This is a genomic window from Carnobacterium divergens, from assembly GCF_900258435.1.
GTDB lineage: Bacteria > Bacillota > Bacilli > Lactobacillales > Carnobacteriaceae > Carnobacterium > Carnobacterium divergens_A.
On record NZ_LT992558.1, the window covers coordinates 1,974,965 to 2,032,509 of the forward strand.

Sequence of the window (57,545 nt, forward strand, 5' to 3'; positions counted from 1 at the left end):
CGCATTGTGAGGAACTCTGTGGGGATAAAAATATAAAACACCTATAATCATTGATATAACAGACTTTTGACGTTGAATAAAATTCTACAACCGTTAATCTTTAATCTAATTAAGATTTCTAAAAACCGCCATTGTTCTTTTAAAGAGCAATGGCGGTTTTTTATTTTACTCTATACTCTCTAATTCAGGCAAAATAAAAAAACATTCTTTCGTATCAAGCACGGAAAAAATGTTCTAAGCTTTACAACCAAAAGAAGCCCCGTCATCAAACATCTAGTTTATGTAGATGGTCAATGATGCGAATAATGGATTGTTGATTTTTAGGGATTGTATAAACCTTGGTTTGATTGTCTACCTTAGCAACCAAACACTCGTCTCCCACTACAATATTATTGATATCATTATTTTCTATATAATTTATCGCAAAAACTTTATTACTATTTTTACGATAATCTAATTCTGTCACACACGTCACACCCTTTCAACGATTTTAATTATAGCAAAAAAAGTCGTAAGTGTATAACAATAACTCTTTTTCGTTATGTTTTCTCGTAACAAAAAAAGAAAAGAAAGAAATAATTATATAATTATTCCTTCCCAACCTTTTAATATTCTGTTGGAATTGATTGAAAAGACTGCTTGTATAATGGAAGCAACTTTTTAAACGTATTTAACATATACATTTGAGTTGCTGCTGGATTTTTTAAAATCGAATCATCCGCCATCAATTGTCGGCCAACTAAAAATTCGCCTTTCTTTACATCTCTAAAACGAGTTAACCCTTTTTCAATATCCAATTCCTTGATCGGTGTTACTTTTGTTGTGTGGTGATCTAGAGATACCACAAAGTCTTCTGGAAGTGTTTCAAAGAGTTCGATTTTATCAAGCAACCCTTGAGCCATTTCTTTTTCAAACTTTGGATTATCAATAAACGCTAGCCAAATAAAAACATGGTCTCCGTATAGTCCTAGTTGAAAATGAGGCGCCATCTTATAACCTCTCTTATTACAACTAACTGCCATCCAAGTATCATTAGGTGGATTTTTAGTTCGTCTTAAATGTTGAGCAACATGTACAAAAAGCTCGTCTTCATCCATTTCATTTAGCAATCCCTCTTTAAATAGTTCCCCAAATTCACGAAATTTTGGTTGAATCTGTTCTCTAATAGCTTGCATTCGATCTTCTAATGTTGGAATTTCAAATATTGAAAAATCTTCCTTTGTAAAGGTTACATTACTCATCACTACTTCTACTCCTAACTATTAATCTCTTTTATTAGTTTAACATAATTATTGACCAACTTGGATAGTATCAAAAAAACTAACAGAATGTTTTAACAGCATTCTGCTAGTTTATAAGGTTATTCTATCACTTTTTTCGCTTCATCTAACATTAATTTAGTCGATTCTAATCCACCACCTGATAAATACCATACATCTGGTTTTAACGTGATGATTTTTTTATTTTTAAACGCTTTTGTTTGTTGAACCAATTCATTTTCTGAAACGTTGTCTTTGCTAGTATCCCCACCGATGGCTTTGGTGCGATCAATAACAAATAACACATCTGGATTTTTATCTAACACATATTCATACGTGACCGATTGACCATGAGTGGAAGCTTCGATTGCAGGGTCAGCTAAACCAAAACCAAACACATCATTTAATATAGCAAATCTTGATCCTTCGCCATATGCCGATAAACTGCCTTCATTCACTAATACCGTTAATGTTTTTAAATCCGCACTTTTTGCTTTCGTTGAAACTTTTGAAATCTCATTTGATAATTCGTCTAATTGCTTTTTCGCTTCATCAGCTTTATCAAAAATAGTTCCAACGGTTGTAACATTCGTTTTAATCGAGTTCCAACTATCTTTAGAATCGGTTGCTAAATAAAGAGTAGGCGCAATTTTTTTCAATTCATCCATCGAATCTTCTTGACGACCAGAAATAATAATTAAGTCGGGTTTTAAAGCATTGATTTTTTCAAAATCAGGTTCTTTGAGTCCACCAGCAGACTCAAATTTATCAGCTTTAAATTCTTTTAAATACGCTGGCAAATTGTCTTTAGCCACACCAACTACTTGATCACTTTCTCCTAGCGCTTGGATTGTATCTAACATTCCCATATCGAAAACCACTACTCGTTTTGGTTTTAATGGAACTTTTACTTCACCATTTTGATCCTTCACTGTAATGGTTGTTGCTTTCTCACTATCCTTTGACGATTCTCCTTTTGTATCAGCCTTATTTCCACATGCTGCTATTACAAAAATTGAAGCTAGTAGTATCAAACTCATTGTTATTTTTTTCATTTTCTCCACGTCCTTTTCTTTGATTCCATTATTCATTAAAATATAAACAAAAACGTTTGCCTTCAATTTCAACAATCCGTATGTCCATCTCGTATAATGGATCTAATACTTTTTTAGTCATCATTTCATCTGTTGTGCCACTTGCAAATAATTCGCCATTTTTCATGGCGACAATTTCATCGGCATAACTTGCAGCAAAATTAATGTCATGAATCACTAAAATAATCGTCTTTCCCAATTCATCCACGAGTCGTCGCAAGATCTTCATCATTTGCACGCCGTAATTCATATCTAAATTATTTAAAGGTTCATCTAATAGAATATAATCTGTATCTTGTGCCAATACCATTGCAATATAGGCTCGCTGCAATTGACCACCAGATAACGTTCCCACATCATCCTCCGCCATCTCAACCAATCCTAAATAAACTAACGCTTCTTGAATTTTTTCTTCATCTTCTTTTTTTAAGCGCCCTTTAGAGTATGGAAAGCGACCAAAAGAAACCAACTCTCTTACAGTTAACTTCAAATTAAATGAATTCGACTGCTTTAAAATAGATAATTTTTTAGCCAAAGCATCTTGCTTCCACGTTTTTACATCTCCACCATCAATATAAATAAATCCCGTGTCTTTAGGCGTCAATCGACTCATCATTGCTAAAAGCGTACTCTTTCCCGCTCCATTAGGTCCAATAAAAGCAGTGATGGCTCCCTCTTTAATAGGTAGACTAATCTCACTGATGACTTTTTTAGTTCCATATGACTTTGATACTTTTTTTAGTTCCATTTATCCTTGCTTCCTTTCTTTCAATAGTAGGAAAATGAAATAACAACCACCGATAAATTCAATAACAACACTAACCGTAGTCGTTAAATGGAAAACTCGTTCCACTAAAAGTTGTCCGATTAGTAAAACAACAATTCCTAGCAAGCCGCCCCCGATAAACAACCAAAAATGCTGATATGTTTTAAACATCCGATACGTTAAATTGGCAACAATAAATCCTAAAAAGGTAATTGGGCCAACTAACGCAGTGGAAACAGCCGTTAAAATTGAAATCAACACTAAAATGTGCAACAATTCTTTTTCAACAACCACTCCTAGATTAATCGCTTGTTCCCTTCCTAAATGCAACACGTCTAAAACAGCACTTTTCCGGATTAAAAAGAACAAAGCAATGCTCCCAACTAAAACCGTGAGGGCCAGAATCGACACATCAATATTATTAAAACTAGCAAATAACTTCCCTTGAATTTTATCAAATTCATTAGGGTCCATCAAAACTTGCATAAACGTACTAATACTTTTAAAAAAAGTTCCTGCAATCATTCCTAACATCAATAATAAGTACAAATTGGTATGATGGTTTTTAAAAATAAAGGTATATAAAAAGCCACTTGCCATCACCATCAAACCCACACTTACTAAAAAATTGACTTTTCGATCTGCTAATAGTAAATGACTGTTTCCGTATACGAACAAAACCATCGTTTGAAATAAAATATAAAGCGAGTCTAATCCTAAAATGCTCGGTGTTAAAATTTGATTGCCAGTAATTGTTTGAAAACTAATCGTTGCAACTGTAGTTGTAATTCCCACAATACAAAAGGCTAACAGCTTTTTACTTCTTAAAGGCAAAATATAATCCCAATTCCCACCGCTATCGACTGTTAAATAACAAATAATTAAACCTATTAAAACAACCACTAATCCTATCAGCACCATTAAATTAATTTTTTTTTGCTTCATGACTGCTCTCTCCCCTCATCAATAGATACATGAAGAGCGCACTTCCAATAATTCCCACCACTAAACTGACGGAAACCTCGTAAGGTGCAATCACAACGCGGCTAATCATATCGCAAACCAACAAAAACGCTGAACCAAATAATGCCGTTTCCAACAACGTGTTTTTCAAATGATCCCCTCGCATCAGTGCCACTAAATTAGGAATGATGATTCCCAAAAAGGGAACACTTCCAACGGTCAAAATGACAACAGCTGTAGCCAGTGAAACAATTAAAACGCCGCCAAATTGTACCACTTGATAAGAAACGCCAATGCTCGTTGCCATGTCTTTTCCTAAACCGGCAATCGTAAAATAATCTGCATAAAGATACGCTACAATCATTAACGGAACCGCCAAGTAAATCAATTCATAGTTTCCACGACTTACTAGCGAAAAATTTCCCTGTAACCAAGAAGAAACATTTTGGACTAAATCATATTGATAGGCTAAAAAAGTTGCAATCGATCCCATAATACTACCAAACATCATGCCGATTAACGGAATCATCATCGTACTTTTAACTCTAACTCGGTTTACAATTCCAATAAAGATAAACGTACCTGCTACTGCAAACAGGAAAGCGATACCAGTCTTTTGCAAAATAGAGGCATCATTAAAGACAAGCATTGCCACTAAAATGCCAATTCTAGCACTATCCATCGTTCCAGAAGTCGTAGGTGAAACAAATTTATTTTGTGTTAAATGTTGCATAATTAAACCTGAAATACTCATTGTTGCTCCCGCTAAAATCAAGCTAATCATGCGAGGAAAGCGTGTACTTAACAATACCAACTGTTGCTGCTCATTTAATTGAAGCAAATCAGTCAATTGAATGGACTCTACTCCAATAAAAAGCGAGGCAATTGCCAATCCAATGACACTAACCATCCATAGCCCATTTCTCATTGAGAATACCTCTTTCTATCGTCCCTCTCTAAGTAAACAAACTTAGTGGAGATGCGTTTTCACTAATTGAGAATGATTTTCATTCCCACAATTGAGTTTATCGGACTTTCACTGAAAAATCAATCTTTTTTAGTAATTTTGTGTATTTTTTAACAAAACGAAATTTCACGTAAGAAACAGTCTATGGTATACTATACTTACACTAATCATTATAAGGAGGACTTGATTATGAGCGAAAAAGATGTACAAGACTATTTAACAAGTGGCTTGTACGGAGCACCTCAAACCAAGCCTGAAGAACGGAATAAGTTTTTAGGTAATTTAAGAGAGCGGGTTTATGTATCAATGACGCCAGAAGAACTTGTGTCTAAAAATTATTTAACAGCTCTTCGAACAGAAATGGAACAACACCCAGATGCCCAACTCCTCTTAAATGGATCCATTGATTCAAGCGAGTTTAGTCCTTATATAAAACTGTGTAATCAACACACTACCCAGTTCACTATTGTAACCAATCAGTTTGCAAGTAAAAGCCCTTTCGCTTTATTGTTAGTGGCAAAAGAAGCTGTCGATAGTGCCGTGATTGATATTGCCGAAAAGTATCCGGTCACTGAAACTCCTGTTGAAGAACCAGAAAAAAAATCGCTATTAAAACGACTTTTTTCTTAATTACGATCATCAAAAAAACTAGACTCTTGAAGGGTCTAGTTTTTTTGATTTTTATTGAACAAAAGTTAAACGATAAGAAACCGTACGTCCAAAAGGCAATACTTGTAATTGCTTCACTTTAGAAGACAATAAGTAGGCTTGAGCGCCTTGATAAATCACGGCGATTGGAGCGTCTTGTTCAATCAATTGTTTTTCTAACTGCATCATTTTTGTCCAACGCTCTTGAGGTTTAGTAGCAAGCTCCCCTTTTATTTCATTAAGTCCTTCGTCGTAGACATTATTATGGTAGTTAGAAAAATTAATCCCCCCATTTGACTGATAGATTTCTAAAAAATTTATGGGGTCTTGATAGTCTGGTGTCCACGTTCCAAAGAACACATCAAAATCACCAGAACGATTTAAATCTAAGCGATTTTTCAAAGGAACATTTTTTAACTTAATTTTAAGTCCTGGTAAATTGGTTTCGTACTGAGCTTGTAAAAATTCTACGGTCTTTTTTGCAGAGCCAGTGTCGGAAGATAAAATTTCCAAAGTTAAATCGGTATCTCCTAATTCTGCTTGAGCTAGTTTCCACTCATTTTGCGCTTTCTTTACATCATAACTCATTAATGAGCCATTTTCTTTTCTGAAATCTTCATTGTTTGCAGGATTTGTTGCAAAATCTGAAGGAATAAACCCATTCATTGGCTTTGAACCATCAATCAAAATCGATTCTGTATAAGCTTTTTTATCAAAGGCTAACGCAAGTGCACGCCGAACGTGTACATTGCCAGTTACTTTCCTAGTTGTATTGAAGCCTAGATAACCGATTAATGCTTTTGGCTGCTCGTGATAAGAATTAGCGCCTTGATATTTTTGAATAAATTCATCTGTTAAACCTGTATAGTCTACCTGATCTCCATCAAATAAATTCGCTCCCGTTGACGTTTCTTTTGCTACTTCTACATTTATTTTTTTCAGCTGAACGTTTTTTTGATCCCAATACGTTTGATTTTTTTGATACGTCCAATTTAAATTTGTTCCTGACCAGTCAGTTAATTCAAATGGACCATTGCCAACTATATTGCTACTATTTGTACCGTATTTTTCTCCTAGTTTTTTAGCAAGAATTTCATTTTGTGGGAAAAAAGGAGTTCCAGTTAACATTTTTGCTAAATATGGAATTGGCGTTTCTAAAGTCAGCTCTATAGTTTTAGTGTCTAAGGCTTTCACACCTAAGTCAGAAAGCTCTTTTTCTCCCACTCGAATTTGGGCTCCATTTTTGAAAATATCCATTTGGTTGGCACTTGGAGAAGCCGTTGCTGGGTCTACTACTTTTTGAAACGCGTATACAAAATCACTTGCTTTAACGTCTTCGCCATTTGACCATTTTGCTTCTTTCAATTTAAATGTATAAACCGTCTTGGCATCGTTGACACTAGGCTCGCTTTCTGCCATTCCTAATTCGGCGTTATTGTCTTGATCAATTCGATACAGACCTTCAAAAATTTGACCAATCGCATCGGAACTAATCACGTCACTATACAGTGCGCTATCTAAAGTTGCTAACTCATTACTCGTTGTTACAGTTAATTCTTGTATATCCTTTTTTTCAGGTTGCTTTATTGATGTTTCTTGAGATTTTTTTTGTTCGCTAGCACAACCTACAATCACTAACAAAAGCGCTATTAAAACCCCTATAATCCAAAATTTCTTTTTCATTTTTATATCACCCTATTTTTAGATTAGAATTAAATTCTTTTTAGCCTAGCATATCTTGTAAAACCCATTGGCTACGCTCGCTTGTTAAAATGTAATCTTTTTCCATATGTCCATCTTTTAAAACCAACACGCGTTGAGCCACTTGATTGATTAATTCAAAATCATGACTAATCATTAAAAAAATAGTCCCAAGTGCAGCTTGTTTTTCAATAACTTTGACAATACGGTGTAAATTTCCACCATCTAAACCAGCTGTTGGCTCATCTAAAATCACTAAAGGTACTTCTTGCATCAATGCCACACCTATTGTCAAACGTTGCTTTTGCCCCCCGGAAAGCGACGCTGGATGCCGTGTGTGCACACTCCATAAATCTAACGCTTTTAAAACCTCTTCTGCTTTATTCTTTAATTCTGGTGTTCGCTTCTTGCCAATCATCAATTCTTCTAAAACACTCGCAGAAAACAATTGATAGTCGGCTTCTTGCATCACATACCAAGCTAACTGACTGCGTTTCTTCGTTGCTATTTTTTGTTGATTTAACCTAATCGTACCCGCTTTTTCTTTCATTAATCCACTTAACGTTTTTGCTAATGTTGTTTTTCCAACACCATTTCCGCCAATTAACGCCACTACTTCTCCTGATTTTAATTGAAAATCAAGTTTTGTACCAATGTTTTTTTTACTTTTTGGAAATCCAATACTTAACTGTTCAACCTCAATCTGGTTCACACTAGCAGACGATTGAAGCCTAACCGGCGAACAACCACTGTCATCCCAATGTAAAACAGGACTTCTCAATCCATACTTTTTCAATTGCGCTTGTGTTAAATTTTGCCATTCGTCCTTTGTAAAGATATGCTCCAATAAACCGTTTCTTAAATAAAAAGCACGGTCAATCAAATTCGATAAATAGTACAACCGATGTTCCGCAATGATAATTGTATGTCCCGCTTTTTTCCAATCCATTAAAATGGATTGAAGTTCTAGCGTCGCCTGACTATCTAAATTTGCAGAAGGTTCATCTAAAACATAAATTTTTTGATTCGCAACACGAATCGACGCCACTGCAACTTTTTGTTTTTCACCGCTTGATAAGTGAAGCACTTCTTTTTTCAACAGATGTTGGATCCCTAATTCTTCACTAGCAAATGTAACTCTTTTTTTTATTTCTTCACTAGGAAAGCTATAGTTTTCACAAAAAAAGGCAATCTCATCTTTGACGATTGGAGCAAAAAACTGACTTCTTGGATCTTGAAAAACACTTCCCAAAATTTCGGCTAACTCCCAAGACGACTGCTCACTAATTTCTGTTCCTCGAACCTGAACCGTTCCACTTCGTTCGCCACCAAAAAAATAAGGAATGATGCCATTTATAACACGAGTTAACGTCGTTTTTCCGCCTCCACTTGGACCGGTCAGTAAAATAAACTCTCCTTCTAGGATTGAACAAGAAATATTTTTCAATAAATAATGATCAGAGTCATATGAAAAAGAAACATTGTTTAATTCAATAATTGGTTCTTTGTTTTTTGTCTGATTAGGATACATAGAAAACCACACCTACCCATATGAATAATAGCGTAATTACAAAATAATCCGCCTTTTTAAATTTGATTTCTCGTAAGGATGTGCGCAGTCCTGGATTTTCAATCCCTCTTGTGACAGCTGCCATAGAGATATCATCTGCAATCGTTAAACTTCGAATAACTAATGGCACTAATAAATATTCAAACGTCAAAATTGGATGACGCCATAAGTTCCAAACAGTCGGCGCAATCCCACGTAGCCTCATCACATCCATAATCATTAAAAATTCTTGTCTGATTGTTGGAATAAATCGTAAGCCTACCGCTAGTGGAATAACCACAACCCGCGGAACTTTACATTTTTGTAAGGCCGCAATCAATTCGCCAGGTGGGGTTTGAGACAATACCATCCCCGCCATAAATAACGGAATTAAACGAACTTGAAAATAAGCAAAAAATGCAATGGTTGCCATTATCACGGATTCTTCGTACCCAAATGTAAAACGCTGCAAAAAATCAGTTACAAGAAAAGCAAGAATAAATTTTGGTGCTGCTTTAAATTTCCCTAACGAAAGTAAGTATCCCGATAAAAAAGTCATCAATAAATATAACCCCATGTCCGATACCCAAAAAACAAAAAAACCAGCCACAAGAACAACCAATGCTTTTGTTCTTGCGTCTAGTTTCAATGGTTGCATCATTTAGTCCTCTCCCTCGACCTTAATTTTATAGTTTAACTAAACCTGCGCGAACAAAATGTTTATGCAATAATTTCCAGCCCATTAAACAGCCAACTAGACCACCAACGAAGGCTAATCCACCAATCAAGGCAATCATCCATGGGTTATAATAATAATTTAACATTAATGCCAAGCGTTCTGTACTTGGGCTGTGTGGTGCTTTTTCCATCATGTATTTTGCACCTAACATTACAAATAATAACGGTCCATGTAAGGCATTAAACGTTGAAAAGACGGCCCATGAAAGCGACGTTTTCCCTAAACTTTTATATGCTGTTGCTGGAGGCGTCATAATTAATTCTGCTAAAATCGCAGCTGGAATAAAAATTAATAATACGTGAGGAACACCCATAATAACATACATTAAGGAACGTAAAAGTGCATTTAGAAATGCTACTCCACGTTTTCCAACACGAAAAGATAATAGCAAGTAAATCGGAGCTGAAAAGAACGCGCTAAGTCCTCCTGAAATTAAAATCGATAAACCTCCTGTTGCAATACGGCTTACCATTGAGACGATTAAACCAAACATGATGATTAACACGGTAAAAATCCCAATTGTCACTAAATCACGAATGGTTAATTTTGAAGATTGTTTCATCTATAAAGTCCTTTCTGTTCCCTACAGTTAATGTATGAACGTTCATTATTTTCAAAAAAGAGCCAACGCCATTCTAATTTAATTTTTCACAAACGAGGTTTTTCAAACTGAAAAATAAGTTCATCTCCACCAAGCAATTCTTCTCCTGTCTTATGAAATCCTAGTTTTTGTAGAATGTGATGTGAAACTTGATGATGTTGATAGGCTTTTGCCACAAGCTGAAAAGAATAGGCTGCTTCTAAAAAATCAATAAAAGCTATTGTTGCCTCAGTCGCATAACCATTTCCTTTAAATTCGTCAACAATCCCGTATCCAATTTCTGCGATACCAGAAACCAACGGGTTGCCTTGTGCACTAACTTCACCGATAATCATCTGTTTTTCTTTCACTACTACTAAATATGTCCAGTGTTCTAAAGAAGCATCTTGACGTACTTCTTCTAAGACAAAAGGCAAATAAAAAAAGAATTCGACACCCGGCCAACCTTTTGCAACTTGAAAGCCTGATACTTGAGTTAATTTTTCATCCCCTAAAAGAGTTGCTTCAATTAATTCTTGACGATAAGGAATTAATTCTAAACGTGGGGTCACAATTGTTTTCATTCGAATAAACTCCTATTTTTCTTAATAAAATTAAAATAAACTGTTAACTATCGACATTATCTCATAAATGAGAATTAAAATCATTACAAAAAGTAAAAATAGTTAAAAATCAGATTTTATTTGTTCAATTAGTAACTTGTTTAGCTCTTTTGAAAGGATCTCTATTCTATGATACACTAAAAAAAATACAATTAAAAAATGAGGCGAATAAAATGAGAATTATCGAAACAAGAGATGCTGAATTAATGGGAAAACTAGGAAAGGTCATGCAAGAAAAACATATTGAACTGTATCCAACTTTTTTTAAACCTTATCATCAAGAAGCTATTACGAACGCTTTTATCAAGCACTTTGAAAATCCCAAGGAACGTGTCTTTTTATGGCAAGACGACACCAATCAAGAGGCTATTGCAGCTTACCTTTGGTTGGAAGAACAAGCCGTTGAAGAGACCATTTATACCTTTGGTTACCAACGCCTTTATTTACATCATGTATTAGTGATGCCAGGCTATCAAGGTCAAGGACTAGGCAAAGAATTATTGAATTTTGCAGATGACTATGCAAAAAAACAACAAATCAAAGCGGTTGAACTTCACTATTGGCCTAATAATGGCATTGCCAAACATACTTATAAAAAGCATGGTTATGAAGTTTACAAAGAGTCTGCTCAAAAACTACTTTAAAAAAAAGGCTTAAAGCATATTCTGCTTTAAGCTTTTTTTGACCTTTAAGGCCCTTTCTATCGTACTTGACTCAAGACCCCATCTTGCATTTCATAGACATGATCACAACTTTCCGTCAATCTAGTGTCGTGAGTTACCATAATCGTCGCTTTTTGTTTGTCTTTTGTTTCTTTTGCTAAAATTTCAACTACTTCAAAAGCTCTTTTAGAGTCTAGACTAGCGGTTGGTTCATCGGCTAAAATCACACTTGGATTATGATACAAGGCCTTGGCAATAGCGACTCTTTGTCGCTCGCCTCCTGATAAATCACTTGGGTATTTATTTTTTAATTCCAAGACACCTAAGTCCTTGAGTAATCGATCTTGTTCTTGAACTTTAATGGCTTCTTTTGCTACTTTATCAACTAAGTTTAATTGATCTGAAACTGTTAGAAAAGGAATTAAGTTAGACGCTTGTAAAATAAACCCAATTTCATTGAAACGAATTTTAGAACGCTGTTTTTCTTTAATGCCATTAAATGGATTTCCGTTAATTAAAACTTCTCCTGTTGTTGGGGATTGAAGCCCTCCTGCAATTGTTAATAAGGTACTTTTCCCTGAACCACTTGGGCCAATAATGGCAACGAATTCTCCTGCTTCAACAGAAAAATCCGTCGCTTTTAGTGCTTCTACTTTTGTATGACCCTTCCCAAAAGTTTTAGTAGCTTGTTTTAATTTTAATAACGTCATTTTTTATCCTCCTATCGCTGTTAATGGATCAATTTTTGTAATTGTGCCTACTGAGAACACTGCACCTAAAATCGCAACAGCTATTAAAACCAATGCAAAGCCGCTTAAGAAGAGGACATTTGTCAAATAAGGGACTGCTGGAGGCAAGACTGCTGCTGTAATCAAGGTTAGAACTAAGCCGATTGCAACACCAACACTGGCTAAAATAAAGGTTTGAGCAATAATTGATTTCGAAATATAGCTAGTTGGAATGCCTTCTGCTTTCATCACTCCAAACATGCTTCGTTTTTGCAAGGTTAAAACATAAATGAAAATGCCGATCACAAAGGCTGCTATGACAAATAAAAACCCAATCATAATACCAAACGTCAAGGTTTGTGCTGCATACCCAGGAATTGCTTGAATAAATTTTTTAATAGGTAAATACGATAGCTTATCTGAATCTAATGTCCATTTTGATGAGGGTATATTCTTCATCACAAGCCCACTAATTTTCCCCGTGTCGGTTAAATCTGATTGTTGGAATTTAGCTAACTGCCAATCTGATAAATTCAAATAAATTACAGGTGCGGTATTAAACTTACTGTTATCTGTAAACCCAACTACTTTTACTTTTGTGTTGCTAATTGAAAGTTCTAGTTCATCCCCTAATTTAATCCCCTTTTCAATTAAACTATTATCGACTACTGCTTCATTATTTTTTTCAAACATTCTCCCACTCACAATAGAGGGCTTTAAAAATTCAGTTGCATCAATTCCAAAAATAGTGCTATTGATTTTTTCAGAACTTCCAGCTTTTTTGATAACCGTTGCGGATTGACCTAACCTAGCAGTTGATTTGGTTTCCAATTTTGTGATCTCTTTGATTTCGATTGTTGACGCTGATAAATTGTCATTTGCTTCACTATTTAAAATAATTCCTGAAGCATCCCACTTATCAATTGCTAATCGGTTGTCTTGAGCCAATCCATAGGCAAGTCCTGTTAAAAAGAAAACCAAATAGGAGACCAATACCATCACTCCAATAATTAAGACAAATCTTGTTTTTGAATACTTGATTTCACGCCATGCTAAAAACATATGGTTCACTCCCTTGTTTCGTTTATCATTCGATAAATAGAATCATACCATTAATCGATTGATAAGTGAATTTTTTTGCTTAAAAAAACCACATTTAGTTTTTTAGTCTAAATGCGGCCCATCCTTATTTTAGTTAAAAACACCATACAACATCAACTGTATCAACTCATCAACTTGTTCTTCAATCGGCTTTTTATGTTTAAATGGTTGCTGACCAAATAACGGGCTAATACTCATCATGACAAAACTAGCTGCTGTATTAGGATTAATCGTACTTTTTAGTAAGCCCCTTTGTGCCATTTCAACAAAATAGTGACTCAAAGGTTTCGTATAAGCTTCTTGACTTAGTTGAAAAAGAATCAATTGATTTTCTGGTTTCATTTCATTTAAAATATCGTGAATCATCAACATAATATTAGTTGGATGTTGATCAATCAACGTTAAAATCATTTTTTTTAATGTCAACTCAGGTTCTATATCTCCAGCTATTATCGCGTTTAATTCAACTGTTACTTTTTGAGTGACTTCTCGAATCACTTCAATATATAACGTTTCTTTATCTTTAAAATGGTGGTACAGTGCTGGTTGAGTGATTTGACTGAATTCCGCAATTTCTCTTGTTGACGTTGACCGATACCCTTTTAGCATAAATAATTGTTGTGCATGAGCTAGAATCGTTTTTCTAGTTTTCTGCATCTCTTCTTTTCTAGTTAACTTTTCCATCTCTACACCTTCCATTCATCCCCTTCATTGTAGCATAATTTTAAAGAAGAAAGGATCTTTCAATTCATCTAATAAAAAAACTAAAGTAGAAAACTACTTTAGTTTTTTCTATGAAGGCAATACTTTGCTTAAATAATATTTACATTCCCCTTCTATTGGGTGATTTTCTACTGTACCGAAAATCTGATACCCATTTTTTTGATAAAATTTAGGCGCTTGCCAGCTCATGGTTTCTAAAATAACTACCCTCGCACCGAATTGCTGGGCGTACTCTTCAATGTGATGCAATAATTTTTGACCGACACCTTGTTTTTGCATGGTTTGATCGATTCCAAGCAAACTGACATGAAGATGATTCCAAACAATTTCTCCTACAACGGCGCCTAATACCGCTCCATTATCATCATAAGCTGTAAAGGCAATTTCTTTTTTTTCGTAAGCCGGAATCGGTTTTCCAACTGCTACAATATGCTTTTCTAGTAAATCCGAAACTAATTGATCTGTTGACGCATAGTTGCTCTCTTTTATTTCCACGTTGTACTCCTTTAAAATTCTTAGATTTTTCGTTTATAATGTGCATAACGATGGCCTTCTTGGTCAGTGGTTTCTTTAATGAAAGTAAAATCTTGGGCTTCATAAAATAATGTAGCCAGTTCATTTTTATGAATAAAAGAAACCCACTGTTCTTTAGCTCCTTGCGCTTGGTGAACTTTAGTAATTTCAGCTAATATTTTAGTTCCAATGCCATTTCTCTTTCGAGTTGGCTTCAAATACAAAGCTAACACTTCAGCTTTTCCCTCTTCATTATAGCCCCCAGCACCGGCACCAATAATTTCGCCATCCTCATCTGCCACAATCCAACCATTCCAAGAATCATCAAGGTTACGAATCTCATCTTGAATGCGGGTATTATTGTAGTACGTTACAATTTTTTCTTCCATATCTGAAGCAGGCAATAAATCTTGATACGTGACACGATTTCCCTCTATACACACTTGAATGATTCCATCTACATCTTTTAACGTTGCTGGTCGAATAATAATCATAACGTTTCCTCCTATCGTTAATAGTCAATAGAGATTAAATCGTTAAACATTTTCTTACTTCCAGTTTACCTTGCTTAAAGAATAATTGCACCTAATGTGTTTTTAAAATGTCTCAATGCCCAACGATGCCCCTCAGAATCAAAACTAGCAACCGCTTTTTCATGAACGACAATTTGATAGCCTAAATTATAAGCATCTACAGCTGTATGGAGCACACAAATATCTGTACAAACACCCGTTAAATGAAGCTCCTTAATGTTACGCTCTCTTAAACGGATATCTAGATCTGTACCACTAAAGGCTGAATAGTGCCGCTTATCTATCCAATGAACCGTTGATTTATCTTGATTTCCTTCATAGACATCTGCTAATTTCCCATAAAGTTTTCGGCCGTTAGAGCCCATTAAATTATGGGGTGGAAACAGTTTATTTTCAGGATGATACGTATCTTTTTCATCGTGTCCGTCAATTAAAAAGACAACATATTCATCAGCTGAAATAAAATCTCGCGTAACATCAACTATATGATTTTCAATTTCCTGTCCTGCTTCTCCTGTAGTAAGGGTACCGTCTGTGGCAACAAAATCATTCGTGTAATCAATGGATAAAAGAGCTCTCATCTTAATTCCTCCTTATACTAAATCATGAATAAGTTCCATCACCATCAAAGCAGATTTTTTCCCTGCTTCAATAATAAACTCATCAAACGTGACACCAGCTTCTTCATCGGCCGTATCTGACATGGCACGCACAATCACAAATGGAACGTCAAATTGATGACAGACTTGTGCAATTGCTGCGCCTTCCATTTCAGCGGCTAACACATCTGGAAAGTTCTTCATAATTTTTGTAGTTGCTTCTTTTCCAGCAATAAAGGAATCACTCGTTACAATTAGCCCTTTAACTGGCGTTAAGCTAGCTTTTTTAGCTGCTTCCATTACTTTCTCAACGATTCCTGTGTCTGCAACATAACGAGCAGGCATTTGTGGAACCTGACCAATTACATACCCAAAAACGGTCGCATCCACATCATGATAGGCCATTTCTGAAGAAACGACGACGTCGCCAATTTTCAACCCTTGTCCAATGCCGCCAGCAGATCCAGTATTGATGACCAAATCAATATCCTGTTTTGCTAACAGTAACGTAGTCGTAATGGCTGCATTTACTTTTCCAATTCCAGAACGTACTAAAACAACTTCAATACCATCAAGAGTCCCTTCAATAAAGTCAGCTTTTGCTTCAGTCCATTCCTTTGTATCAGTCATTTTGCTCTTTAATAGGATAACTTCTTCTTCCATTGCACCAATAATTCCAATTTTCATCTATAAAACTCCTTTTGTCTTTTTTAAACTAGAAATACAATTGCTAAAACAATCGCTAATAAAACTGCCACAATTAAAATAGCTTTCGTTAAAAAACGCCCTGTTTCACGACTTTTTTCATTTTCGATTACTCGGCTTTTTGTTACTTGACCTTCTTTTTCTAATTGCTTTTGATACTCTTTTTCAACCTTGAGGCGTTCTTTGTCACGTTTTTTCCGATCTTTTTCTTCTTGTTCTTTTAATTTTTTTAATTCCGTTCGAGTCATTTCTGGTTTAGACATATAGCGATTCACTCACTTTCATTCTTGCATTTAATAATGCCTATCAATTAGCCTAACTAATTATAAACTTATTTACTTGTTTTTTCTTTAACTTTTAAAACCCGCTATCCTCTTATTATGACCTATCATACCGTGCTAAAGGATAATTTTCAATTAGTATTCATCCTTTTCTTATTATTTTGCTTCTCTTTATTCTAAAAGACTTAGATGGAAATACTTCTTTAGTCGCATAGGATAAGTAGCTAGATTTGTGCTAAAATAGAACTACATCATCTGATGAAAAAAACGGAAATTTTAATAAATACAACTAATGGAGTTGAGACATATGAAAAAATTACTCAAAAATATTTCAGATATTTTATCTTACACAATTGGCAGTATTTCTTGCCTACTAATTTTTATCCTGCTACTTTTTTTCTTTAAAGTAGGCCTATTTCTTTCCATTCTATGGACAGTCTTAATCGGAGGTGTATTTTTGTTTTTCAAACGTAAAAATAAAAACGGAACGAGCTTGCAAAAGGCAACAGATGAAAAATTACAACGCTTAACTTCTGAAAAAGAAGACTTTTATTTGCAACAAGGGCTCTCTAAAGAAGAAATAATTTTCTTTAGAGAAACAATGAATACAGCTAAAAATCAAATTGTTCTATTGGAAAAAAATTTCATTCAAGTTTCAAAATTAAAAGCAATTGAAACTCGCAATGATACGATTCAATTAACAAAATCACTTTTTAAAGAAATTGCGGAAGAACCAAGACGTTTACATGAAGTGGATCAATTTTTATATGTTCACTTACCTTCCCTAGTTGAGTTAACAAGCAAATATATTGAAATCAACCAACATAAAGTTAAAAATAAAGCAACATTTGATGTCCTTGATAAAAGTGCGACCACAATTGACCAAATGTGTCAGTTGATTGCAACAGACTACGAACACTTTATGTCTAATGATTTAGAAGACATGGACATCGAGTTGGAACTTGCAAAACAAACCCTTGCAAGAGATAATGAAGCAACAAATGTAACAGAAAACGAAGATTCAAATGAATCCTTAAAGGAGCGACTATAATATGACTGAATTAAATGATACTATTCAACCGCAAGAACCCACAATCAAAGAAGTAAACAATGAATTAGATGAGTTATTAGCAAATCCCTTTTCAGATGCAACGGCTGCGCCAAGCGTTCAAGTTGATCCTTTACAAGCAGTTGGTGCGGATGCACCTGCTCCACGAATGATTGATCGTTTGCCAAAAGAACGTCAAGTCCAAGCAAAAGCATTAGCTGAACAAATTGATGTTGCCAATGCCCAAGCTATTATGAGCTATGGTGCGGCTGCGCAACAAAAATTAGGTGAATTTTCTCATACAATGTTAAATCATGTCCAAAATCAGGACACTGGTGAGATTGGAGAGTCTTTAAATGACTTAATGTACCGCTTAAATGAAGCCAATCCAGATGAGTTACGAGCAGAAGATAACAATGTTTTCAAAAAAATATTTGGTAAAGTTCGTAAATCCATTTATGAGATGACTTCTAAATATCAAAAAATCGGTGCGCAAATTGATAAGATTGCCATTAAACTAGATCGAGAAAAAAATGGCTTATTAAATGACAACATGATGTTAGAGCAGCTCTACCAAAAAAACAAAGATTACTTTGATGCGCTAAATATCTATATCGCGGCAGGGGAAGTTAAAATGGAAGAGTTGCAACTGACGTTAATTCCAGAAGCCATAAAGCAAGCCGAGCAGTCGAATGATCAAATGGATGTTCAAGTTGTCAATGACTTAAACCAATTTTTAGATCGCCTTGAAAAACGCACTCATGACTTACGACTGGCTCGCCAAATGACCATTCAACAAGCTCCGCAAATTCGTTTGATTCAAAATACAAACCAAGCTTTGGCTGAAAAAATTCAATCTTCCATTAACACAGCGATTCCCCTTTGGAAAAATCAGATTGCAATTGCACTAACCCTTCTTCGTCAAAAAGATGCGGTCACTGCTCAACGACAAGTTTCTGAAACAACGAATGACCTATTGAAGAAAAATTCTGCTATGTTGAAAATTTCTGCCATTGAAACTGCTAAAGAAAATGAACGTGGCGTAATTGATATCGAAACCTTACAACAAACACAAGATGACTTAGTTGAAACCCTACAAGAAACATTAAAAATTCAACAAGAAGGTCGTGTGAAGCGTAAAGAAGCTGAAAAAGAATTAGCTGTCATGGAAACTGATCTACGGGATAAATTACTCGCTTTAACTTCAGATGATAATCAAGCTAATCAATATTTGAAATAACGTTTAAACAAGTAGAGAACACGTTTTTTGCTTTCTCTGCTTGTTTTTTTGTTATTTAATTATACTTGTCATATCATCACTTTTCAGTCCTACAAGCATATCCTTTGATTTGTGAACAAATTATGTCTATACTATTAATGTAATCTTAAATGATTAATAGAATTAAGTGATTGGAGGAATGTACAATGTTAGGATTTATTTGGTCAATTATCGTAGGTGGTATTTTAGGAGCTATCGGTGGGATGATTCTTGGTAAAGACGTACCAGGTGGCGTGATTGGGAACATTATCGTAGGATTTTTAGGATCTTGGGTAGGCTCATCATTATTTGGTAGTTGGGGACCTTCGATTGGCGGTTTTGCAATTTTACCAGCTTTGATTGGTGCAGTTATTTTGATTTTCATCTACTCTTTAATTGTTGGCAATCGTAATAAATAAATACAAATAAACCCTCTTGTAGGGTTTATTTTTTTTATTTAACAAAAACACTTGCTATGTAATGCATTACATCCTTTATACTGATTATGAAAGCGATCACAAAAATCATCATTGGAGGAATACTTATGCAATTCATTATTGAAGATTCGTATGAACAAATGAGTGAAACAGCTACTCACTTATTATTCGGAAAAATGGTAAATGACCGTCGTGTCAATCTTTCAATCACAGCTGGAAATAGTCCTAAAAAAATTTATGAAATCTTAGCTCCCCTCGTTAAAAATAAAAACTACCTCTCTAATGTACATTATTATAGTTTTGATGAAGTTCCATTAAAAAATGAACCGGTTGGTATGACGGAAGGATTATTAAGAGAGCAATTTTTTACACCTGCTGGAATTCCAGAATCAAATACCCACTTTGTCTCTCCTGACAACTATCAAAGCTATGACGAGGAGATAGAAGCGGTTGGTGGATTAGATGCCATGTTGATTGGCATTGGCACTGACGGTCATTTTTGTGGCAATATGCCTGGTTCTACAAAATTTGAAAACTTCACCTACCAAGTAACCGTATCACCAGAATATCCATGGTACACCAGTTTGGTCAATGACTTAGGCGAAAAAGCTCCTACCTCATTTGTCACGATGGGTCCAGCAAGTATTATGCGCGTGAAGCATCTTATTTTAATTGCAAATGGCAAACACAAGGCCGCGATAATCAAAAAAGCGTTAGAAGGTCCTGTAGACCCTGCCATTCCATCATCAATTTTAAAATTGCACCCAAATCTCACCGTTATTTTAGATCAGGATGCCGCTAGTCTTTTACGCTAAATCAAAAAAACAAGCTCTTCTATTCGAATGAGCTTGTTTTTTTGATGCTTATTTGATGTATGTTGAAATAAAATCATGAACTTCTTTTTCATAGCCTTTTTTATCTTTCACATAAGCTTCTGCGTGTCCTGCACCTTTAACAATGTAAAGCTCTTTTGGTGCTGTGGTGGCTTCATAATTTTTGTAAACCATCTCCGTAGGAACAAACAAATCTTTATCTCCGTGAATAAAAAGCATTGGCGTTTTATTCTTTTTCAGTTGATCTACTGCACTTGCTTCTCCAAAAGAATAGCCCGCTTTAAATTTGGTTACAACGCTTGTTACAGGGATCAACGGGAAGCTTGGTAAACGATACATATCTTTCAATTGGTACGCTAATTCATCTGTCACTGAGCTGTAGCCACAATCCTCCACAATGACTTTTACATTAGAGGGCAATTCTTCCCCACTTGTCATCATTACCGTCGCGCCACCCATACTCACTCCAAAAAGAGCCAACTCCGTATCTTTTCCTGTTTGATCAATCATTAAATCAATCCATTTTAAATAATCTTTTCGTTCATGCCAACCAAAACCGATATAAGACCCTTCACTTTTTCCGTGTCCTCTAGCATCTGGCGCTAAAATATTATAGCCCCAATCATGAAAAAGTTTTGCATAAGGACTCATTTGTTCATAATTCCCACTATACCCATGGGCTAAAATAACTGTTTTTTTAGAAGGCGTTGCTGCGGGGATATAAATCGCCTTTAGCTTCAATCCATCGTCTGATAGGATTGAGCGTTCTTCTCTTGGTGCTGTTTGGTACCACTCTTTTTGTATTTTCCAAGGATCGTTCTTTTTATCCGATTCTGCTGCTAAAAAATCTTTGTCATTGATTGCAATCGCAACATTATAAAAATACATTCCTGCTCCAAAAAGCGCAATCCCAATAATTACAACTAGACTTCCAAGTATGATGATCATCTTTTTCATTCTCTACCTCTTTTCTTATCTTATTCATTTTATTAAATTTTTCCAAGAGAAGCAAGTCATTTTTACTAAAGAAAAAAAGCCCAACTTTTATCGTTGAGCCTTTTTTCTATCCTTCTGATTCTTGAATTTCTTCATGCAAGTTGGTTTCATCAAATGCTGTTTTTAAAAAGGTTTCATCATGAATTTGAAAGTGTTGTTCTAGTGTTTCAAGCGTTTGAATCTCTAAAACTCCTTTTTCAAGGTTAAAATCTAAAATATGTCCACCAAATTGTCTGTCTTTGTCAATAAAGTGTAAATGAAAACCTGCTACTGTAGCTCCTTGAAATAAATCAGGGGCAAAGAAACCAACAATGGTTCCTTCGACATCTGTTTTAGTATACTCTGGTTGCATACGAGAAGCATTAATAAAACGCTGATACGGTTTTTCTTGTTTTGGAATAATACGCACGTGCATTTTTTTAAAATGTCCTTTGATTTTAATCGCAGAAAACGTATTTAAACTGCTCATTTTTTCTCTTAGGAACGTTTTCACTTCTTCGCTTGTCATTTCATTTTCAAGCAGTTCATATTTTTCTCCTTCAAAGTAGGTTACAGCAGCATATGGGACTAGTTCTTCACCTGAAAGTTTCACAATGGTTCCATCTGATTGAGCTTGAAATGCTTCTCCATCCAAGACAATTAATTCACCATCTAAAACGTCTAACGTCCCAATCCCCATATTTCCATGACTTAATAATTCCTTAATTGAAAAGGTGCCATCATATAATCCTGCCATTAATGTTCCTAATGTTCCATGTTGAAATAATATTTTTTTTGAATTCACAACGTCTTACTTCCTTTCAAACTTTAGCACTTTTAATAGAATTGATCTGGTAAAATCGTTTTTCCAAGTTCTTTATTGTCTTGGTAATCAATCGGAATGTCTACAATAACTGGGCCTTTTGTATCGAAAGCTGCTTTTAAAACACTTTGAAGTTGAGCGGGTTCGTCAACGCGCATACCTACTGCCCCAAAGGCTTCTGCATATTTCACAAAATCAACGGGTCCAAAATCAACACCAGAAGCACGACCATATTTCATTTCTTCTTGAAATTCTACCATATTGTAACGTCCATCATTCCAAATTAAATGCACAATATTTAAGTTTCGGCGAACGGCTGTTTCAAGCTCTTGGGCTGAAAAAAGAAATCCTCCATCACCAGATACTGACACAATCTGTGTGTTTGGTCGAACCAATGCCGCTGAAATAGCCCATGGCAATGCAACCCCTAAAGTTTGCATGCCATTGCTAAATAATAAGTGACGCGGTTGATAGCTTCTAAAATGACGTGCCATCCAGATGTAGTGACTGCCGATATCTACGGTGACTGTCATTTCATCTGTAACAAGCTTTTGAAGTTCTGAAATAACAGCTAAAGGATGCGTGTAGCCTGAATCGTTATTTTCTGGTGGAACATCACGTTCGGCTAATTTTTCTTGTAACGTTGCTAAATATTTTTTTGAATCACTTGCTAATTGATACCCTTTTAAATAAGGCAATAAAAAGTCTAATGTTTGCGCAATATCTCCAATCAATTCTTTTTCAGGTTGGAAATACTGATCAATTTCAGCAGGTGTGTCATCAATGACAATAATTTTAGCGTCCGACTCAGCATTCCAATTTCGTGCTTCATATTCTATTGGATCATAGCCTATCGTAATCACTAAATCACTGCGTTTTAATAACATATCTCCTGGTTGATTTCTAAACAATCCCACTCGTCCAAAAAAGTTCTTTTCAAGATCGTGAGAAATAATTCCTGCTCCTTGAAAAGTTTCTACTACTGGAATTTCAGATACTGCAATAATGTTCCGGATGGCTTGAGTAACTTCCGAACTTGACGCGCGCATACCTAGTAATAAAACTGGTAGTTTAGCTTCTTTAATTCGTTGAGAAAGCAACGTGATTTCTACTGGACTTGCAGGTCCTAATTTAGGCGCTTGTAAGGGCATAATAGTAGCGTTTTTTATTGGTGAGTCAATGACGTCTTGAGGGATACTTACAAAACTTGCGCCTTGTTTTGAACTTCTAGCTGCACGATACGCATTTGACATCACCTCAGAAATATTTTCTGGTTCTTGGATTTCAGCACTGTATTTTGTAATTGGCTCAAACAACGCAGCATTATCCATACTTTGATGTGTCAGTTTTAGCAAATCAGCTCGTTTCACTTGTCCTCCAATTGCAAGAACTGGATCTCCTTCAGCAGTTGCAGTGACTAATCCAGTTGCCAAATTACTTGCTCCTGGTCCACTGGTTGCAATTACAACGCCAGGTTTGCCTGTTAATCGTCCAATTCCAGCAGCCATAAATGCAGCATTTTGTTCATGACGAGCGACAATTAATTCAGGTCCTCTATCTAATAAACTGTCAAAAACACGGTCAATTTTTGCTCCTGGAATTCCAAAAACATACTCGACTTCGTGATTAATTAAACTATCGACAACAGCGTCTCCACCATATTTTATTTTTTCTGACATATTTAATTCCTCCACCTATCTCATTTAACTTTATCTATTCACATTATATAATGATAGCATAAGAAATAAATTTTACAACTAATTGAAACAGTCTTTCTTTCACTTATAAAATAACAAAACAAAAATATAAAAGCTAGAAAAAACAAGAATCAATATCTATCAACACTTAAAACGGTTACAACCATTGGTGGCTATTTCTTTGCTTGATTGACTCCTTTTATAAAGATAATAAAAAAACACAATCTTGTATTTCTATAACCTCCATCTATTTTACTTCATTTTGTCGAATAAAAAAGAAGTGTCCCTTATAAAGGAATCACTTCTTTTGATTGAATTCAAAAATTATAGTTTTACAACGTTAGCTGCTTGTGCGCCACGATTTCCTTCAACGATTTCGAATTCTACTGGTTGGCCTTCTTCAAGTGATTTAAAACCGTCACCTGTGATTGCGCTAAAATGTACGAATACATCTTCTCCGCCTTCTACTTCGATAAAGCCAAAACCTTTTTCACTGTTAAACCATTTTACTGTACCTTTTTCCATCTGTCCGTGACCTCCATTTATCTCTTTTTGCAATAGATTTCTTTGATAAAAAGTCCAAGTTTAGCTGTTTCTAGTTACTAAAAAGAAACAAGCCATTCAAGACCTCTTGAATTCAAACTCTTTTCGCCATTATAAAAGTAAACCCATCACAAATTCATTATAGCTCAATATTTTTTCTTATGCAAGGGTTTTACACGCTGGTTTAATAACCTTTTTAATATATTTTCAGTTCTTTTTTAAAACGTTTTGAGCCTCTTTGATAAATTCTTGATACGCATCGTTTTCATTTAAAATCATTAATTGGCTATTACTAAAATCACCTTTTTGTGCATCTGATAACGATAATGTGATTTTTTGTAAATAAGTAGCATTTCCAATTAATTCCATCCAATAATTGTCTTCATTGTCTTGATGAACAATCGTTTGAACCATTCCACCTGGATTGAAAACTTGAATTTTTTGATCAAATGACCCCTCTTTTAGTAAAACATACATCAGACTGCTAGCAGACATCGCTGTTCCACAAGCATTTGTAAAACCAACGCCACGCTCATAAGTTTTCACAAAAATTTGATCTTTTCCTAATACTTCAACAAAACTAACATTTACGCCATCAATAAAATAAGGGTTTTCTCCATTAACGAATCGGGCTATTTCTTCAAGTAAAGGACTCTCCATTGTTTCATGGTCAACAAAACTAATTAAATGTGGATTTGGAACCGCCACTGCTGAAAATAACAGCTTTGAATCTAGCTCTTTAAATGGCTGATTGATTAACGTTTCTCCTTTGCCAATTAAAGGCAGTGTCGAAGTTTGAAAAGATACAGGTGAAATTTCTACTTGATAAGTTGCAACATCATGCCCAATTTCAGTGGTTTTTTGAACTAATAAATTGGCATGCATCGTTTCTACATGAAAGTAATCTAATTGCTCTTTTTCTGCAAGGTAACGGGCCACCGTTCTTAACCCATTGCCACACATACTCGCTTCACTACCGTCACTATTGATTACACGCATTTTAGCAACTGCTTCAGGCTGTGAGCTTTTAGTGATGAATAGAATTCCATCTGCTCCATTCAATAAACCTGTTTCACGATTCGTTAAGGTTGTTGTTACTTTTACTAGTTCTGCTTCTGTTAAAGGTCTTTCTAAAATTGTTTCATCAAGAATGAAAAAACTATTTTCTGAACCGTGAACTTTTATCAGGTCAAGTTCCATCAAAACCACTCCTCTATGTCCATTTTAATAACATTATCTTATCATAAAAACGATTAGTTGACTATTTACTTCATTGAGTAAAAAAACCGAATCTTAATTTCTAAGATTCGGTTTAATTGACTTTACTCCGCTTCTTCTGGTAAAAGAGCTGCTGGATAATGTTCTTCGACAATTGTAGCACAACGATCACACAAGTTTGGAGCATCTGGATGACTGCCAACGTCATGTTTCACTCCACGACATCGCTCACACGTTTCTCCTTCAGCTTTTTCAATCAGAATCGCTACTGAATCAAATTGCAATGCATTTTCAGGTGCTGTTTCTTTCATGCCTTTTACTTCTAAATCAGACACAATAAACAGTTGAGCAAGATTGCTATCTAAAGCAGCAATCAACGCTTTCGTTTGCTCATTTGGATAAAGCACTAATTTTGCTTCAAAGGATTTTCCAATTTTCTTTTCATTACGCGCTTCTTCTAGTGCTTTTTGAACGTCATTTCTTAAGTCCATAAAGGCTTCCCACATATCCACTAATTCTTCTTCATTTGGATAATGAGTCACTTCTGGCATTTCTGATAATTGAACATAGTCTTCTTCCTCGTTTAAGAAATCCCAAACCTCTTCGGCTGTATGAGGTAAAATTGGTGTCAATAATTTTGTTAATGTTACCAATACTTCATAGAAAACAGTTTGCATTGCACGACGCTCATAAGCATCTGCCGCTTCAATATAAACAACATCTTTAGCAAAGTCTAGATAAAATTGTGATAGGTCAACCGTACAGAAGTTGTTGATTAATTGATAAATTGTAGAGAATTCATATTTTTCATAGCTTTCTTCTACTTTTCCAATTAATTGATTTAGTCGAATCATTAAATATTTATCTACTGAACGCAAGTTGTTATAGTCAACTGCATCTGCTTTTTGATCAAAATCAGATGTATTTGCCAATAGAAAACGTAACGTATTACGGATTTTACGATAAACTTCTGAAACTTGTTTTAAGATTTCATCACTTACTCGGACATCTGCTTGCGTATCAACACTAGCTACCCATAAACGAATAATATCTGCGCCCATTTGTTTCACAACTTTTTCAGGTAAAATCGTATTTCCGATTGATTTACTCATCTTGCGACCTTCACCATCTAATACCATCCCTTGAGAAAGAACCGTTTTGTATGGTGCAATTCCGTTAATTGCGACACTTGTTGTAATACTTGAGTTGAACCAACCACGATACTGATCTGATCCTTCTAGATACATATCAGCTGGATACGTTAAATAAGGTCTCGCTGCTAAAACGGCTTGGTGAGAAGAGCCTGAATCAAACCAAACATCCATAATGTCATTTTCTTTTGTAAATTCACCATTTGGACTTGATGGATGAGTAAATCCTGCAGGTAATAAGTCTTTTGCTTCTCTTTCAAACCAAACATTTGAACCATGTTCGCCAAATAATGTCGCAACGTGGTCAATTGTTTCTGGAGTAATAATCGCTTCTCCATTTTCACCATAGAAAATTGGCAATGGAACACCCCATGCACGTTGTCTTGAAATAACCCAATCGCCACGATCACGAACCATATTATAAAGACGAGTCATTCCCCATTTTTGAACCCATTCAACGCCTTCAACAGCTGTTAAAATATCCGCGCGGAAGTCATCAATTGAAGCAAACCATTGCGGTGTTGCTCGGAAAATAACCGGTTTTTTTGTTCTCCAGTCATGTGGGTAACTATGAGTAAAGAAATCAAGTTTTAGTAATGCTCCTTTTTCGTCAAGAGCTTCTGTAATCAATTTATTTCCTTTGTCATAAAAGACACCTTCAAAACCAGGAGCTTCATCAGTGAAGACACCACGATCGTCAATTGGTGATAAAACACCTAATTTATATTTTTGGCCAATAATAAAGTCATCGTCACCATGTCCTGGAGCGGTATGAACTAAACCAGTACCAGCGTCTAACGTCACATGATCGCCGACCATTACTAATGAGGTGCGTTCGTATAGTGGATGTTGTGCCGTCATATATTCCATTTCAGACCCTTTTAATTCACTTAAAACTTCAACAGACTCCCAGCCAATTGCATTTTGAACCGTTTCTAATAGGTCCTTAGCCACTACAAACTTTTTGCCGTCAGCTAAAACAACTACATAATCATATAAGGCATTTACTGAGATTCCTAAGTTAGAAGGAATGGTCCAAGGCGTTGTTGTCCAAATAACTAAGGACGTATCAGTATCTAAGACTCCTTTTCCGTCTACTACTTTAAATGCGACGTAGATTGAAGGAGATTTAACGTCTTTGTATTCAATTTCCGCTTCTGCTAGTGCTGATTCGCTTGAAGGTGACCAGTAAATTGGTTTTAATCCTTTGTAAATATAGCCTTTTTCAGCCATTTTTCCAAAGACACGAATTTGTGCTTCTTCGTATTCTGGTTGTAACGTTACATAAGGATGATCCCATTCTCCAGCAACACCTAAACGTTTGAAATCTTCACGTTGTTTGTTGACTTGCTCCCATGCATATTCTTCACATTTTTTACGGAATTCAGCGACTGTCATTTCTTTGCGCTTAACTCCTTTATTTGTTAAAGCTTGCTCGATTGGCAAACCATGAGTATCCCAACCAGGAACGTATGGTGAACGGAAACCTGACATTGATTTATGACGGATAATGATGTCTTTGCTGATTTTGTTTAAGGCATGCCCCATATGGATATTGCCATTTGCATAAGGAGGGCCATCATGTAAAACAAAGCTTGGTTTGCCTTCATTTAATTTTTGACGTTGAGCGTAAATGTCAACAGTCTCCCAATTTTTTTGCCATTCCACTTCTCTTGTTGGTAAATTTCCACGCATTGGAAAATCTGTTTTTCCAAGCTGTAATGTTTCTTTCATTTTCATGTTATATAAACTCCTTATCTATTTTAAAATTTAGTTTAATTTATTAAAAAAAGACTCCACCCCTATAGTAGGGACGAAGTCTTCGTGTTACCACCCAAGTTTAAGAAAAATTTCTTTTTCTCCTCAAGTAATTGTTAACGCCAATCAAACGAATTAGCTTACTTCGTTTCAGCTAATTGACTCCTAGAGGATCTAATCATAACAGGGACTTGCTAGTCTTTCACCATTCACTAGCTCGCTAAAAGTATTGTTATCATTTTTCTGTTCTATTCAAAGTCATTTATTTTTCTTCTGGCAATTCAATAGCTTCCAGTGTACCTTCTACTCGGTAGTTTAAATCTTCTGGCGATTCTTCTGCTACACTTGTATCAACATCATCAAATTTTTTAATATCTGCGACATCAATTGGTTCTTGGATTGCTACTTCTTCCGTTTCTTCAATTGCTTTTGGTAAATCTGCTAAAACTTCTTTTAAGGTTGGAATTTCCAAGGTTTCTCCTGGTGTTGTTTGTAACAACTCATCCCATTCCTTGTTGCGTACCATTTCTAATTGTGATTCGATCATTAATTGTAGACGTTGTTTAAACACACGACTTTGTTTTTTCAAGCCATCTGTTTCAATGCTGATTTTGCGTGCTTTTGTAACGGCTTCGTCTAGTAAACGATCTGCATTTTTTTCAGCATCCATCATAATAATTTTAGATTCTTTATTTGCATTTTCTTTTACGCGATCTGCTGCTTCTTGAGCTACAATAATCGATTTATTTAAAGCATCTTGCAAGTTATTGAAATGTTCAACTTTTTCTTCGCTGAATTTTAATTGTTTCTCTAATTCACGTTTCTCTTTTAGCACCATTTCATAATCTTTAATGATTTGATCTAAATAATCATTGACCTCATCTTGGTCATATCCACGCATCTTGACAGGGAACTCTTTGTTATGTATATCTAACGGAGTTAACACCATGGAAGACACCTCCAGTTTCATTTTATATTGTTGTTTACTATTATAAGCTACAAATGGAATTTCTACAAGAAATGTCTTTTGTTATTTAAAAAGAACACCGAATTGAATTCGCCATTTGTCTTTTTTAGTCTTACCTTCAATTTCTTTGATTTGAATTCGACCAAAACCTCGAATGGATAAAATATCTAACAAACCAATTTCAAAATCAGGTCGCAAAATTTCTGCCCAATTCAATTTTACTTTACCAGCTTCAATCAACTGTTTTGCTCGTTGTCTTGAAATATTGAAAACACTTGAAATAATGGTATCGATTCGCATAGATGAAACCGTCCCGCTAATATAACTCCAATCATCAATTGGTGTTATAATGTCTACATAGGTTCGTTCTTCAACTCGAATCGACACATTGCCAATTTTTTCGATTTGATTTCGAACATAACTTTCCATCGATTCATCTATAAAAAATTGCCAACGTTCTCCATCGAAGATAATATCTCCAAAAAACTCCCGTTTTACCCCAGTTGAAATTAGAGTTCCTAAAATCTTACTATGAGTTAAATGCGCAAATTTCAGAGGGTAATGAATCTCACATAACGCAACCTTAAAATCATCTTGCTTAGGAATAAAATATTCTGGGCAAATAAAGGCACGTTTTCGCTCAGCTGATTCGTATCCGCCAAATAAATACACTTTTAATTCGCTTCTTTTGCCAATCAACGTTTCAATAATATAGACTTGTCTAGGATCTAAAAACTTGGTCAAATAGGGTGTATATTGATCTTCACATTCTTGAATCCAACCTGTTACAGCATCAATAAAAGAGCGCTCTTCTTTTCTAAAATGCTGATACACATTTTCAATCATCTTTCAGCGCCCCCTTATTCTTATGATGCTATGGTTTGAATTAAAAACATTAAAACATAATAAAGTCCACGATTTACTAAACTTAAAACAATCAATGCCACAATCGGTGAAAAACTAATCCCTCCAATTGGTGGAATAATTCTTCTAAAAACATCTAAATAGGGCTCACAAAGTCTGGCTAATATTTCTCCTAGCTTAGAATTATAAGCGCCAGGTAACCACGACAACAGTGCATAAACAACAATTAAAATAGAATAAATATTAATCGCTTCGGATAACACTCTGTACACAAATATTAAAATATCTATCATATTGTTTTCAAACACCTCTTTCTAGTAGAATTCCTTATCACGCATCATTTCTGTTAACATACCATCAATTTCAACATTTGGTGGTGTACACAAGAAAATTTCATCGCCGATACGTTGAATATCTCCACTAATTGCATAAATGGTTCCTGTTAAGAAGTCCACAATTCGTTTAGCTTGATCTTCTTCAATTCGATTGAAATTTAAAATCACTGATTCATTTGCCATTAATAAGTCTGCAACTTCTTGAACCTCTGAATAGACGCGCGGTTCAAAAACAACAATTTTTGATTGAGATGGAATCGCTTGTTGATTCAAGGGAACAACTTTATTGCTTGTCTTAACAGCGTTGACATTACGTGAGTTAAAAGCGGGTTTACTTTTTGGTTCATTGTACACTTTCTCTTGAGCTTGAATTGGTGCAGCTTTTTCAGTTTTTTGATCGTATTCTTCATACTCAAACTCTTCTTCTTCATCATTCAAACCAAAAAATTGGCTAAAATTACCCATAAGTCCCATATTCTCTTCCTCCTTTTTTTAGTCTTTAAACAAGGCTGTCCCAACACGAACAAATGTTGCGCCTTCCTCTGCAGCAATCTGATAGTCGTTACTCATTCCCATACTCAACTCTGTACAAGGAGCATATGAAATGCCTTTAGCTTGAATCTTTTCTTTCAGTTGATAAAGCGTTGAAAAGGCTTTGTGAATAGTTGCTTCATCTGCATCGATTGGAGCCATCGTCATTAGACCGATAATTTTTATTTTAGAATAGTCTTGTAACGAATCGATAAAGGCTTCAATCTCTGAAGGATTTATGCCATGTTTCGATTCCTCACCGGTAACATTCACTTCAAGAAAGCAATTGATTGTGTGTTCTGCACGCTTTTCAATTTCCTTAGCTAAAGAAATGCGATCTAACGCATGAAAATAATCAATTTCATTAATAACTTGCTTCACTTTTCTCGTTTGTAAATTTCCAATGTAATGCCATTTGATGTCAGTATCTGGTAGGTACGTTTTTTTTGCTTGTAAACCTTCTGGTCTATTCTCAGCTAAATGACGAATTCCTAAATCATAAATTTCTTTTGTTGCTTCATTAGAAACAGCTTTTGTCACTGCAATCAACGTTACATTGGAGCGTTTACGCCCAACTTTGTCGATTGCTTGGCATAGCGTTGACTCCACTGCTTCTAAATTTGTAGCAATTGACATTTATTTACGACGTCTTCTAAAGAATGGTGGTGTGTCTAAACTATCATCGTCATTTCCATGCCCTTTTTCTGGCGATGAATCGCGTTTAAATACATCAAAATCAGCTTTTTCTGTTGGCGTTTCTTCCCGTCCACTTGTTTCACGAACATTAGGTTCACGACGAATATCCCAGTCACCAAATGGATCTTTTTCAGCTTGGTTGCTTGCAGGTGCTGATTGACTTTGTTCCTCATTGCGTTTGCTATAAGGGGTTGCTTCATTTGTATTTGAAAAACTACGCGTTCTTGAAGTATCGCGACGAGCTTCTTGCCCACGTTGATTGTCAATCCCAGTTGCAATGACGGTTACGATTACTTCGTCACCAAGTTTTTCATTGATTGATGTTCCAAAAATAATATTCACTTCAGTTGTTGAAGCTGCTGAAACGATATCAGAAGCGTCTTGTGCTTCAAATAAAGTTAAGTCTGGTCCACCAGTAATGTTTAGCAATACTTGCTCAGCACCATCAATTGATACTTCTAATAATGGAGAAGAGATCGCTTTTTTAGTTGCTTCTGCTGTTCTGTTTTCTCCACTTGCCATACCGATTCCCATCAACGCAGAACCTTGATTTTCCATAACTGTTTTTACATCAGCGAAATCTAAGTTTACATATCCTGGAGCTGTGATTAAATCTGAAATGCCTTGTACCCCTTGGCGTAATACGTTATCTGCTTCGTGGAAAGCTTCCAACATTGGTGTCTTTTTGTCAACGATTTCTAGTAAACGGTTGTTTGAAATAATAACCAATGTATCTACATGGTCTTTCATTTCAGAAACACCTTCTGCAGCAAAACGGCCACGTTTTGGACCTTCAAAAGTAAAGGGTCTTGTAATAACACCAACAGTCAATGCGCTTTGTTCTTTTGCAATTCTAGCCACAATTGGTGCAGCTCCTGTTCCTGTTCCACCACCCATACCTGCAGTGACAAAAATCATATCTGCTCCGCTTAAGGCTTCTGCGATTTGTTCTTCGCTTTCTTCTGCAGCTTTACGTCCAATTTCTGGATTTGAACCTGCTCCAAGACCTCTTGTTAATTTAGGTCCTAATTGAATTTTGATTTCAGCATTTGAGCTTTGTAGTGCTTGAATATCGGTATTTGCAACGATAAATTCAACACCCTTTACACCTTCATCGATCATACGATTTACTGCATTGTTTCCTGCTCCGCCGACACCAATTACTTTAATGACAGCTCCGTTGTTTATCATTGAATCAAATTCTAATTCCATCCTATTTCCTCCTACTTGCATCGATTATTTTCTGTTTCATCATTTGTTCATGTTGATTAATCAAAGAAGTTAGAAAAGAAATTTTTTGCTTTGTTGCTTAACTTATCTTCTTCTTTTTTAGGCTGTTTTTCTTCACGCGGTGCTGGAGCATTATGTTCAAAAACGTGCTCTTCAACATGATGCTGATTTACTCGTTCATCCGTATGATGCACTTTTCTACCTTTTGATACTGCGTGAATTTCATCTAAATTCGCTACATATTCAATCAAACCAATTCCGGTAGAAAAGGCTGGGAAACGCATGCCCATTTGATCTGGAACATATAATTTCACATTGATTTCAAAAATATCTTTCGCCAACTCAATCACGCCTGGTAACGAAGCAGCTCCACCAGTTAACACAATTCCTCCTGGCAATTCTCTTGCACCCACAACATCTAATTCAGCTTTTATTTTTTCAAAAATTTGAACTAAACGAGCTTCAATAATTTCTGATAAATACTGTTCATCAATTTTGACTGGTTCATTTTTACCAATCGTTTCCACTGGAAAAACTTCATCTGGAGACGTTTCTTCTGGTAAAGCAAATCCGTAATCACGTTTGATTTTTTCAGCATTTTCAAGGGTGGTATTCAAGATAATTGAAATATCTTTTGAAACGTATTCGCCACCTTCAGGATCAACGAATGTATATTTCAATTGATTGTCATGAATTACAGAAGCAGAGGTTTGTCCACCACCCATATCAATGATAATCGTGCCAAAATCACGTTCGCCTTTTGATAAAGCGGTACTTCCAACTGCAAGAGGTTGAACGACGATTTCCCCAATTTGTAATCCAGCCTTTTCTACACAACGTTTTGTGTTATGTAAAATCGTTTTAGGTCCTGTTAGCATTGTTGCATGCATTTCTAAACGCACCCCTATCATGCCTCTAGGGTCACGAATTCCGTCAAAGCCATCCACGATAAATTCTTCTGGAATCACCGAAATAATTTCTCTTTCTGGCGGAACTGATCGCACCATTGCCGCGGCCATCACATTTTCAACATCTAATTCACTGATTTCACGATTTTCTCCTGAAACAGCGATCATTCCGTGACAGCTTTCGATTTCTACGCTATTTGATGGAATTCCAACGATAACATTGTTAATATCCATATTTGCTTTTTGTTCAGCTTGTTTAACTGCTTTTTTTATTGATTCAACTGTTTGATCGATGTCGACAATAATCCCTCGACTTAGACCTTCTGATTTTTCATTTCCAACTCCAATAATGTTCATTTGACCATTGACATATTCAGCAACTACTACTTTTATTGAAGTGGTTCCAATATCTAGACTCACATAAATCCCAGTATTTCCCATTAATTGAAACCTCCTTTATTGACCTAAGATTTTAGTTTTTCTCAATAAATGATATACATTTTTAATTTTACCATATTTATCAACATTTTACGAAGATTTTAGCGGAATTATTCTTTAATTAATAATTTCACTATTTTTAATTACTATTTTATTAAAATGCCTCGAAATAAACGCCAACTTCCATATTGATAATTCCTTTTTGTTCGCCTAAGCTTTTTACAAAACTAGGATAGTATGCCATTTTTTCTGCAAAAGACGGGATGCTAGCTTGTACTAAATTACCGTCGTTCATATTTATTTTAATTAAGTAGTCATCTGTTTTACTGGATTGATGTTCAATATCTGAAATGCTGTTTTTGATATCGCTACTCAGTTGACTATATTGTAAAATCATTTCGTCTAAAGCAGGACCTTCTTTAAAATTTTTAAAGATAGGTGGATTGCCTATTGAAACTTTTCTACTTTCTTTTACAATTTTTCCATTTTCCAAAATATTGTAGTATTGATCGTCTTTAGCTAAATAAGCGACTGTTTTGTATTCGTCGATTGCTAACACATAGCTATTGACTCCATCAAATTTTAGATGGACAGATTTCACTTGATTCAATTCGGTTTTGATTTCTTGTTCCATTTTATCTCGATTAAAGTATGCTTCCCATAAGGAGTCTCCCTTTTTGAGTTGACTGGTATCAATAACAGACTGGTCAAAAACTTCGTTCGTCCCAGAAACGGTTACTTTTGAAATACGACTTAATGGAGAGATAAAATAAAGAATCACTAAAATTGTAAAAGAAAATAAAAAAACCATTGGAATCAATCGACGAAGCATTTTTTTTCGTCTTTGTTCTTTTAAACGCGGCAATTTGTGTTCCATTGAAACAACTTTCTTTTCCGCTTTCGTTTTCTTTTTTTCTTTATTAATAACAGGCTCTTCACTAGTTTGTTCTGCTGCTCTTTTCTGCTGTTCTTGTTCCCAAGGGGTTAAAGAAGACGCAGGCTCTTGAGCAGTCTTTTTTTTATATGAACTTCTTTTATTCCAATTAGCCATGCGCCTTCCCTCCCTTCTAATTACTTGTTAGGTCATTGATTAAAGCAATGATTCGATCACTCGCATCGACAATTCCTACTTTTTTTGCTTCTTTTGCCATTTCTTCACGTAACGGTTCATTTAACATTAAGGCATCTGCTGCTTGAATAAATTGTGCACCGTCTAGTTCACTATCTGGAATCAACCGAGCTGCATGGTGATGTGAAAGGCTTTCTGCATTTTTGGTTTGATGATCGTTCGTCACGTATGGACTTGGAATCAAAATGCTTGGCAAACCTAACGCTGTTAGTTCAGCTAAAGTTGTCGCACCACTTCTACCCATTACTACTGAAACATTTGCAAAAACTTCAGGCATATTGTAAATGTATGGAACAACAGAAACGTTTTTATTTTTCAGATTTAAACGTTCAACTTCTTGATTAATTTTTTCATAATGGACCTCACCAGTAGCAAAGAGAACTTGATAGTCTTTTGTCACGAGTTCAGGTAAAGCTTGAAGAAAGGCTTCATTAATCTTTCTTGCTCCGCGACTGCCACCAAAAATCAACAATGTCGGCGTTGTAATTGCTAAACCATAATCGGCTAAAACAGTTGATTTTTCGATATTTGCTACTTCTTGTGCTCTTGGATTTCCGGTTAAAACTACTTTATCTTGAAATTTAGGGAATTCCATTCGTGCTTCTTCAAAGCAAATCGCGATTTTAGATACGAAACGGGATAAAAATTTATTCGTAACTCCTGCAACACTATTTTGTTCATGAACGATGGTTGGTATTTTTAGTTTAGCGGCTGCATAGACAACTGGTCCGCAAACATAGCCTCCAGTTCCAATTACGACATCCGGTTTAAACTCTTTTACGATTTTTTTAGAATCGGATACACTTTTGAAGAATAATTGAATCGTTTTAAAATTTGAAAGTGATAAAGAGCGTTTAAATCCTTGAATTTCTACAGATTTAAACGGAATGCCGGCCTTTTCAACAATTTTCTTTTCTAACCCTTTTTCTGTTCCAACATAGAGAACTTCGACAGCTGGATCAACTGCTTGAAGACGACGAATTAGGGCTAATGCTGGATAAATATGTCCGCCTGTTCCTCCACCAGATAAAATAATTTTCATAATGATCACGTAAGGCTCTTTAATTGAGCATTACTCCTCCTGTTCTTCAACCTCTTCAATCAATTGATCGATTGCATTGATAAACGCGTCTCCACGAACTTCAAAGCTGCGGTATTGGTCCCAACTTGCGCAAGCTGGTGATAATAAAATAATTTCTTCTGGTTCACTTAACTCATACGCAACGGGTACTGCTGCTTCAACATTTTGAACATGTTGAATTGTTTTGACTCCGGCTTTGATACCTGCTTCTTCAATTTTACTAGCAGTTTCACCAAAAACAATCAATGCTTTGACATTTTTTAAAGCAGGAATCAATTCTTCAAATCCATTGCCTCGATCTAAACCACCTGCTAATAAGATAACCGGTTTGCTAAATCCTTTTAATGCATTTTCAGTTGCCAAAATATTGGTTGCTTTAGAATCATTATAAAATTTACGTTGCTTAAATTCCGTCACAAACTGAGTCCGATGTTTAACGCCAGAAAAAGTAGTTAATAATTCCACAATGTTTTTATTACTTTGCCCTACTAATTTTGCGACCGCAATTGCTGCCAGTGCATTTTCAACATTGTGTTCACCTGGTACGACAATGTCTTTTTTATTCATGATGGCTTCATCTTGATAATAAATAATATCTTCTTTTACATAAACACCATTTTCTAAAATCTCTTTTCTTGAAAATGGAATAATTTTTGCTTTACTTGTTTTAGAAAGTTCACGCAGCTCTTCTTGATCCCAATTTAAAATTAAGTAATCATCTGCTGTTTGGTTTTCAGTAATACGCCATTTTGCGGCTACGTATTCATCTCGTGAGCCATGGTAATCAATATGTGCTTCAAAGATATTTGTAATGACCGCTATTTGTGGACGTAACGTTTTAATTCCCATTAATTGGAAACTTGATAATTCAATCACGATTTCATCTTCCTTGGTTGCCGTTTGAGCAACTAAGCTAGCTGGTGTTCCAATATTTCCTGCAACATATGCATGTCCAGTTTTACGATTATGATTTAAAATTTCAGCAATCATTGTTGTCGTTGTTGTTTTTCCGTTGGTTCCAGTAATGCCGATAATTTTACTTTCGGCAACTTCATAAGCTAATTCAACTTCTGTAATAACGGGGATTCCTTTTTCAATTGCTCGATGTACAATTGGGTTGTTATACATAATACCAGGATTTTTTACGACTAACTCAAAATCTTCATCTAATAATTCAACTGGATGTCCGCCTGTTACAACGCGAATTCCTGATTCTAAAAGTTCTTGCGCTTCTGGATTTTCTTCAAAACTCTTATAATCGTTAACGGTAACTAATGCGCCTAATTCATGCAACAATTTAGCCGCATTCACGCCACTCATAGCTAGACCGACAACCAATACTTTTTTATGTTCGTATGCTGTTACTTTTTTCATTCTAAAAAGCCTCCTGTTAAAGAATAATCACTAGTGCTAAAATGGCTGCAACTAAACCTACAGCCCAAAAAGTTAAAACAACACGCCATTCACTCCAACCACTCATTTCAAAATGATGATGGATAGGGCTCATTTTAAAAACACGTTTTCCTGTCAATTTGAAAGAGGTTACTTGAATCATCACGCTTGCTGTTTCAATAACAAAGATTAATCCAATCAATAGCAATGACCATTCTTGATGCAATAGAATAGAAACAGCTGCCAATCCGCCACCTAATGCTAACGAACCTACGTCCCCCATAAAGATTTTCGCTGGTTTTTTATTAAAGAAAAAGAATCCAACAAGCCCACCAATTACAGCTAAACAAAAAATCAAAATATCTGTTTGACCTTGTTTAAAGGCTAAAATAGCATACGCGCCATAAGCAATACTTGCCGTACCTGCCACCAAACCATCTAGACCATCTGTTAAGTTCACTGCATTTGAAAAACCAACTAGCCACACCATCACAAAAATGGCATACAGCCAGCCAATATTAACATCGCCAAAGAATGGTAGGTATAATAACGTATCTAACCCTTCTAGTCGATAAATAGCAAAAAATATAATGCCGCCAATAATTTGTCCGATTAATTTTTGCTTAGAGGTCAACCCAAGATTTCTTTTTTTAAATACTTTAATAAAATCATCCAGGAAGCCTAAAATTCCATATAAAACTAAAATAAACATAAGCAAGCCTAATGATATCGTTAAGGATTTTTGCCAAATGCCTACCCAACTACTTGTAATAACGATGGCGATTAGAAAGACTAGCCCTCCCATGGTGGGCGTTCCAGTTTTCACTTCGTGCCATTTAGGGCCGTCTTCTCTTGTAGTTTGTCCTAATTGTTTCATTCTAAAATAACCAATAAATATTGGCATCGCCATAATTGTCAGTGCAAACCCACTGACAACTGGCATTAACATTTCTGTCCAATGCATGTTTAACCGCTCCTAATTTTCAGTGACAACCATCACTTTTTTAAAGATTCTTTGTTAGCCTTTATGAAATTTCAAAATAGCCTTTTCGGCTTCTTCAACGTCATCAAAATGGTGTTTCGTTGTCCCAATAATTTGGTAATCTTCATGCCCTTTTCCGGCAATCATTACTACATCATTGGGTTTTGCTTGTTGAATAGCCGCTTCTATTGCTTCACGACGATCTACCAGCAGCTGGTACTCTTCTTCTACAAGTTCACTGACTACATCTTTTAAAATTTCAGCTGGATCTTCTGTGCGAGGATTGTCTGAAGTAAAGATAACATGATCTGCGTAGTCCATTGCTACTCGGGCCATTTTTGGGCGTTTCGTTTTATCACGATCGCCTCCACAGCCAACAACACAATAAACTTCTCCTACTTTAAACTCATTAACTGTCTTCAGCACATTTAGTAAGCCATCCGGAGTATGCGCGTAATCGACAATTACAGCAAAATCTTGGTTCCCTTTAACAAGCTCGAAACGCCCACGAACCCCACGAACGGATTCCAGTGATTGAATAATACTTGAAAGTTTCAACCCTGCTGCAAAAGCTGCTGCCATTGCTCCTAAAACGTTTAAAACATTAAATTTGCCAACTAATTGTAAGGATACTGGGTAAACTGAACCTTGAAAATTCAGGTCAAAGCTTGTTCCTCGATTGGTAATTTGAATATTGGTCGCTTTAAAATCTGCATCTGATTCGATGCCATAACTAATGACTGGTGCAGCCGTCATAGAAACATAGCTTCTGCCAACTGGGTCATCTGTATTTAAAACAGCAAATTTAGGACGGTCTTTTTGATACGTATTGCCTAGTTGTGAAAACAATAGGCTTTTGGCATGGGCATACTCTGCCATTGTGTGATGAAATTCTAAATGATCTTGGCTTAAATTAGTAAAAACTGCAATATCAAAATGGGTTCCCCAAACGCGTCCTTGCACTAAAGAATGAGAGGAAACCTCCATCGCACATGTCGTCACGTTTTTTTTACGCATCTCACGAAATGTCTTTTGTAAGGTTAGACTATCTGGCGTTGTATTTTTTGTTTCAAAAATCTCATCACCAATTCTGCGATACATCGTTCCGATAACACCGGTTACTTCATGGTGGTCTCTAAAAATTTGATCAATCAAATGAGTGATTGTCGTTTTGCCATTTGTTCCTGTTACACCAATTAGTCTTAATTCATTACTAGGATGCTCATAAAATGCATCTGCTAAGATTGCCATTGCTCTCATTGTATTGGCTACATAAACAACAGGGACTGAAACATCAATTGGTTCACTTGCAACGATTAAAACAGCGCCTTTTTCAACCGCTTCTTTGGCAAATTCATGCCCATTAAATAACGCACCCTTGATACAAATAAATAATGACCCTGCCGTTATTTCTCGATTATCTTGGGTTAAGTTCATAATTTCTAGTTCTTTGGGAATTTCTTTTTCCACTGTTTTTAAAGTTAAATTGGCTACTAAATCAATAGCGTTCATTATTTCTCACCTTTTCTTCTTATCTAGGCGGAGCTAAGGTAACGTTAATCTCAGGTACACCTTCCATGTTAACATTTTCTGGTAAACTCTGAGTTGTTACAAAGCCGTCTCCATCGATTTTAAATTTTTGACCGGTTATTTCTGACACTTTAAGAACGTCATTTTTTGACCAGCCTGTCATATTTGGCATCGTCATCGCTCCGTTTGTCAAGAGCACTACTTTTTGACCTGCCAAAATAGTTGACTCTGGTAGAGGTAATTGCTGTACTATTGTATCACCATTTCCGATAATCGTCACATTTAATTTTTTATCCTCTAATGTTTTTAGTGCTTCTTCTTTCGCAACGCCTGTTACCTTACTCATTTCAACCTTATTAGACTCACTATCGTCAGGTTGATTGCTTAAATCTTGGTATTGTAATGCTCTTTTCATAATTGGGTTAAAAACATCTGCTACCATCCGTCCGCCTGTAACTGTGCCATCATATTTTTGTGGTTGCTTCATTGTAACGTATAGAACTAATTCTGGATCATCGGCTGGTGCCATTCCTACTACCGAGAAGATATAATTATTGTCTCCTGTATAATATTTTTTCGTATCAGGATTTACAATTTCGGCAGTGCCGGTTTTAGCCGCAATTTTATACCCGTCAATTTGGTATGCTTGACCTGTTCCATTCTCGCTATAGACCACATTTTGCAAGTATTCCAATTCTTTTTGTGCCGTTTCAGCAGTAATTGGTTCTCCTACTACAGTGGGTTTTGTAATGGTTTGCTTGCCTGTTTTTGGATCGACTGTTTTATCTACAAAATAAGGTTTCACCATTTTACCATTGTTGGCAATTGCGGAGTAGGCTTGCATCATTTGAAAGGCTGTCACCGTAACCCCTTGGCCAAAGGCTGTATTTGCCTTTTCTAACGGCCATTCATAAGGATTGCTTCCCGTACTTTCATTCGGCAAACCAGAATTGGTTGACTTTCCAATTCCAAAGGCGTCCATGTAATTTTTCCAAGTTCCTGCTCCCATTTGTTCCATCAAATTAACAAAGGCAACGTTACTTGAACGTTCTAATCCTTCTAAATAACTAATCTGACCCCATCCAACTTTATTGTGATCCCGAATTTCTCCACCTTCCACTTTTTTCACTCCAGACATAAAGGTCGCATTCGGATTAAATTTCCCTTCATTAAGTGCTGCAGCTAATGTTAAAACTTTCATTGTGGAACCTGGTTCAAATGTATCTTCTACTAATAAGTTTTGCCAAAAAGATAAATCTTCTAACGTTTCGGCGTTAAAAGAAGGACGCTGAGAAGCCGCCATAATCGCGCCCGTTTTTGGATTCATTAGAATGGCCGTCATACTTTTTGGAGCGTATTTTTCATTTACTTCTGTCATCGTATTTTCCATAAAGACTTGCATCCTATTATCTAAGGTTAAGTAAACGTCTTTTCCATCTTTTGGTTTTACTTCTTTAGGTTTTGTATTCGGTAATGAGTACCCAAAAGAATCTTTTTTGTATTCAATTTTTCCATCAGTACCTTTTAAAATGTTATTGTACGCTTGTTCTGTCCCCATAATCCCATCCAGGATATCGTTTTTGATTTCACCTGTTTCTGCATTTTTATCTACTTGTGCTAGTCCTACTAAATGAGAAGCAAAGGTTCCATTTGGATAGAAGCGGGTTGTGGTTTCATCAAAAACCAAACCGGTTAATTTATTTTTATCGATGTTGCTTTTAATTTCATAACTTAAATTTTTCCCAGCATTTCCAAATTCAACTTGATCGACATTTGGTGTATTTAAACGTTCTAAAATTTCTTCTTTACTCATATTAATATTTTGAGACAGCACTTCAGCTGTTTTTTCTTTGTCTACTACGTGATTGGGATGTTCCTTATCTTTTGACCATTTATCGGTTAAAACAGCGACTAACGAATAAGAAGTAGCATCTAATGCAACCGGTTTTCCACCTATATCATAGATAGTCCCACGTTTTGCCTTCAGTACACTACTTCTCGTATAAAGTTCATTTACTTTCTTCGACAGATTCTCACCGTTAATTTGTCCTTTAACCATAATGTAAGAAAATCGACTAATGAACACTACAAATAGCAACGCTGTAGTAAAAAATAGAATGACCGCAATTTTTTTTCGGTTTTTTTGTGGGTTTTTACTATTTTTCATTTCGAAACATTCCTTACATTATTCTCATTCATTTTCAATCCTGCCGCTCCTGCAATATTGTAAACACGATCATATCTTGATAATTCTTGAACCTCTTGATGTAAATTCTCATTTACTTTTGAAATATCCGCAATCTTCGTTGTCGTATCTTGCAATGAGCGATTGGTAGTAGCAATTGAAATCTGCATCGTAATACAAGCTGAAATCAGCGCAAAAGCAATAATTGCAACGGCTCCCAACAAGGCTTTTTCAAATTTCGTTACACCAGCTGTCCTGGGAGCAGGCATATGTATGCTTGTTTGATCAGGAATACTTGGAGATCTCTTTGGAATATCAACTTCTAGTTCTCTTGCTAAACTGCTATTTTGCGCCATATCGCTTTCTTCCCTTCTATTCGCTCATTTTATTTTAGTAGCTGTTTTTCTGCAACACGTAATTTTGCGCTTCTTGATCGATTGTTTTGTTCCAATTCTGCTTCACTTGGTAAAATTGGTTTACGTGTGATAATTTTTAATTCTGGTAAAAATTCTGTTGGCAACACTGGCAATCCTTTGGGTAAATCTGGCATTGCAGCGTGTTCTTTATAAATCGATTTCACAATTCTGTCTTCTAATGAATGGAATGAAATGACGCTGATTCTGCCACCAACTTTTAGCAACTCAATAGCACTTTCAAGAGAGTCTTCCACTGCTGATAATTCATCATTCACTGCAATTCGAATCGCTTGAAATACTCGCTTAGCAGGATGCCCGCCTTTTCTTCTTGCTGGTGCAGGAATAACTTCTTTAATAATTTCAACTAATTCACCTGTTGTTTCAATAGGCTTTTCTTCTCGCACTGCTTCGATTTTTCGTGCGATTTGTTTAGAAAATTTTTCTTCGCCATAGCGGTAGAAAATACGAACTAATTCATGATAAGACCACGTATTAACTACTTCTTTAGCTGTTAATGGGGCATCTGTATCCATTCGCATATCCAGAGGTGCGTCTTGATGATAACTAAATCCACGCTCTGCTTCATCTAATTGTGGAGAGGAAACGCCTAAGTCGTAAAGCACACCGTCAATTTCAAAAACACCCAAGTCATTTAAGGCTTCTTTAATCTCTCTAAAGTTTGACTTTACAAAAGTAACCATTCCTTTTTCTACAAATGTAGCTAATCTGATTTTTGCGTTTTCAATAGCTCGTTCATCTTGGTCAAACGCATATAAATGTCCTTCTTCTCCAAGTTGTGACAATAAGTACTCGCTATGCCCAGCGCCACCTAGTGTGCAATCCACGTATAGGCCATTTGGTTTTAGATTTAAACCGTCTACTGTTTCGTGTAACAATACGGTTTCGTGATTAAATGTTGTCATTTGTTTTCCCGCCTTTTTTAAAATCCAAAGTCGATCATGCTTTCTGCAATCTCATCAAAACTTTCTTCTGCTTCTTCTGAGAATTTTTCCCATCTATCTTGACTCCATATTTCTATTCGGTCAGAAACACCAATAACATGGCATACTTTTTCTAGTTCTGCATGTTCTCTTAACGTTTGAGGAATATTGATTCGTCCTTGCTTGTCTAATTCGCACTCTGTTGCTGCGGAATAAAAAAACCGAGTAAAAGCACGAGCATCTTTTTTTGCAAGTGGAAGTTGTTTTAGTTTTTCTTCAAGTGTAGTCCATTCTTTTTCTGGATAACCAAACAAACAGCCGTCCATTCCTCTTGTAATAATGAACTTTTCGCCTAAATCTTCACGAAATTTTGCTGGCATAATCAACCGACCTTTTGCATCGATATTATGCTTAAATTCACCCATTAGCATGTCTACACTCACCCCACTTTCAAGATACATTTTTAGTCTACCACATCGCCCCACTTTCCACCACTAATAACTTAAAATTTAAGAAAAAATAATTAATATATCATAGTTTTGACATAATAACCTTTGAAAACAAAGAAATCTTTCATATTGAAGAAAGTGGGGAGCTTTCCCATTTTTCATTTGATTAGTCGGTATGTACAAAATAAAAAAAGCTTTTTTCCTAATAAAATCGGAAAAAAGCTTCTCAAAATGACTTTTATTAAATAAATGTTTTAACTAAGTTGATGACAACAAGGACATAATATAGAATGAACGAAGAAATAAAAGTAAATCGCCAAAATAATTTAAAAAATTGGCTGTATAAAATTTCCCCTTTTTTTACAGCTAGCATCATTAAAATGACAATTCCTATTGCTAAAATAAAAATAGTGAAATACGGGAGCCAACTTTGATTAAATGATAAACGACTTAAAATATGAATTCCTACAAATAAAAAAGGAACTAATAAGTCAGGCGCTTTAAGATTCCATTTTAAAACCAACAAACCCTTATGTATTAATTTTCCTAATCCCCATAGCAAAAAAATTGGTAAAAGATAAAGAATCAGCTCTTCGATGGCAATCGGTAACTTCATATCTTTCCCTCCTTTGATTCATTTTTAACGTTCATTTTCTATTGTACTACGAACTTTAGAAAATGCAAAAATTTTAAGAGAAAAAACAAAATCCCTTTTGAGCCATGGTCTCAAAAGGGATTTAACAAATTATCTCACGGAATAAGATGAAATGTTTGTATTAAGCTTCTTTGCTTACTACTTCTTTACCGTCATATTGCCCACAAGCTGGACATACATGGTGGCTCTTTTTCAATTCGCCACAGTTAGGACATGGGTTCATGCCTGGAACTTCCAATTTGTAATGAGTACGACGTCTATTTTTTTTAGCTTTTGATGTTCTTCTAGCTGGTACTGCCATGATCTACACCTCCTTATAAGGATTGCTTTTTGCTATTTGCCTAGGGTTATAGTTAAAAAGCGATTTATTCCAATCTTACTCTTGGTTGTCACGAGATTCGTCCGGAAACAAATCTGCTAAACCAGCAAGACGAGGATCCACATTTTGTGTTTTTTGTTCTTCAATCCGCACTTCATACATTTCTTGTGAAATTACTTCCCAATCATTTCCAGAAGGCAGTTCATCACTTTCTTCTTCTTCAGGCGTAAACACCTGCATTGGCAAGTTCAAAAGAATACTATCTTCTACAGTTTCTGTCAAATCAATTTGGTCTTTATCTAGATAAATGACCGTCTCGTTTTTTTCATCTTCTGCAAAATCGGTTACGTCTTTTGGAACATAAAGTTCGTTAGCTTCAATCAACATTGGAACCGAAACTGGTTTTAACGAACGAGATGAGGGTAATGTAATTACCAACGAAATTTCCAAACGGGCGATAATTTCATCTTGAACAATTAGTGTACCTTTAACGGTAACAGGACTAATGTCTAAGATTTCACTTTCTCTTACCATTATGGATTCTTTCAAATCAATCTCTTCAGAAAAAATTAGCGGTTCATTGCGATATTTTTGCAATTCTAATAATGACCATTTCATTTCCATCACTCCTAAAGCAACAAAGGTAATTATACTAGTTGTAACCACCTTTGTCAATGTGTTTTACCTTACAGCTTAATTCTTTTGTAGCTTGGTTTTCAATTTGTTTTCATAATGAATGTGATTTATCATTTTTTTATTCGATTTACTTAAATCTGCTGATAAATTCATTAGGTTAACTTTTTTTATCATTTTTTTCTAATCGGGTAACGACGGTAATCTTGGTTTATTTTTTGATCTGTTTTTCCCATTTGATACACAAACCCAGCACGAATGTCAAGATCAACGAGATGTTGATTTTTTTGATTGATATTTGTAATCAAAGGGATTTCTAGCTGTTTTTTCTTAATTTTCAAGTATTCTTGACCCTTTTTAGTAAATCCCAAAACGCGGATGGCTTCAACTTGTTTAACTTTCTCAGCCATCTCTACTTTTGTTAGATTTAATAAGATATAACAACAGAGACGCTGGATTTTCACCCATGTCAATCGTTTGCTTTTAATCAATTGAATAAATTCATTAAAATCGAAGGCTTCTTTCACTTTTTCTTTTAATCGAAATTCAAGGCCTTCATTTACTTGATAAATGCCACGTAAGTCGCTTAATGACATTGTTGTTACGCGATATTTTAGAAATTCCCAATAATTTTCCCAGTCAACATATTCTGTTGTAGAAATAAATTGAAAAACATCTTCTGGTACTACTTTTTGAATTTCTTCAAATGAATCTGACGGATTGAACAGTTCTTTTCGAATCGCCGTAGCACTTGCGATTGTTTTTTCTTCAATAGACTCATCATGAAATTGCGCAAGGTGTCGTTTCACTGTTTTAATTTCCATTGAGGATTGGGCTTTTAGGATTTCTTTTGCATAACTAAATCCTAACATATTATTGGGTTGCATTAAATCAATTGAATGGGTTGGCAAAACACTTTTTATTGCTTGATTCATTTGAACGGGGTAACTTGAGCCGTTGTTTTTAAAGCTTTGAAACGCTTCATCAATAACTGCTTGTTTTGCTTCTACTTGGTGAGCTAATCTTTTAAAATCTGCTCCCGTTCCTTCTTCTGAACCAAAACACAGACTATCACAATTTAATGCCTGGAGCAACGCCACGCCGCCCTTAGCAAAGTAATCCGCTGATTGGACGCTAAATTGGACGGGCAACTCAATTACAAGATCCGCTCCGTGATTTAAAGCTATTTCTGCTCTTGTCCACTTATCAACTAGGGCAGGTTCCCCACGCTGCAAAAAATTCCCACTCATTACTGCAATCAAAACATCGCAATTGGTTGTTTTTTTTGCTTGCTCTAAATGATAGAGATGCCCGTTATGAAAAGGATTGTATTCAACAATAACACCACAACTCTTCATTCCCTTGCTCCTCCTTTTTGTTTAGCCAGTCACCGCTTCCGCTTTTTTTAATGCGTCTAGGAAATAAGCTCCATATTTTTCAAGTTTATTTTCACCAACACCTTTAACAGTCAACAGCTCAGCATCTGTTTGCGGCAATTTTTGACACATTTCTCGTAGGCTTTCATCTGAAAAAATAATGTACGGAGGTACTTTGTGTTCGCTTGCTAAGAGACTTCGAATTCCTCGTAACTCATCGAATAACGCATCATCCACAGCTACTTTTTCAGCCACTTGTGCTTGTTTCCGACTTACTTTTAACTCTCCTTTTAGTACCGATACACCTGTATTTGTAATTTTCAAAATAGGAAATTGACCATCTGTTGGGGCTAAATATTTTTCTGCCGTTAAGTAATCAATCAGTTGTGTGACTTCTTTTTGAGGCATCCCTTTCATTAGTCCGTAGGTAGACAATTCTTCAAAATCCCACTGCTTCATTTTTTGATCTTTTGAACCAGTTAAGACTTTCATAATCATTGCTTTGCCAAAGGTCTCACCCATCCGTTTGACGCAAGACAACACTTTTTGAGCTTCAAGTGTAATGTCTACCTCATCGCGATCATCTAAACAGTTGCTACAACGCCCACAGTCTTCACAATCTTCTCCAAAGTAACGAACAATAAAGCGTTGTAAGCACATTTGAGTTGAACCGTATTGAGCCATTTCACGCAGCTTTTTGTACTCATACTTTTTAAGGGACTCTTCCATTTCAGACTGGTCAATAAAAAATTGCTGAATCTGCATGTCTTGGGGTGAAAACAGGAGGATAGCGTCACTGTCTAACCCATCTCGTCCAGCCCGTCCAGCCTCTTGATAGTAGGCTTCAATATTTTTTGGTATTTGATAATGAATGACAAAGCGCACGTTGCTTTTATCAATTCCCATTCCAAAGGCATTTGTTGCTACCATTACCGTTACTTTATCATAAAGAAACTTCTCTTGTGCGTCATTTCGTTCGCTTTCTTTCATCCCACCATGATATTTTCCAGCTTGAATTCCTTTGGTTAAAAGCAATTCATAAATCCGTTCAACTTCTTTTCTTGTACTTGCATAAACAATTCCTGATTGTGTGCGATTAACTTTTAAGTATTCTAATAAGAAGCGATTGCGATCTTGTCCTTTTACAACTTGAAAGGCTAAGTTTTCTCTTGAAAAACCTGTTTTAACTCGATTATCTGGTACAATTCCTAGTAAGCGGAGTATGTCATCTGAAACAACAGGCGTTGCCGTCGCTGTTAAGGCTAAAATCGTGGGTCTTGGGTGAATGCTTTGCAAGGTCTCGCATAACGAAAGGTAACTCGGTCTAAAATCATGGCCCCATTGGGAAATACAATGGGCTTCATCGATTGCAATAAACGGCACTTCTATCGACTGCATTAAGTAAAAAATTTCTTCTGTTTGAAATCGTTCTGGCGCAACGTATAACAACTTATAGTCACCATTACTTGCATTTTTTAACCGTTGATGCATTTCGCCATTTGAAAGTGTGCTATTGATATAAGTCGCAGGTATCCCTAATTCGAGAAGGGCATCCACTTGATCTTTCATTAGAGAGATTAATGGAGATACTACAATTGTTAATCCATTAAATAAAAGTGCTGGGATTTGATAGCAAATTGATTTTCCGCCACCAGTTGGCATAATCGCTAAGGTATCTTGTCTGGCTAAGACTTTATCAATCACATCTTGTTGTCCTACTCTAAATTCTGGATACCCATAAATTTCTTGTAGAAGTTGAACGGCCTCTTCATTCATTACTCAGCGCCCTCCTTTCCTTGTATTATCTGCTATTTAAGTAAAAGTTCATTTTTCTTTTAAAAAAACAGAAAAATCGGGAATGATTTTTCCGTTCGTTAGGCTGATTTAATTTTTAGAGCAAGTAAAAAACCAACGGGTTGTTTGATCCGTTACTTCTTGCGTTCCAAATTCTCCACTAACCTTGACTTGACTAAAACCAGCTTGTTTCAACAGTCGTAAGTATTGCTCTAATGGATAGGTGCGTTCCTTATGACATTCATCAAAACGTTCATAGCTAGCTAGTTCTTCATCGTAAACAAAAAAGGTTAAATCGTGTTCAATACTATGTGGTACTTCGCCTTCATAACTTTGCCATAGAAAACTAATTTCTTGTGAGGCGTCATTATACATATATCCAGGAAAGACTTCATCCATTTGATAAACAGAATGTACATCAAATAAAAATTGCCCTTCTGCTGGTAATAAGTTCGCCACCTCACTAAAAACTTTCCCAACTGCAGCTTCATCTGGCATGTAGCAAATAGAATCTGAAAAACAAGTAACGACGTCGTATGTGCCGATTTCAGATAAATCCAGCATGTCGCCTTCAATTAAAGGCAATTTCACACCAGCATTTAGAGCTCGTTCATTCGCTAAGGTCAACATGTTTTCAGATAAATCTAGACCTGTCACATCAAAACCTGCTTGTTTTAAGGTGACGGCTAAGGCCCCTGTTCCACAAGCTAATTCTAATATTTTTTGGTCTTTTGTTGCCACTTGCTGTTTGACAAACGAAAGCCATTTTCCATATAACGAGTCATCCATAATGGCATCATAAACTTGTGCAAATGTTTGATAACTCATCTTAGTCAACCATTTTTGAGATATCAACTAATGGAGCGTCACTCCATAATTTTTCTAAATTGTAAAATGAACGTTCTGAATAATGGAATACGTGAACAACAACGTCTCCTAAATCAATCAGCATCCATTTAGCTGAGTCTCTTCCTTCGATACGTTTTACTTCTACTTTAGCCATTTCTTCTTGATCGACAATTTCGTTTACAATTGCTTCTACTTGTTTTTCACTGTTTCCGTGCATCACTACAAAATAATCTGCTAGAATTGAAATGTTGCGCACGTCCATCGCCATGATGTCCTCTGCACGCTTGTCGTCTGCTGCTTTTACGGCGATTTCTAAAATTTCTTCACTTGATATTGTCAATTGATTTCCTCCTATGATTTGGCAACCCATGTATTGTAAGTTGCAATGGTTTGTGGGTAAATTTTGGTATTTTTTTCAATTAAATAGTGTAAAGTATGTTTTGTTTCGAAGGCAACGGCTTCATCTAAGTTACGAATCGCAATTTCTCTAGCTTCTGCTACTCCTGGAAAATCGCGATTCGGTTCGATAAAATCTGCTACATAAATAATTTTATCCAACAACGTCATCTCACTTGCTCCTACCGTATGCTTACGAATGGCATCTAAAATCAAGTCATCCTGAACACCTAGTTCTTTTTGAACTAAAAACGCGCCCACTGGACCATGCCAAATCTCGCTTCCGTAATTGAGCAAATCCAAGTCAAAGCCTTCTTTACGGATTAATTCTTGCATTTCATCGCGATCGCGCTCTTTTGCATAGTCATGCGTCAGCGCAGCTATACTAGCTGCCTCAAGGTCTGCTTCGTAACGACCGGCTAACGCAATCGCCATTTCTTCTACGCCTAAAACATGTTTGAAACGGCGTTCACTCATTTGCATTTGAACGCGCTCAAGTAGTTCGACACGACTCATTTTTAAATAGTTAGTAGTGTATTCCATCTTATTTGTCATCTTGATACAACCCCTTTTCTTTAATATAAGTAAGAGTTTTTTCAGGAATCAAATAGTGAACGGGACAACCTAATTCAAGTTTTTTTCGAAGATCTGTTGAGCTGACATCAATCGCTGGTACGTCTACCCAAATAATGGGATAAGGGCTATCGGTTCCATAATTTGGTCGTTTCACGCCAACAAACTGAACCAATTGAATCAATTCGTCAATACGATACCATTTTGGTAAGTATTCAACCATATCGCCACCAATAATAAAATAATAGTCGATTTCAGGATGTTCTTTGGTTAATTCAAGCATTGTATCAAAAGTATAGCTTTTCCCACCACGAAGGATTTCTCGCTCTTCTAGTTCAAATAGCGGATTGCCTTCAATTGCTGAGGCCACCATTTTTAAGCGATGAGTTGCATCTACTGCTTCTTTTCGATCAATGTGTGGCGGCTTCGCATCCGGCATAAAATAAATGGTATCTAATCCTAATTGATGTCCTACTTGATCGGCAATTACTAAATGACCAATATGAGGTGGATTAAACGTTCCGCCAATAATCCCTACTCGTTTACGCTGCTCAACGAGTGGTTCTGCTTTTGTCATCACGATTGTTTGATTTTTCAATGAAATCACCTAACCTTTTGATTAATTAGCTTTCACTCTAGGAAGTCGACTTGAAATGCGTTGGTATTTTTCTTTTGTTGAGGGTTGGAATAAGACAATCACGCGTCCAATAATTTGAATCGCATCACACCCAACTGTTTTTTCGATAGCTGCTGCTACTTCAGTAACTTCTTCATCTGTATTTTGAAGCAAGCTAACTTTTAAAAGCTCTCTTTTTTCTAAAGCTTCGCCAATTTGTTTCATCATTTCATCACTTAATCCGCCTTTTCCAACTTGAAAAATAGGGGTTAAGTGGTGCGCTTCGCTTCGTAAGAAACGTTTTTGTTTTCCTGTTAAATTCATGCTTTCAACTCCATTAAGTCGCTTTTGTACGACTTTTCTATTTTAATTTATTAAATCAATGATTTACGAATCACAACACTAACGCCTTTTGGCGCCCAACCAGCTACCACTGCACCTGGTTCGTTAACCGTTACCCAACCTAAACCAGCAAAGACAATATCGCTTTTTTCTTTGACAGAAAATTCAAAACGAACCAATTCAGGGAAGCTTTCCACTTCTTCTTGGCGAGGGGGTTGCAACATTCCTCCCACATGATTTGCATACAGTTCATCGGCTTTTTCAAGCTTTGTACGATGAATTTTCAAATCATTGGATAGGAAACACGTAAAGGATCTGCGACCACCTTTCAAGTAATCAAAACGTGCTACTCCACCAAAGAACAAGGTTTGCTCTTCATTTAATTGGTAAACCATTGGCTTAATTTCTTTTTTAGGAGCGATCAATTTTAGATCTTTATCGCCTAAAACGTGTGCCATTTGGTGACGGTGAATAATTCCTGGTGTATCAATTAAATTTTTCCCATCTTCTAATGGAATCTCGATACGGTCAAGGGTTGTTCCTGGAAATTGTGAAGTCGTAATTAAATCTTTTACGCCAGCTGTGTTTTTGATAATTTGATTAATCAAGGTTGATTTTCCAACATTGGTTACCCCCACTACAAATACATCACGGCCTTTACGATGTTTTTCAATGGTTTCTAGTAGGCTATCCATTTCTTTTGCTTTCATTGCACTTGTTAAAATGACATCTTCAGGGCGTAGTCCTTCTTCAAAGGCACGTTCTTTTAACCATTGTGTCATTTTGCCACGTTTTAATGATTTTGGTAGCAAATCAACTTTATTTCCTACTAGTAAAACCGGATTGTTTCCAACAAAACGATGTAGTCCAGGAATCAAGCTACCATTAAAATCAAAAATATCAATCACGTTTACAATTAACGCGTCTTTTGTGCCGATTTCGTTCAACAATTTCAAGAAATCGTCATCGGTAAGTTTAACGTCTTGAATTTCATTGTAATGTCTTAGTCTAAAACAACGTTGACAATAGACTTCTCCGCTTTCTAAACCTTTTTCTAATGCTGAGACTGGAGTGTAACCTAGTTTGTCTTTATCCGTTGTCTGGATGATTGCTCCGCAACCAATACAGCGAATTTCTTCATTTAAATCTAATTCGTTATTCTCCATCAATTGTATTCCTCCAATTCATTTCTGGATGCTTTTTCAATAAGTAGTTCATAATCTGTCTTTCCATCAAACGGTTGAACTTTGTGTTCCACGCATCAGTCGTTACAATTGGCTTAACTAATACATTTTGAATCTTAGCAGCGTTAGCTCCGCGGATGTCCGTCATGATTTGGTCACCTACCATCAGAATGTGTTCTTTTGGTAAATTTAATTTTGCTTCTGCTTCTTTAAAACCTTTTGTCAATGGTTTCATTGATCTTGCAACGTAATCAAGACCTAATTGTTCCACTACTCGTTCAATCCGAGTCGCTTTATTGTTTGACACAACAATCACAGGAATGTTGGCTGCTTTCATTTCGTCGATCCACCCTAAAAGTTCAGCTGTTCCATCTGGGTTGTTCCATGCAATCAACGTGTTATCTAAATCAGTTAGTACCGCTTTGAAATTGCGTTTCTTTAATTGTTCTGGTGTAATTTGATAAATGGCTTCCACCATCCATGTTGGTTTGAATTTAGTAAACATAGTTTCTCCTTAGCAATAAAATAGGAGCACTAAAAAATCAGTACCCCACCACTTTTCTTATCTCGTTAATTATACGCTATTTTCTAAGAAATTTCACCTATTTAATTTATTCATTTTACTAAATCGTTGTTTCTCTCTTGATTTGATTGTTTAAGTAAGATTTTTCTTCCCAATGATACCGCTTCACTCATAAAAAAAAACAAACCTGTCACTAGGATAGGTTTGTTTTTAAGCTATTCAGCTTTGTCAATTCGTCCAAAGGTTGTAATTGGCCAAATGCGGTAATCCGCAACTCCTTGAATATCGTCTGCATCGATAAAGCCAATCATACGACCATCTTTTGAATTTTGACGGTTATCGCCTAACACTAAATACTTGCCTGTTGGAACTTTGGATACCCCACTAATTTGTTCTAATGTAAAATCAGTTGTTAAGTTTTCACCAGCTGGCAGATTGGCTTTAAATTCAGTTAAATACGGTTCATCGTAATTTTTACCGTTAATGGTTAAGATGTCATTTTTATAGCTAATTTCGTCGCCAGGTAAGCCAATAACTCTTTTTACATAGTTTTCACTTGGATTGTCTGGTGCTGGGAAGGTGACGATATCAAATCGTTTCACTTTTTCCATTTTTAACAATAAGATGCGGTCGTTGTTTTCCAAAGTGGGATTCATTGATTCCCCTTTGACTATAACCGGTGTAAAAATGAAAGTTCTTAATAACATAACAATTCCTAATGCTACAAGTAAGGTCATCAAGGTACTTAAAATTTCCTTTTTAACTGAAACATTCTTTTTCGTTTTCTTTGTTTTATTGGATTCATTTGTATTCATAAAAAAATAGGCTCCTTCAATTGCAATTGATTTTGTTCTATTATATCAAATTTCAATAAAAATAGTTACTTTTTTTATTTTATATTTTCTAACCACACAGAAAAAAGAGTAATAAAATAACTTTAATCTAAATTGAATTCATTTTGGCTTGTTTTAGGTTTAGAATGTTGTCTTTTAGTTAAGCCTTAAATAAAAAAACCTTATGCATAAGGTTTTTTAGTTGATGCTTATTTTTTTTTGATTTTGCCGTTCCAATTTTGATACCCATCTTTTAGTCGATAGATTTTGGTGTATCCTGCTTTGCGCAATTTAACCGCTGCACGTCCACTCATTGATTTTTTCTGATCGTATAAATAAACAGGAATATCTTTTCTAATTTCTACCATTCTCGTTTTAAATCCTGAATAAGGAATGTTACGAGCACCTAAGATATGCCCTGCATCAAATTCTGGTTTTTCACGAACATCAATTACTTGGACTTTACGCATATTTTCTCTAAATTCTTCTTCAGTTAAAATAACTGCAGCCCGCTTGCGATTAAAATGTTGATACACTTCGTACCCAATCATTCCTAGTAAAATGATGGCTAAAATAATGTTAACAATTAAATTTCCATTCACGTTGTTTTTCCCCTTTCGTCAATAACCTTCATTGAACAATTCTACACAAGAACGGGGCATTTTACCACCTATTTTTTGAGAAAAAAATGAAGAAGCTATTTAATGGTTCCTTTATCTTTTAATAAAGAGTCTATTTTTTTATTTTCAAGATTGATAATACTTTCAAATCGCCAGCCGTATAGCATGGACTTGCCGTCTGGTGAAATGAGGATAGGAGCGTTATCTGGCAAATCAACAATGGTTTCCACTTTTCTTTTTTCGAAATTTAATTTGGCTAAATGAAATTTTCCAGCTGTCAATTCTAAATGAACGGTTTCTTTAGGCAACACTCCATATATAGCTGATTTTCGCTCTAGTTGAGTTAAATATGGAAAAACCAAACGATCATTCATCGTCATTTTAGGAACTTCTAAAAAACCCTTGTCCACCATGAATGGATACTGATAACTCACTAATAAATCATTGTCGTTAAAATCAGATGGCGTAAACATCACTAAGGAGTCTTGATTTAAATAAAACCCTGAAACTTGATTCCTTAAATGTGTACTTTCACCTGTTCGGATATCCCCTAAATAAAGCTCGCCTTTTTTCAACAAGAAGTCATTTTGATTGTTAACGTAGACATAGAGATTTTCGGAATACCAAACAGGATTTAAGGTATCGCTTGGTACTTCTTTAGTCGTGTTTTTCCCAATGTCCCAATTGCTGACGACAATTTTATTTTCATTTTGATAATAAGATAAAAAAATTTGATCTAACGAAACAGGGTTCCAACTAACATTTAAATACCCCATGGTGTCAACTGTTTTAGTCTGTAATTTTTCACCTGATAAATTAATGACCTGAATTTCACTGTCTTTTTCATGAGCTAGTTGAATAAAGATTTTTGTTTGATCTGGTGATAAAAGAGCAATTAAAATCAATGCATTCGGCTGATAAATAAGGTGTAATTTTCCTGTTTTTACATTAAAACGATATAAAACATCTTTAAATTCATAGCCACAATGAATCAACACTTCCTCATCATTTAGCCAACCAATTACTTTTTTAAAACTATCTGTTTCAATTGGAATTTTTTTTAACGTCACGGTTTCTTTACTTGCCTGCTTTTTGGTGTCATCTATTTTTTTAGTTGGATGACAGCCCACTAAAAAAAGGCTAATCAAAAGAAACAAAACTAAAACTCTATAGCTATCTCGCTGTTTTTGTCTCATCTAGATCACCCAATGTCTTCTACTTTTACATAGTTATTTTTTTGAAAAAACGTAGTTCAAGTATAGCATACAGGGGTTGCTTTCGCACCTCTAAGCCATTGAGACTCTCCTTTTTTTGGCTACAAAAAAAATCATTGAGAAGTTGCCTCAATGATTTATTGTGTTTATTTTTTTAGAAATTGTTTTGCTAATGAGCTTGCACCAATAACACCTGCATCATTGCCTAATTGCGCTAATTTCAAGTTTGTACTATGACGAACTTGCGGGAAAGTAAATTCTTCAAAGTAATGACGAACTTGTTCTAATAGAAAATCTCCAGCTGCTGAAACGCCTCCACCAATTACGATGTCAGAAGGATTCAACATATTGCCAATATTTCCACAAGCTAAGCCTAAATAATAAGACACTTTGTCAATTACTTTAATCGCTAAGACGTCACCGGCTTTAGCCAAATCAAAAACTGTTTTAGCTGTAACTTCTTGACCGTCGTCAATTAAATATTTCAAACGTGAATCGCCTGCAAATTCATCGGCGTAATCTCTTGCTACTCGTACAACACCCGTTGCGCTTGCAACCGTCTCTAAACATCCTTTTTTACCACAAGTACAGTCGTAACCACCAGGATCTACTGTAATATGACCAATTTCACCGGCTGCTCCAACAACACCGTGTAGCAAACGACCTTCAGCAATGATTCCACCACCTACACCAGTACCTAATGTAATAAAAGTGACATCATCGCCATTTTCTCCAGCGCCTTTCCAACGCTCTCCTAAGGCCGCTACATTTGCATCATTATCAATAGCAAACGGAATCTCTGTTCCAGCTTCGATTTCTTGTTTGACTTGTTGCAATGTCTTCCAATTTAAATTATACGCACCAATTACCGTTCCTAACTCACGGTCAACAGTACCAGGAGAGCCCATACCGATTCCAATAAAGTCGCTGTGGGACATTTCATATTTTGCAATATGTTTATTTATCGACGCCACAATACTTGGGACGATTTTTGTGCCTTCATTTGTCGTATCTGTTTCAATGCTCCATTTTTGTTGCACATCTCCATCTACTGTTAAAATGGCAAATT

Annotated in this window: 63 protein-coding genes and 1 other annotated feature (1 of these 64 cut by a window edge); of the genes, 6 read left to right on the forward strand and 57 right to left on the reverse strand. The window is 35.7% G+C overall.

The window, feature by feature from the left end; translation table 11 throughout:
- Positions 1-265: 265 nt before the first annotated feature.
- From CDIMF43_RS09920 to CDIMF43_RS09945, 6 genes are all read right to left on the reverse strand, one after another.
- A complete protein-coding gene (locus CDIMF43_RS09920) occupies positions 266-466 on the reverse strand; it encodes a hypothetical protein (protein WP_074403140.1) in 201 nt (66 codons plus the stop codon).
- A gap of 139 nt (positions 467-605) precedes the next feature.
- Positions 606-1,241 carry a YktB family protein gene (locus tag CDIMF43_RS09925; protein ID WP_074403141.1) on the reverse strand — a complete coding sequence of 212 codons (636 nt, stop codon included), beginning with the start codon at positions 1,239-1,241 and terminating at the stop codon, positions 606-608.
- A gap of 119 nt (positions 1,242-1,360) precedes the next feature.
- Positions 1,361-2,314, reverse strand: a complete 954-nt coding sequence (locus CDIMF43_RS09930) for a siderophore ABC transporter substrate-binding protein (RefSeq protein WP_109842371.1) — start codon at positions 2,312-2,314, stop codon at positions 1,361-1,363.
- A gap of 28 nt (positions 2,315-2,342) precedes the next feature.
- A complete protein-coding gene (locus CDIMF43_RS09935; RefSeq protein WP_109841895.1) occupies positions 2,343-3,101 on the reverse strand; it encodes an iron ABC transporter ATP-binding protein in 759 nt (252 codons plus the stop codon).
- The gene (locus tag CDIMF43_RS09940; RefSeq protein WP_109841896.1) at positions 3,102-4,064 is read right to left on the reverse strand and encodes an iron chelate uptake ABC transporter family permease subunit; all 963 of its coding nucleotides are present in this window, start codon (positions 4,062-4,064) and stop codon (positions 3,102-3,104) included.
- Positions 4,045-5,010, reverse strand: coding sequence for an ABC transporter permease (locus CDIMF43_RS09945; RefSeq protein WP_074403144.1), 966 nt, complete (start codon positions 5,008-5,010; stop codon positions 4,045-4,047). Before CDIMF43_RS09945 ends, CDIMF43_RS09940 begins: the two co-directional genes overlap by 20 nt.
- A gap of 228 nt (positions 5,011-5,238) precedes the next feature.
- On the opposite strand from CDIMF43_RS09945, the gene CDIMF43_RS09950 reads away from it, so the two are divergent.
- The gene (locus CDIMF43_RS09950) at positions 5,239-5,679 is read left to right on the forward strand and encodes a YueI family protein (RefSeq protein ID WP_109841897.1); all 441 of its coding nucleotides are present in this window, start codon (positions 5,239-5,241) and stop codon (positions 5,677-5,679) included.
- 51 nt (positions 5,680-5,730) lie between these two features.
- Here CDIMF43_RS09950 and CDIMF43_RS09955 read toward each other — a convergent pair whose 3' ends face one another.
- The 5 genes from CDIMF43_RS09955 to CDIMF43_RS09975 form a co-directional block, all read right to left on the reverse strand.
- Positions 5,731-7,380 carry a peptide ABC transporter substrate-binding protein gene (locus CDIMF43_RS09955; protein WP_109841898.1) on the reverse strand — a complete coding sequence of 550 codons (1,650 nt, stop codon included), beginning with the start codon at positions 7,378-7,380 and terminating at the stop codon, positions 5,731-5,733.
- A gap of 40 nt (positions 7,381-7,420) precedes the next feature.
- Positions 7,421-8,929, reverse strand: coding sequence for an ABC transporter ATP-binding protein (locus tag CDIMF43_RS09960; RefSeq protein ID WP_233218312.1), 1,509 nt, complete (start codon positions 8,927-8,929; stop codon positions 7,421-7,423).
- Positions 8,919-9,608 carry an energy-coupling factor transporter transmembrane component T gene (locus tag CDIMF43_RS09965; protein ID WP_074403148.1) on the reverse strand — a complete coding sequence of 230 codons (690 nt, stop codon included), beginning with the start codon at positions 9,606-9,608 and terminating at the stop codon, positions 8,919-8,921. Before CDIMF43_RS09965 ends, CDIMF43_RS09960 begins: the two co-directional genes overlap by 11 nt.
- Positions 9,609-9,633: 25 nt before the next feature.
- A complete protein-coding gene (locus CDIMF43_RS09970) occupies positions 9,634-10,248 on the reverse strand; it encodes an MptD family putative ECF transporter S component (RefSeq protein ID WP_034569089.1) in 615 nt (204 codons plus the stop codon).
- Positions 10,249-10,334: 86 nt separating this feature from the next.
- Complete coding sequence (locus CDIMF43_RS09975; protein WP_109841899.1) at positions 10,335-10,850, reverse strand: GNAT family N-acetyltransferase; 516 nt, start codon at positions 10,848-10,850, stop codon at positions 10,335-10,337.
- Positions 10,851-11,062: 212 nt separating this feature from the next.
- On the opposite strand from CDIMF43_RS09975, the gene CDIMF43_RS09980 reads away from it, so the two are divergent.
- Positions 11,063-11,533: a GNAT family N-acetyltransferase gene (locus CDIMF43_RS09980; RefSeq protein ID WP_074403150.1), complete on the forward strand. Its 471-nt coding sequence runs from the start codon at positions 11,063-11,065 to the stop codon at positions 11,531-11,533.
- A 56-nt stretch (positions 11,534-11,589) separates the two neighbouring features.
- Here the strand turns inward: CDIMF43_RS09980 and CDIMF43_RS09985 are convergent, their stop codons facing one another.
- The 8 genes from CDIMF43_RS09985 to macP form a co-directional block, all read right to left on the reverse strand.
- Complete coding sequence (locus CDIMF43_RS09985; protein ID WP_074403151.1) at positions 11,590-12,261, reverse strand: ABC transporter ATP-binding protein; 672 nt, start codon at positions 12,259-12,261, stop codon at positions 11,590-11,592.
- A gap of 3 nt (positions 12,262-12,264) precedes the next feature.
- Entirely contained in the window at positions 12,265-13,341 is a 1,077-nt protein-coding gene (locus CDIMF43_RS09990) for an ABC transporter permease (protein ID WP_109841900.1), read from the reverse strand.
- A 129-nt stretch (positions 13,342-13,470) separates the two neighbouring features.
- Positions 13,471-14,079 carry a TetR/AcrR family transcriptional regulator gene (locus CDIMF43_RS09995; RefSeq protein WP_227001172.1) on the reverse strand — a complete coding sequence of 203 codons (609 nt, stop codon included), beginning with the start codon at positions 14,077-14,079 and terminating at the stop codon, positions 13,471-13,473.
- Positions 14,080-14,172: 93 nt separating this feature from the next.
- Complete coding sequence (locus CDIMF43_RS10000; protein WP_074403153.1) at positions 14,173-14,598, reverse strand: GNAT family N-acetyltransferase; 426 nt, start codon at positions 14,596-14,598, stop codon at positions 14,173-14,175.
- 20 nt (positions 14,599-14,618) lie between these two features.
- Positions 14,619-15,110 carry a GNAT family N-acetyltransferase gene (locus CDIMF43_RS10005; protein ID WP_074403154.1) on the reverse strand — a complete coding sequence of 164 codons (492 nt, stop codon included), beginning with the start codon at positions 15,108-15,110 and terminating at the stop codon, positions 14,619-14,621.
- Between the two features lie 74 nt (positions 15,111-15,184).
- The gene (locus CDIMF43_RS10010; protein ID WP_074403155.1) at positions 15,185-15,730 is read right to left on the reverse strand and encodes a cysteine hydrolase family protein; all 546 of its coding nucleotides are present in this window, start codon (positions 15,728-15,730) and stop codon (positions 15,185-15,187) included.
- Positions 15,731-15,742: 12 nt separating this feature from the next.
- Complete coding sequence (locus CDIMF43_RS10015) at positions 15,743-16,435, reverse strand: 5'-methylthioadenosine/adenosylhomocysteine nucleosidase (protein WP_109841901.1); 693 nt, start codon at positions 16,433-16,435, stop codon at positions 15,743-15,745.
- Between the two features lie 23 nt (positions 16,436-16,458).
- Entirely contained in the window at positions 16,459-16,716 is a 258-nt protein-coding gene (gene macP, locus CDIMF43_RS10020; RefSeq protein WP_074403157.1) for a cell wall synthase accessory phosphoprotein MacP, read from the reverse strand.
- 325 nt (positions 16,717-17,041) lie between these two features.
- On the opposite strand from macP, the gene CDIMF43_RS10025 reads away from it, so the two are divergent.
- The 4 genes from CDIMF43_RS10025 to CDIMF43_RS10040 all read left to right on the forward strand — a co-directional run bounded on the left by CDIMF43_RS10025 (position 17,042) and on the right by CDIMF43_RS10040 (position 20,292).
- Positions 17,042-17,785: a 5-bromo-4-chloroindolyl phosphate hydrolysis family protein gene (locus CDIMF43_RS10025; RefSeq protein ID WP_109841902.1), complete on the forward strand. Its 744-nt coding sequence runs from the start codon at positions 17,042-17,044 to the stop codon at positions 17,783-17,785.
- Position 17,786: 1 nt separating this feature from the next.
- On the forward strand, positions 17,787-19,022 hold the full coding sequence (locus CDIMF43_RS10030; RefSeq protein ID WP_074403158.1) for a toxic anion resistance protein: 1,236 nt from the start codon (positions 17,787-17,789) through the stop codon (positions 19,020-19,022).
- A gap of 185 nt (positions 19,023-19,207) precedes the next feature.
- Positions 19,208-19,459: a GlsB/YeaQ/YmgE family stress response membrane protein gene (locus tag CDIMF43_RS10035; RefSeq protein ID WP_034569074.1), complete on the forward strand. Its 252-nt coding sequence runs from the start codon at positions 19,208-19,210 to the stop codon at positions 19,457-19,459.
- 125 nt (positions 19,460-19,584) lie between these two features.
- On the forward strand, positions 19,585-20,292 hold the full coding sequence (locus tag CDIMF43_RS10040) for a glucosamine-6-phosphate deaminase (RefSeq protein ID WP_109841903.1): 708 nt from the start codon (positions 19,585-19,587) through the stop codon (positions 20,290-20,292).
- A gap of 48 nt (positions 20,293-20,340) precedes the next feature.
- Here CDIMF43_RS10040 and CDIMF43_RS10045 read toward each other — a convergent pair whose 3' ends face one another.
- The 38 genes from CDIMF43_RS10045 to CDIMF43_RS10230 form a co-directional block, all read right to left on the reverse strand.
- On the reverse strand, positions 20,341-21,267 hold the full coding sequence (locus tag CDIMF43_RS10045) for an alpha/beta hydrolase (protein WP_109841904.1): 927 nt from the start codon (positions 21,265-21,267) through the stop codon (positions 20,341-20,343).
- Positions 21,268-21,373: 106 nt separating this feature from the next.
- Positions 21,374-22,090, reverse strand: a complete 717-nt coding sequence (gene budA / locus CDIMF43_RS10050) for an acetolactate decarboxylase (RefSeq protein ID WP_074403161.1) — start codon at positions 22,088-22,090, stop codon at positions 21,374-21,376.
- Positions 22,091-22,122: 32 nt separating this feature from the next.
- Positions 22,123-23,787, reverse strand: coding sequence for an acetolactate synthase AlsS (alsS, locus tag CDIMF43_RS10055; protein WP_109841905.1), 1,665 nt, complete (start codon positions 23,785-23,787; stop codon positions 22,123-22,125).
- Between the two features lie 342 nt (positions 23,788-24,129).
- Entirely contained in the window at positions 24,130-24,330 is a 201-nt protein-coding gene (gene cspD, locus CDIMF43_RS10060) for a cold-shock protein CspD (protein WP_074403163.1), read from the reverse strand.
- A gap of 225 nt (positions 24,331-24,555) precedes the next feature.
- Positions 24,556-25,548: a diaminopimelate epimerase gene (dapF, locus tag CDIMF43_RS10065; protein ID WP_074403164.1), complete on the reverse strand. Its 993-nt coding sequence runs from the start codon at positions 25,546-25,548 to the stop codon at positions 24,556-24,558.
- Between the two features lie 122 nt (positions 25,549-25,670).
- Positions 25,671-28,457, reverse strand: a complete 2,787-nt coding sequence (gene ileS, locus CDIMF43_RS10070) for an isoleucine--tRNA ligase (protein WP_109841906.1) — start codon at positions 28,455-28,457, stop codon at positions 25,671-25,673.
- Between the two features lie 66 nt (positions 28,458-28,523).
- Positions 28,524-28,740 (reverse strand) — a binding site (T-box leader).
- Positions 28,738-29,424 carry a DivIVA domain-containing protein gene (locus CDIMF43_RS10075; RefSeq protein WP_074403166.1) on the reverse strand — a complete coding sequence of 229 codons (687 nt, stop codon included), beginning with the start codon at positions 29,422-29,424 and terminating at the stop codon, positions 28,738-28,740. It overlaps the preceding feature by 3 nt.
- A gap of 81 nt (positions 29,425-29,505) precedes the next feature.
- Positions 29,506-30,288, reverse strand: coding sequence for a YlmH family RNA-binding protein (locus tag CDIMF43_RS10080; RefSeq protein WP_074403167.1), 783 nt, complete (start codon positions 30,286-30,288; stop codon positions 29,506-29,508).
- Between the two features lie 20 nt (positions 30,289-30,308).
- A complete protein-coding gene (locus CDIMF43_RS10085; RefSeq protein ID WP_311907093.1) occupies positions 30,309-30,578 on the reverse strand; it encodes a YggT family protein in 270 nt (89 codons plus the stop codon).
- A gap of 42 nt (positions 30,579-30,620) precedes the next feature.
- Positions 30,621-31,115, reverse strand: coding sequence for a cell division protein SepF (locus tag CDIMF43_RS10090; RefSeq protein WP_074403169.1), 495 nt, complete (start codon positions 31,113-31,115; stop codon positions 30,621-30,623).
- Positions 31,116-31,133: 18 nt separating this feature from the next.
- On the reverse strand, positions 31,134-31,808 hold the full coding sequence (locus tag CDIMF43_RS10095) for a YggS family pyridoxal phosphate-dependent enzyme (RefSeq protein WP_109841907.1): 675 nt from the start codon (positions 31,806-31,808) through the stop codon (positions 31,134-31,136).
- Positions 31,809-33,080 (reverse strand): cell division protein FtsZ, encoded by a 1,272-nt coding sequence (ftsZ, locus tag CDIMF43_RS10100; RefSeq protein WP_074403171.1) that lies wholly within the window; start codon positions 33,078-33,080, stop codon positions 31,809-31,811.
- Between the two features lie 56 nt (positions 33,081-33,136).
- Entirely contained in the window at positions 33,137-34,447 is a 1,311-nt protein-coding gene (gene ftsA / locus CDIMF43_RS10105) for a cell division protein FtsA (protein WP_109841908.1), read from the reverse strand.
- Positions 34,448-34,598: 151 nt separating this feature from the next.
- A complete protein-coding gene (locus CDIMF43_RS10110; protein ID WP_074403173.1) occupies positions 34,599-35,495 on the reverse strand; it encodes a cell division protein FtsQ/DivIB in 897 nt (298 codons plus the stop codon).
- Between the two features lie 16 nt (positions 35,496-35,511).
- Positions 35,512-36,615, reverse strand: coding sequence for an undecaprenyldiphospho-muramoylpentapeptide beta-N-acetylglucosaminyltransferase (gene murG / locus CDIMF43_RS10115; protein ID WP_074403405.1), 1,104 nt, complete (start codon positions 36,613-36,615; stop codon positions 35,512-35,514).
- Between the two features lie 30 nt (positions 36,616-36,645).
- Positions 36,646-38,028, reverse strand: a complete 1,383-nt coding sequence (gene murD, locus CDIMF43_RS10120; protein WP_074403174.1) for a UDP-N-acetylmuramoyl-L-alanine--D-glutamate ligase — start codon at positions 38,026-38,028, stop codon at positions 36,646-36,648.
- Positions 38,029-38,044: 16 nt separating this feature from the next.
- Positions 38,045-39,010 (reverse strand): phospho-N-acetylmuramoyl-pentapeptide-transferase, encoded by a 966-nt coding sequence (gene mraY, locus CDIMF43_RS10125; RefSeq protein ID WP_074403175.1) that lies wholly within the window; start codon positions 39,008-39,010, stop codon positions 38,045-38,047.
- A 54-nt stretch (positions 39,011-39,064) separates the two neighbouring features.
- Positions 39,065-40,540 carry a UDP-N-acetylmuramoyl-L-alanyl-D-glutamate--2,6-diaminopimelate ligase gene (locus CDIMF43_RS10130; RefSeq protein WP_109841909.1) on the reverse strand — a complete coding sequence of 492 codons (1,476 nt, stop codon included), beginning with the start codon at positions 40,538-40,540 and terminating at the stop codon, positions 39,065-39,067.
- A gap of 19 nt (positions 40,541-40,559) precedes the next feature.
- On the reverse strand, positions 40,560-42,725 hold the full coding sequence (locus tag CDIMF43_RS10135; protein ID WP_074403177.1) for a penicillin-binding protein: 2,166 nt from the start codon (positions 42,723-42,725) through the stop codon (positions 40,560-40,562).
- A complete protein-coding gene (gene ftsL, locus CDIMF43_RS10140) occupies positions 42,722-43,099 on the reverse strand; it encodes a cell division protein FtsL (protein ID WP_074403178.1) in 378 nt (125 codons plus the stop codon). Before ftsL ends, CDIMF43_RS10135 begins: the two co-directional genes overlap by 4 nt.
- 29 nt (positions 43,100-43,128) lie before the next feature.
- Positions 43,129-44,082: a 16S rRNA (cytosine(1402)-N(4))-methyltransferase RsmH gene (gene rsmH, locus CDIMF43_RS10145; protein WP_109841910.1), complete on the reverse strand. Its 954-nt coding sequence runs from the start codon at positions 44,080-44,082 to the stop codon at positions 43,129-43,131.
- A gap of 17 nt (positions 44,083-44,099) precedes the next feature.
- Positions 44,100-44,531 carry a division/cell wall cluster transcriptional repressor MraZ gene (gene mraZ / locus CDIMF43_RS10150; RefSeq protein WP_034573446.1) on the reverse strand — a complete coding sequence of 144 codons (432 nt, stop codon included), beginning with the start codon at positions 44,529-44,531 and terminating at the stop codon, positions 44,100-44,102.
- A gap of 259 nt (positions 44,532-44,790) precedes the next feature.
- Positions 44,791-45,165 carry a DUF3397 domain-containing protein gene (locus CDIMF43_RS10155; RefSeq protein WP_109841911.1) on the reverse strand — a complete coding sequence of 125 codons (375 nt, stop codon included), beginning with the start codon at positions 45,163-45,165 and terminating at the stop codon, positions 44,791-44,793.
- Positions 45,166-45,325: 160 nt separating this feature from the next.
- Positions 45,326-45,505 (reverse strand): 50S ribosomal protein L32, encoded by a 180-nt coding sequence (gene rpmF, locus CDIMF43_RS10160; protein WP_034569032.1) that lies wholly within the window; start codon positions 45,503-45,505, stop codon positions 45,326-45,328.
- A 75-nt stretch (positions 45,506-45,580) separates the two neighbouring features.
- Positions 45,581-46,141, reverse strand: coding sequence for a YceD family protein (locus CDIMF43_RS10165; RefSeq protein WP_109841912.1), 561 nt, complete (start codon positions 46,139-46,141; stop codon positions 45,581-45,583).
- A 188-nt stretch (positions 46,142-46,329) separates the two neighbouring features.
- Positions 46,330-47,514, reverse strand: coding sequence for a nucleotidyltransferase (locus tag CDIMF43_RS10170; RefSeq protein WP_109841913.1), 1,185 nt, complete (start codon positions 47,512-47,514; stop codon positions 46,330-46,332).
- 21 nt (positions 47,515-47,535) lie between these two features.
- Entirely contained in the window at positions 47,536-49,308 is a 1,773-nt protein-coding gene (gene recQ, locus CDIMF43_RS10175) for a DNA helicase RecQ (protein ID WP_109841914.1), read from the reverse strand.
- A gap of 108 nt (positions 49,309-49,416) precedes the next feature.
- Positions 49,417-50,154, reverse strand: coding sequence for a class I SAM-dependent DNA methyltransferase (locus tag CDIMF43_RS10180; protein WP_074403184.1), 738 nt, complete (start codon positions 50,152-50,154; stop codon positions 49,417-49,419).
- 1 nt (position 50,155) lies between these two features.
- Positions 50,156-50,515, reverse strand: coding sequence for a ribosome silencing factor (gene rsfS, locus CDIMF43_RS10185; protein WP_034569023.1), 360 nt, complete (start codon positions 50,513-50,515; stop codon positions 50,156-50,158).
- Positions 50,516-50,526: 11 nt separating this feature from the next.
- Positions 50,527-51,114: a bis(5'-nucleosyl)-tetraphosphatase (symmetrical) YqeK gene (yqeK, locus tag CDIMF43_RS10190; protein WP_109842373.1), complete on the reverse strand. Its 588-nt coding sequence runs from the start codon at positions 51,112-51,114 to the stop codon at positions 50,527-50,529.
- Between the two features lies 1 nt (position 51,115).
- Positions 51,116-51,751 carry a nicotinate-nucleotide adenylyltransferase gene (locus tag CDIMF43_RS10195; protein ID WP_332888386.1) on the reverse strand — a complete coding sequence of 212 codons (636 nt, stop codon included), beginning with the start codon at positions 51,749-51,751 and terminating at the stop codon, positions 51,116-51,118.
- 12 nt (positions 51,752-51,763) lie between these two features.
- On the reverse strand, positions 51,764-52,084 hold the full coding sequence (gene yhbY, locus CDIMF43_RS10200) for a ribosome assembly RNA-binding protein YhbY (RefSeq protein WP_034569019.1): 321 nt from the start codon (positions 52,082-52,084) through the stop codon (positions 51,764-51,766).
- A gap of 50 nt (positions 52,085-52,134) precedes the next feature.
- The gene (yqeH, locus tag CDIMF43_RS10205; RefSeq protein WP_074403186.1) at positions 52,135-53,268 is read right to left on the reverse strand and encodes a ribosome biogenesis GTPase YqeH; all 1,134 of its coding nucleotides are present in this window, start codon (positions 53,266-53,268) and stop codon (positions 52,135-52,137) included.
- Positions 53,258-53,791 carry a YqeG family HAD IIIA-type phosphatase gene (locus CDIMF43_RS10210; protein ID WP_074403187.1) on the reverse strand — a complete coding sequence of 178 codons (534 nt, stop codon included), beginning with the start codon at positions 53,789-53,791 and terminating at the stop codon, positions 53,258-53,260. Before CDIMF43_RS10210 ends, yqeH begins: the two co-directional genes overlap by 11 nt.
- Before the next feature lie 233 nt (positions 53,792-54,024).
- Positions 54,025-54,624, reverse strand: a complete 600-nt coding sequence (lepB, locus tag CDIMF43_RS10215; RefSeq protein ID WP_074403188.1) for a signal peptidase I — start codon at positions 54,622-54,624, stop codon at positions 54,025-54,027.
- A gap of 227 nt (positions 54,625-54,851) precedes the next feature.
- On the reverse strand, positions 54,852-55,193 hold the full coding sequence (locus tag CDIMF43_RS10220) for a rhodanese-like domain-containing protein (RefSeq protein WP_152877412.1): 342 nt from the start codon (positions 55,191-55,193) through the stop codon (positions 54,852-54,854).
- Between the two features lie 146 nt (positions 55,194-55,339).
- Entirely contained in the window at positions 55,340-56,458 is a 1,119-nt protein-coding gene (locus CDIMF43_RS10225; protein ID WP_074403190.1) for a YqgU-like beta propeller domain-containing protein, read from the reverse strand.
- A gap of 164 nt (positions 56,459-56,622) precedes the next feature.
- A protein-coding gene (locus CDIMF43_RS10230; RefSeq protein WP_074403191.1) for an ROK family glucokinase crosses the window boundary here: on the reverse strand, positions 56,623-57,545 show its 3' portion. It continues 46 nt past the right edge of the window; only the last 923 of its 969 coding nucleotides appear in the window; its start codon lies off the right edge, out of view — the gene reads right to left on this strand; the stop codon is at positions 56,623-56,625.

What these genes read in the sequence shown, in the direction of transcription:
- CDIMF43_RS09925 (WP_074403141.1), bottom strand. Translation starts at nt 1,241, where the DNA reads ATGAGTAATGTAACCTTTACAAAGGAAGATTTTTCAATATTTGAAATT.
- CDIMF43_RS09930 (WP_109842371.1), bottom strand. Translation starts at nt 2,314, where the DNA reads ATGAAAAAAATAACAATGAGTTTGATACTACTAGCTTCAATTTTTGTA.
- CDIMF43_RS09935 (WP_109841895.1), bottom strand. Translation starts at nt 3,101, where the DNA reads ATGGAACTAAAAAAAGTATCAAAGTCATATGGAACTAAAAAAGTCATC.
- CDIMF43_RS09940 (WP_109841896.1), bottom strand. Translation starts at nt 4,064, where the DNA reads ATGAAGCAAAAAAAAATTAATTTAATGGTGCTGATAGGATTAGTGGTT.
- CDIMF43_RS09945 (WP_074403144.1), bottom strand. Translation starts at nt 5,010, where the DNA reads ATGAGAAATGGGCTATGGATGGTTAGTGTCATTGGATTGGCAATTGCC.
- CDIMF43_RS09950 (WP_109841897.1), top strand. Translation starts at nt 5,239, where the DNA reads ATGAGCGAAAAAGATGTACAAGACTATTTAACAAGTGGCTTGTACGGA.
- CDIMF43_RS09955 (WP_109841898.1), bottom strand. Translation starts at nt 7,380, where the DNA reads ATGAAAAAGAAATTTTGGATTATAGGGGTTTTAATAGCGCTTTTGTTA.
- CDIMF43_RS09960 (WP_233218312.1), bottom strand. Translation starts at nt 8,929, where the DNA reads ATGTATCCTAATCAGACAAAAAACAAAGAACCAATTATTGAATTAAAC.
- CDIMF43_RS09965 (WP_074403148.1), bottom strand. Translation starts at nt 9,608, where the DNA reads ATGATGCAACCATTGAAACTAGACGCAAGAACAAAAGCATTGGTTGTT.
- CDIMF43_RS09970 (WP_034569089.1), bottom strand. Translation starts at nt 10,248, where the DNA reads ATGAAACAATCTTCAAAATTAACCATTCGTGATTTAGTGACAATTGGG.
- CDIMF43_RS09975 (WP_109841899.1), bottom strand. Translation starts at nt 10,850, where the DNA reads ATGAAAACAATTGTGACCCCACGTTTAGAATTAATTCCTTATCGTCAA.
- CDIMF43_RS09980 (WP_074403150.1), top strand. Translation starts at nt 11,063, where the DNA reads ATGAGAATTATCGAAACAAGAGATGCTGAATTAATGGGAAAACTAGGA.
- CDIMF43_RS09985 (WP_074403151.1), bottom strand. Translation starts at nt 12,261, where the DNA reads ATGACGTTATTAAAATTAAAACAAGCTACTAAAACTTTTGGGAAGGGT.
- CDIMF43_RS09990 (WP_109841900.1), bottom strand. Translation starts at nt 13,341, where the DNA reads ATGTTTTTAGCATGGCGTGAAATCAAGTATTCAAAAACAAGATTTGTC.
- CDIMF43_RS09995 (WP_227001172.1), bottom strand. Translation starts at nt 14,079, where the DNA reads ATGGAAGGTGTAGAGATGGAAAAGTTAACTAGAAAAGAAGAGATGCAG.
- CDIMF43_RS10005 (WP_074403154.1), bottom strand. Translation starts at nt 15,110, where the DNA reads ATGATTATTATTCGACCAGCAACGTTAAAAGATGTAGATGGAATCATT.
- CDIMF43_RS10010 (WP_074403155.1), bottom strand. Translation starts at nt 15,730, where the DNA reads ATGAGAGCTCTTTTATCCATTGATTACACGAATGATTTTGTTGCCACA.
- CDIMF43_RS10015 (WP_109841901.1), bottom strand. Translation starts at nt 16,435, where the DNA reads ATGAAAATTGGAATTATTGGTGCAATGGAAGAAGAAGTTATCCTATTA.
- macP (WP_074403157.1), bottom strand. Translation starts at nt 16,716, where the DNA reads ATGTCTAAACCAGAAATGACTCGAACGGAATTAAAAAAATTAAAAGAA.
- CDIMF43_RS10025 (WP_109841902.1), top strand. Translation starts at nt 17,042, where the DNA reads ATGAAAAAATTACTCAAAAATATTTCAGATATTTTATCTTACACAATT.
- CDIMF43_RS10030 (WP_074403158.1), top strand. Translation starts at nt 17,787, where the DNA reads ATGACTGAATTAAATGATACTATTCAACCGCAAGAACCCACAATCAAA.
- CDIMF43_RS10035 (WP_034569074.1), top strand. Translation starts at nt 19,208, where the DNA reads ATGTTAGGATTTATTTGGTCAATTATCGTAGGTGGTATTTTAGGAGCT.
- CDIMF43_RS10040 (WP_109841903.1), top strand. Translation starts at nt 19,585, where the DNA reads ATGCAATTCATTATTGAAGATTCGTATGAACAAATGAGTGAAACAGCT.
- CDIMF43_RS10045 (WP_109841904.1), bottom strand. Translation starts at nt 21,267, where the DNA reads ATGAAAAAGATGATCATCATACTTGGAAGTCTAGTTGTAATTATTGGG.
- alsS (WP_109841905.1), bottom strand. Translation starts at nt 23,787, where the DNA reads ATGTCAGAAAAAATAAAATATGGTGGAGACGCTGTTGTCGATAGTTTA.
- cspD (WP_074403163.1), bottom strand. Translation starts at nt 24,330, where the DNA reads ATGGAAAAAGGTACAGTAAAATGGTTTAACAGTGAAAAAGGTTTTGGC.
- dapF (WP_074403164.1), bottom strand. Translation starts at nt 25,548, where the DNA reads ATGGAACTTGACCTGATAAAAGTTCACGGTTCAGAAAATAGTTTTTTC.
- ileS (WP_109841906.1), bottom strand. Translation starts at nt 28,457, where the DNA reads ATGAAAATGAAAGAAACATTACAGCTTGGAAAAACAGATTTTCCAATG.
- CDIMF43_RS10075 (WP_074403166.1), bottom strand. Translation starts at nt 29,424, where the DNA reads ATGGTGTTAACTCCGTTAGATATACATAACAAAGAGTTCCCTGTCAAG.
- CDIMF43_RS10080 (WP_074403167.1), bottom strand. Translation starts at nt 30,288, where the DNA reads ATGATTGAAAATGTGTATCAGCATTTTAGAAAAGAAGAGCGCTCTTTT.
- CDIMF43_RS10090 (WP_074403169.1), bottom strand. Translation starts at nt 31,115, where the DNA reads ATGGGACTTATGGGTAATTTTAGCCAATTTTTTGGTTTGAATGATGAA.
- CDIMF43_RS10095 (WP_109841907.1), bottom strand. Translation starts at nt 31,808, where the DNA reads ATGTCAATTGCTACAAATTTAGAAGCAGTGGAGTCAACGCTATGCCAA.
- ftsZ (WP_074403171.1), bottom strand. Translation starts at nt 33,080, where the DNA reads ATGGAATTAGAATTTGATTCAATGATAAACAACGGAGCTGTCATTAAA.
- ftsA (WP_109841908.1), bottom strand. Translation starts at nt 34,447, where the DNA reads ATGGGAAATACTGGGATTTATGTGAGTCTAGATATTGGAACCACTTCA.
- CDIMF43_RS10110 (WP_074403173.1), bottom strand. Translation starts at nt 35,495, where the DNA reads ATGGCTAATTGGAATAAAAGAAGTTCATATAAAAAAAAGACTGCTCAA.
- murG (WP_074403405.1), bottom strand. Translation starts at nt 36,615, where the DNA reads ATGAAAATTATTTTATCTGGTGGAGGAACAGGCGGACATATTTATCCA.
- murD (WP_074403174.1), bottom strand. Translation starts at nt 38,028, where the DNA reads ATGAAAAAAGTAACAGCATACGAACATAAAAAAGTATTGGTTGTCGGT.
- mraY (WP_074403175.1), bottom strand. Translation starts at nt 39,010, where the DNA reads ATGCATTGGACAGAAATGTTAATGCCAGTTGTCAGTGGGTTTGCACTG.
- CDIMF43_RS10130 (WP_109841909.1), bottom strand. Translation starts at nt 40,540, where the DNA reads ATGAACGCTATTGATTTAGTAGCCAATTTAACTTTAAAAACAGTGGAA.
- CDIMF43_RS10135 (WP_074403177.1), bottom strand. Translation starts at nt 42,725, where the DNA reads ATGAAAAATAGTAAAAACCCACAAAAAAACCGAAAAAAAATTGCGGTC.
- ftsL (WP_074403178.1), bottom strand. Translation starts at nt 43,099, where the DNA reads ATGGCGCAAAATAGCAGTTTAGCAAGAGAACTAGAAGTTGATATTCCA.
- rsmH (WP_109841910.1), bottom strand. Translation starts at nt 44,082, where the DNA reads ATGACAACATTTAATCACGAAACCGTATTGTTACACGAAACAGTAGAC.
- mraZ (WP_034573446.1), bottom strand. Translation starts at nt 44,531, where the DNA reads ATGCTAATGGGTGAATTTAAGCATAATATCGATGCAAAAGGTCGGTTG.
- CDIMF43_RS10155 (WP_109841911.1), bottom strand. Translation starts at nt 45,165, where the DNA reads ATGAAGTTACCGATTGCCATCGAAGAGCTGATTCTTTATCTTTTACCA.
- rpmF (WP_034569032.1), bottom strand. Translation starts at nt 45,505, where the DNA reads ATGGCAGTACCAGCTAGAAGAACATCAAAAGCTAAAAAAAATAGACGT.
- CDIMF43_RS10165 (WP_109841912.1), bottom strand. Translation starts at nt 46,141, where the DNA reads ATGAAATGGTCATTATTAGAATTGCAAAAATATCGCAATGAACCGCTA.
- CDIMF43_RS10170 (WP_109841913.1), bottom strand. Translation starts at nt 47,514, where the DNA reads ATGAAGAGTTGTGGTGTTATTGTTGAATACAATCCTTTTCATAACGGG.
- recQ (WP_109841914.1), bottom strand. Translation starts at nt 49,308, where the DNA reads ATGAATGAAGAGGCCGTTCAACTTCTACAAGAAATTTATGGGTATCCA.
- CDIMF43_RS10180 (WP_074403184.1), bottom strand. Translation starts at nt 50,154, where the DNA reads ATGAGTTATCAAACATTTGCACAAGTTTATGATGCCATTATGGATGAC.
- yqeK (WP_109842373.1), bottom strand. Translation starts at nt 51,114, where the DNA reads ATGGAATACACTACTAACTATTTAAAAATGAGTCGTGTCGAACTACTT.
- yhbY (WP_034569019.1), bottom strand. Translation starts at nt 52,084, where the DNA reads ATGAATTTAACAGGAAAACAAAAACGTTTCTTACGAAGCGAAGCGCAC.
- yqeH (WP_074403186.1), bottom strand. Translation starts at nt 53,268, where the DNA reads ATGGAGAATAACGAATTAGATTTAAATGAAGAAATTCGCTGTATTGGT.
- CDIMF43_RS10210 (WP_074403187.1), bottom strand. Translation starts at nt 53,791, where the DNA reads ATGTTTACTAAATTCAAACCAACATGGATGGTGGAAGCCATTTATCAA.
- lepB (WP_074403188.1), bottom strand. Translation starts at nt 54,624, where the DNA reads ATGAATACAAATGAATCCAATAAAACAAAGAAAACGAAAAAGAATGTT.
- CDIMF43_RS10220 (WP_152877412.1), bottom strand. Translation starts at nt 55,193, where the DNA reads ATGATTGGGTACGAAGTGTATCAACATTTTAATCGCAAGCGGGCTGCA.
- CDIMF43_RS10225 (WP_074403190.1), bottom strand. Translation starts at nt 56,458, where the DNA reads ATGAGACAAAAACAGCGAGATAGCTATAGAGTTTTAGTTTTGTTTCTT.